This window comes from Paenibacillus sophorae (genome assembly GCF_018966525.1).
GTDB lineage: Bacteria > Bacillota > Bacilli > Paenibacillales > Paenibacillaceae > Paenibacillus_AQ > Paenibacillus_AQ sophorae.
This window is the reverse complement of record NZ_CP076607.1, coordinates 2988980-3046650: the sequence shown is the minus strand read 5'-3', so window position 1 is coordinate 3046650 and position 57671 is coordinate 2988980. Positions and strand designations below refer to the sequence as shown.

Below are 57671 nucleotides of genomic sequence, written 5' to 3'. Positions count from 1 at the left end.
TCCAATCGTTGGCGGGTGCCGAAGTTACCACTGACATTGTGTTTCTCCAAAAACGGGAACGCATCCTACAGTTACAAAACACAGAAATGCCCGAGTGGGTTTATGTTGATGCTACAACAGACGGGATTCCTTTAAACCGTTACTATCTCTCCCATCCCCATATGGTATTGGGGAACATGGTTTGGGATCGCGGAATGTACGGAGCAGAACGAGCGACTACATGCGTGCCGCATGAGGGCCAAGAGTTGTCTGTCGCACTCGAACAGGCGCTTTCGACACTACAAGCTAAATTCGCCGCGATGCCGGATCTGCCGGAAGAAGAAATGGACGTACTTGACGAAGAGCCAGAACGAATTAAAGCTCCTTCCGGGATTAAGAACTTTACCTACGTCGTTCGAAGTGATCGGATTTACTATTGCGAAAATGGCTACTTATTGCCGCAAGATATCAAAGGCAAAAAAGCCGAACGAATTAAGGGACTCTGCACAATCAAAGCGGCATTGCTCGATGTTATTCAGATTCAAACCCGCGACGGCTATCCACTGGCTGACCTCGAACGAGCGCAGCAAGCACTTAATCAAGTATACGACCGTTTTGTTCGGGAACACGGAGCAATAAACGATCGAGCCAATATTTCTGCCTTTACCGACGATGATCAATTGCCGCTGCTTCGTTCCATCGAAGACCTAACGGCGGAAAAAATGTGGACGAAAGCTGCTATCTTTTTCCGACCAACCATCAGACCGCACCGTTTGCCTGACCAAGCGGAAACCGCATTGGAAGCATTGCAAATTTGCTTAAACCAGCGATTGAAAATCGACCTGCCCTACATCGCTCATTTGTGCGGGAAAACTACTTCCGAGGTCCGTGAAGAACTCGATGACCGCATTTTCCTCAATCCGCAAAAATATACCGGTGACGAGGAAGAAGGCTGGGAGTTAGATGAAGAGTATTTGTCCGGTAATGTCAAAGATAAGCTGGCCTATGCAACGCTGAAAGCTCAGGAACATCCCGAGCTGTTTACCCGCAACGTCGAAGCACTGACCCAAGTGCAACCTCCTCCACTTATGCCGGGAGATATTGATTTTCGCATCGGCAGTCCGTGGATTCCCGTTCGTTATTATCGGGACTTCATGTACGAAACGTTTGGAACCGCCAAGGTGTTCCAGGCTAGTCAAACCACCGATGTCGATTATTTAGAATATACCAATACTTGGCGCGTATCCGGTAAATCGCTGGAACGGAATTCGATCAAAGTCAATCAAACCTTCGGCACTCCTCGTGCCAACGCCTACGAGATTTTTGAAAGCAGCCTGAATCTGCAAAGCATCACCGTTCGGGATCCGGTCACCTACCTGGACAGCAACGGGAACGAGCAAACCAAGTATGTCGTCAATGCCAAAGAAACGATGATCGCCCGCGCCAAACAGCAGCAGATGAAAGAAGCTTTCTCGTCCTGGTTATTTCAAGATAAATACCGTGCCGACGACCTGTTAGCCATTTACAACAACAAGTTCAATACGATCCGGCCTCGAAACTACGATGGCGATCATCTCGTTTTTCAAGGGATGAACGAAGAAATGGAGCTGCGCAAGCATCAGAAAGATGTCACTGCAAGAATCATCTATTCGGGCACAGCGCTGATGGCTCATGAAGTGGGGGCAGGCAAAACAGCAGCTATGATTGCCGCCGGTATGTACCTGAAACGAATTGGAGCCGTGCAGAAACCGATATACTGTGTCCCTAACCATTTGACTGAGCAATGGGCCAACGAATTTCTGCGCTTCTTCCCCGCTGCCAACATTTTAGTGACGACGAAAAAAGACTTTGCCCTCTCCAATCGCCAACGTTTCGTTTCACGAATAGCTATGGGAGATTACGATGCGATTATCATCGGCCATAGCCAATTTGAAAAAATCCCGATTTCCAAAGAACGTCAGGAACAACTACTACGAGATGAAATCCGCAACGTCTCCAGCATGATCGAACAAATGAAAAAAGAAAAGGGAGACAACTGGAGCATCAAGCAGATGGTCGTTTTCGAGAACAACCTGAAATCCCGTTTGGAGCGTCTGGTCAACGAACGAAAAAAGGATGACCTGCTTACCTTCGAGCAGTTGGGCGTGGACATGTTGTTTGTGGATGAAGCACATGCGTATAAAAATTGCTTCACGTTCACCAAAATGCGAAACGTTGCCGGCATCGGCAAATCCAGCAGCCAGCGCGCAACGGATATGCTGCTCAAATGTCAGTACCTACAGGAAATGAACAATGGCCGCGGCGTCGTCTTTGCCACTGGCACGCCGATCAGCAACAGCATGTCGGAAATGTACGTCATGCAGCGCTACCTTCAGCCGCATCTGCTACAAAAACTGGGCTTGAACTTCTTCGACAACTGGGCGGCGACGTTCGGGGAAGTAGTTACGTCACTGGAGATCACACCTGAAGGCAGCGGCTACCGGATGAAATCCCGCTTCGCCAAGTTTCATAATTTGCCGGAGCTAATGAGTTTGTTTCGCTTAGTGGCAGACATCCAAACGGCGGACATGCTAAATTTGCCCACCCCACAACTGGAAGGCGGAAAATCAACCGTTATCGTCAGCGAATGTTCTTTCTTTCAAAAGCAAATGATGGACGACTTTGTCGTACGCGCCGAGAAGATCCGAAACAATGAAGTGGACGCCACCGAGGACAATATGCTCAAGCTCACGCATGAAGCAAAGTTGATGTCCATTGATCCACGGCTGGTGGATGAAGCCGCTCCCTCCGATCCAACATCCAAGCTGAACCGTTGTATCTCCATCACCTTCGACATTTGGAAACGGACAGAAACGGATCGATTGACTCAAGTGATTTTCTGCGATAGCGGAACACCGAAATCGGGCCAATTTAACGTTTATGATGAAGTCAAAACACAACTCATACTTCGGGGTGTTCCGGAGCATGAAATCGCCTTTATCCATGATGCAAATACGGATGTACAGCGGGAAGCCTTGTTTGAAAAGGTCCGCCGCGGCGAAGTTCGGATACTGTTGGGCTCCACACAAAAAATGGGGACCGGTACGAACGTTCAGGATCGGCTCATCGCCGCCCATCATCTGGATTGTCCATGGCGTCCTGCAGACATCACGCAACGGGACGGCCGCATCTTGAGACAAGGTAACCAGAACGACGTTGTCCAGATCTTCCGATATGTCACAAAAGGGACATTCGATGCTTATCTTTGGCAAATCCAGGAGCAAAAGCTCCGATACATCTCGCAAGTGATGACCGGCAAAAACATTTCCCGCTCCTGTGATGACGCAGACGAAACTGTATTATCTGCGGCGGAAGTGAAAGCGATCGCGACAGACAATCCGTTGTTGGCTGAAAAGATGCAAGTCGATAATGAAGTAACTCGTCTGAAATTGCTGAAGTCCAACTGGTACAATGAACAAATGATGCTCGAAACCAAAATCAAACAGTATCCGCAATCGCTGCAAAGAACAGAGCATGAAATCTCGCAACTGCAGGAAGACATTTGTCTACTTGAGCAGTCGCGGAACAAACCGTTTCATATGGAATTGGACGAAAAAACCTTTACAGAACGTCCAAAAGCCGGTGAAGTGCTCCTGCTCCTGTACAATATAACGGTCTTGCAGCCTGATGAATCACTTCGGATTGGAGCTTATCGGGGATTTGAAATTCACCTCGCACGGCAGTCTATGTACAACATGCATGTGGAAATTCGGGGAGCGAAAATCTATCCTATCGATTTGGGTGATTCGGAACTGGGCAATATTTCTCGAATCGAAAATGCCATTGAGAAAATACCTTCTTTGCTGCAAGCAGACGTACAAAAACAGAAGGAATTGCATGACCAGTATACGGCCGCGCAAAATGAGAAAACGAAGCCGTTCGAATTTGAGCAAAAGCTGCAAGAACTTGTTGCCCGGCAGGCAGAGATTAACTCAACGCTTGAATTTCAGGAATTGCAAAATCAAGAACTGATGATTGAGGATTCTCCTGAAGAACAGCAACCTGTACATGAAAGAGATCTAGCATGTTGCGAACCTGGAGAGTGTTAATAATCATGTTAATGAAAAAAGCCTCTATTCAATTCAAAGAGGCTTTTTTCTTCGTTGTAGTTCTTTTCAAGTTTATGTTTCTAGCTTGAAGACATTGCAACGACCAAAAACTTATTTACCAAAAAATCTTTTTATTGTTTTCTTGAGGTTCTTAGAGACTCTACTTTCTCTTCTATTTTTCTTGATTACTATTTCTTTAAACATCATCATAAACGAAAAAAACAATATTGCCAAAATAACAAATAATAACGCATAAGTAATCCCCCACCATTTAGGCACCCATTCAATAGGTATTATTAAGTGAGAAATTGTAAAATAAAGAACAACCAGACTAATCCAAAAAACAAATACTGACAAGTGGTAAAAAATTCTATATACGTTTGATATCACAACAAAAAATGGATTGTTAAATGTGTCGCTTATGAATTGCTTGTGATCCTCATAAATAGTGTCATGAGCATTCCAGTATTCATCTTCAATCATAGGGTAAAGTCCATTGAATTTGTCTAGGAGCTCCCGTTCATTTACCCTATTATTGTCTTCTTTATATTTCGAATGAACTTTCCTAAGATTATGAAAGTACTCCAATATAAAGGATGAAGCTATTAACCGAATTTTTGAGTCCTTACCAGAATACTCCTGAACGAAATTATCAATCATTCGTAATTTCTCGTTTTTCTCTTCAGTTGCTTCAATAAGTGATAATTGTTCAAACATTGGAGAATAAACCTCGTCATAGCTCCTACCCAATTCTCTTAGAAATACTTCTCTTTTTTTGGAACGATGATTGAATTGATAACCTATATATGCTGTCACCAATGCAACAATAATGACTGATAAGTCAACACCCCAAATCTTCATTATTTTAACTCCTATCTTCTCACAAGTTCACTTCTGAAATGTGCCTAACAGTAACATTAGCATCCTGTAATATCTGATATAGAGATGAAAGATTTTGATTAAACTGAGGTCTCACCTGAACATCTCCAAATCGCAAGATTTCTCTTGAGGCACTGAAAGTAAAAAAACACTGTTTTTTGGCTCGGGACAGAGCCACAAAAAATGCGCACATATCAGCTGCTCTTTGTGTTTGGAAACTCCAAAATGCATCATCTTCTAGACCTAGAAATATAACAGTATCGTACTCTAATCCTTTACTCTTATGAATTGTCATTATAGGAATACTAAACAATCCTATAAAATCAGAGATAGCATCGCTCCAATTCAAGTATTTCATATATGCTGTTGTTAGTTTTTCAACTGAGTCATCAATTAATTGATTAAAGAACGTCCCTCTAGCATACTTTGGATATAACCGAAAAAACTTTTCTACTCCAATAAAGGAATATATCCCTTTAATGATATTTTCAATTTCTTGTTTACACCTATCTTCGTCATTCACCACTCGATCTAATTTACTTCTTATTTGAATAATATGTTCATTAAGTTCCGACTCCATTTTTAATATTTCGAGGTGGTCATGATCGGGATCAAAACCTTGTACAAAAGACAAAACTTCTGATACCCGCACCCATGAATCATGTGTTCTTTCAATTGTAGCCAGTTTAAAAAAATCAATAATTAGCTGTGTACATTCTTCTGCAAGTAAATCTTGATATTCTTTTTCAATTCTAGCCTGAACACCTTGTTTTCCTAACTCCTCAATTACATTTCGTGCATAGATATGTTCATACTGCTTTACAAGTATACAAATATCTCTTGGTGTCACGTTTTCTTGCTGTATTCTTTTTGCTATACTCGATGCTACAAATACGGCCTCATCTAAATGAGTCTGAAAATTCCAAACCTCACATACTCCCTCCAGATCACTGTGTTGTCTAGAAACTGTAGCATACGTAGCATTTTCATTGATTATCTTTGCCATTACATTCTGTATTTCTATTAATCTCGGGGCAGACCTATGGTTATGTGTTAATTCAATTTGACTAGCATTAAAATCGTGCTTAAATTGTTCAAAAGAATCGGAAAGGGCACCTGCCCACCCCATGATTCTTTGCTTATCATCCCCCACACTTGTCAGTATTACTGAAGATTCTAAGAAAATTGTTTTTACTAATTCATATTGAAGGTGAGTGGTATCTTGGAATTCATCCAAAAAAACGTGACTATATGTTACCTGAAGTGCCTTTTTGATTAGTGGATTCTGTTTTAGCAAATAATCGGCTAGCTTAGAAATCATAGGAAACGTTAAAGAGCTTGGAAGTCCGTTCCCCCCCTGAATCATAACATTCCAAAGCCTTGTCAAAACCCAAGTGTAAATATCTTCTCCATCTTCGAATATGGGCAACTCATCATCAGATAAACGTCTAAATAAAACGTTGAAGTTAATTTCATGCATCCAATTAGGCTGATTAGGATGCCGCTCGATTATGTAACCAGTGACTATTTCCCGGATCTCCCTATTTGAAGTCAAAATATTATAATGTTTTGCTGGACGATAAGCATCTGGTAAACCTAATCTAAATCTATCTAATAGTTGTTTGGAAAACGAATCGAATGTCCTTGATTCAAACCTTGCTGCCAGCTCTTTTCCAGACCGTAATTCCACTCTATTTTTCAGGTTTTCCGCGGCGTCTTTTTTAAAACTAATAGCCAAGATTTTTTGAGGGTATGGACATAAATTGGTTTGTAATAAAAAGCAAGCACGTTGAGCTAGTAGTTCAGTTTTTCCCGCTCCTGGACCTGCTAAGATTAGATTATTTAACTCCGATTTCACTGCTAACTCTGCTGCCGGTTCCAAGGTGATTTCTTCCCCTGGACTCCAGTTCTCTGGTTTAGTATATGACATGAACTTAATCTTCCTTTTGTAGGATTTCTTTTACCCTCACAACTAGCTTACTAAAAGGCTCAGGCATGAAAATTATTAAGTCATCATCATCAAGTTTTAATAAGGCTTCAATGTGTGTGCTTGGTTTACTTCTGCCGAGAAACAACGTATTATACCAAACCATAAGTTCATGCTGTTCTTCTGTATAGGTGTGCCCCGTTGCCTTCACATTCTTTAATGCAGCAATGATGCCGCCCTTAATTTTTTCCGCATATTCTTCAGGATGCTGAGTACGATCTGGTATGCTAGGGCCCCTAGGAACTGTTTCTTTATATGCTTCAGGAAATGTTTCTAGCATAAGAAAATCTAAATCTAAAGGCGCGGAAAAGAAGACATTATACTTATCTCTCATAAGTCTTTGAATCCACAATTTATTCATAGAAGTCTCTATCCACTCAGGGGTCATTGGATACTCATCCATTTCTTCTATTTGTTCATCAGAAAGGACTACTTCTTTTTCTCCAACCCGGACTTTTAATAACTCTTCACGATTATGGCCATTAAGTAACAACTGCTTAATTGCATACTTAATTCTACTCCAACCTCCGCCTCCTCGTTCCCGATCCAAATCCAATAAAGTAATATGTGGAATATTCAACTCGTTGAGTAATTTCCACATATGGTTAACATGCCTTCCCCCAAGTGGGACAATTGATATTCCATAATCATCGGGATGTATTTCGTTAACTGCAAGTATTTTGGGAATTACGATCTCTTCTGAATCACCCTCACCTAAAATTACTAATCTTGCAAAATAAATTTCAGGGAAAGCCCTCACAGCTTCCTTAATGTATGTATATGCATCAGATGTCTTATTAGGTAAAATCACTTTCTTTACTATTGTTGTAAAATTCGTTTGATCTATTCTCAAGTGAATAAGATCTTCTGGATCGACTCGCTTAATAATTGAAGCGCTATGTGAGGTTAAAATTACTTGAGCATTGGACTTATTAGAAATGTCCTTTAAATTCTCCATCACTCTTCCTAGAAGATGAGGTGAAATATGATTTTCCGGTTCTTCAACCGCAAGTACTGTAAGAGAAGCATTTGATTTTCCAGTAATTTTAATCTCTGACTCAAGTAAAGATGACACTAATGAAAGATAAAACAAGGATCGTAGACCATCACCCAATTTTTCTACGCTATATTCGCCCTGATCATGAGTTGGAGTAAATGTCACTTCAATCTTCTTAAGTATTGAAGCAAGTGTAGAACTGCTAAATTGTAATTTTGCATCTTGATACCGGGTATCTTTGTGGTATTTTTTCCACTCCTCACCGATGACACTTCTTATCTGCGAAACCCCGTCAATACCGTCGAACAACTCATTCACAGGTTCCATTTTTGTTTTGATTGAGTCGTTTATGTCATCTGGCCAGGAGATATTATTTAAAATCCGCCAAAGTATTGTTCCCGAAGCATTACGTAATTGGGCAGATGGTTCTCTTACGGCAGGAACATATATGACTTGAATTGTAGAACGCTGGTGCGGTGTGACGGGAACTAGATCGTCTTCAGCTTCGTCTTCACCTTCAGCAACAGTGACAAAATGTAGCTTCTGTTCAATTTCACCTTCAGGTGTATTATCAGCGGTCCACTTTCCGGTTAATCTTACACGCAAATATGGGGCCTCAGCTGTAGCATGAACAACGAGTTGATTTATAAATGGAGGAATACTGGCTCGGCTCAAAATATCTTGATTAGTCGCCATTAATTCTGGAAAGTCAATCCGGGCTTCAATTGAAAGTTGTAATTCTTTTATGGCTTCTATTTTGACCTGTTTGGGAATATGAAAATCCGACTTCTCCAATGTTCGTTCATTTGGAGTCACACCAAACAGTTTAACTAAACCATGTATTAAGGCAGTCTTACCAGCTGAATTTTCTCCAACAAAACCCGAAAGCTTATTCAAAGTTATTGTTGTTCCCTCTTCTCCAAAACTTCTGAAGTTCTTTAAGTGCAACTTCGATATTTGCATAAATCCCTCTCCTTAAGAACTAATCCCTACTTGAGTATCTGGTTGTATTAACTCAATTAATTCTGTGTCTTATGGACTAATTTTTGAATTATGTACGATTTCGACAATTTTATGGAAATCCCTTTTCTAGAGAATAATTTTTCAAAAACGCTAATCTATCATACCAATAATATTAATCTAACAAAACCCGCGGATTCCTACTCGAAAATAGCGTCCGCCGTGCACTTCATGCAAATAAGAGTGGCGGCCCCTTACTTTTTTCGGGATAGGAACAGTATTATTACTTATCAAGCAACACCAGTGGCGGTTCCATCGACTTTGTGATGCAATTTATTCGGATGGATTTTAAAAAAGCCGTTGCATTATTTGCTGGAAACTGACGTGCCTCAGCACCAACCGTCCCTGTCAGTTCCTAACCCCCAAAGCCAACTCGAACTCCCAAAAAAGGCGCCTAATTATCGAAGTTAATGTCCATCGATCCACATCTGGTGGATGAAGAGGCTCCCACCGGTCCGACCTCCAAGTTGAACCGTTGTATCTCCAATACGTTCGAGCGATAGCCGCTTCTGGAAATTCAAGGAGCGAAGAGTTGCTCTATCGATTTGGGCGACTCAGAACTAGATAATAATTTTCCGATAGAAAATTCCATTGAGAAAATCCCTTTCCTGCTGCAAGCTACGGAAGCAAAAACAGAAGGAATTGTATGACCAGTATACGGCTGCACAACATGAGAAAACGAAGCCATTCGAGGTCGAACAATAATTTCAGGAATTACAAGAGCAAGAACTAATAATCGAAGGTCCACCGGAAGAACAACATCCCGAATAGGTAAGAAATGAAACGTGCTGTGAACTCGGAGAGGCCGATTAAGAATTTGGGGTGCCAAAATTATGTTAATGTTAAAGCAAACCTTACTGGCCGTACCATATCTCAAAAGAGAACATCACTGATGATCACAACAAAAGTAACAAGCCTCAAATTCAGAGTACTTGTTGCTTTTGTTTAAACACTCCTTGGTTTATCAGAACCTATGGTTATAGCTACTCTTATACATTAGTGATTAACCTGTATATCGGTTTATAACAATCTGGAATGGAAGTGATATTGTGAAAGTGATATGGTTGAGGATACCAATGTTTAATGTTACCATATAAATAAAAACACTATGCAAGGTACTCCAAGACCGTTTTAACATAGACCAAATTAACTAACCTTGCTACTGATAGCTCTCTTAAATCCTGAAGCAGGAGTTGAAGTCAGTGGTTAGAACGAAAAAAGAAAGCCCAAAAGAAGAGATTAATCTAGCAAATACACACGTTCCTGACAAAGTATACGCTTATACTTTACAAGTAAAGCATGCTTTATATGAACTACAAAAATGTTCGGGTAATGACGTAGTTAGCGTTGAAGTTCTTGAAGATGTAGCCGTCGAAAAATCTGATGGAACTGTAAAAGCGATACAGGTGAAAAATGTTTCCTCAAAAAATAATCCGATTTCCAACCGTGCTAAAGATCTTTGGAAAACGTTCTCCAATTGGCTGCTGGCTGTCAACAGCAAAGAACTCGATATTAACAGCACAAAGTTCGTACTATTTGTCACTGCAGATAGAAACGGTTCAATTGTTAGTTCGTTTAGCAAATCAACAACAATCGAAGAGTCACAACAAGTTTGGAGTGAAGCTAGAAAAGAATTTTATGATGAATTCGGAAAAGAAAAAGAATTAGCTGAGGACTATGCTTATTACGTGAAGCATTTTTTTAATCCTGAAACTCAAACATTAGCAAGTGAAATCATAAAAAATTTTCACTTAGAAACAATAAATATAAATCACACCAATTTACTTTATGAAAAATTCTGTGAAAGAGCTATGGTTGAAGAAGAACTTGGAGATACTTTATTTTTGTATATGTTAGGATGGATAGAAAAGAAAGTATCCGAGTTAGTTGAAAACAAAAAACCAATGTGTATTGCTTACCAAGAATACAAAAAACAACTGATGGCTATCAGACGAGAGTTTAATCAAAATTTAAGTTTAAAAGAATTAGCCCCGCGACCAACGGAACAAGAAGTTCAAAATGAAATGAATGCACTAAGAACATATTTAGAGCAACTGGACGTTGTTGAATGTGATTATACTGAGAAAATTGAAGCAATCAACGATTACCTCAGGGCTTCTACTAACCGAACTATTTGGGCAAAGCGTGGAGATATCAGTGACGGTAGCTTAGCTAGCTATCAAGAAACGTTGATAAAGAAATGGAATACAATACGAAAAATAATACCGTTGCAATATAAAAGTCAAAATCTCTCACCCGAAGAATTAGGAAAACTTTTATACCTTCAGTGTAAAGATGAGCGAATTAATATAGATCATCTTTTTGTGCCTGATTTTTTTACTGCTGGATGCTTCCATGCTCTATCTGATGATATAACAATCGGGTGGCACCCAAACTATAAAGATATATTTATGTCAGGGAGCGGATCTAATGCCCAACTTAAATAGGGAAATTCAAAATGTGCAAAATCCAGTCTTTGGGGCTTTTATTATTTGGAACTTTGTACGCGGCTATTACAGTAATAATAGCACACTGGTTCCTCTCCCCCTGTTGTTCATTGTATTGCCAATCATATTTCGTGAAGATATGTCTGAAGTATTATCATCGACTAATAAACCATCAGGTTTAAGGTACTTCGCAAACAAATTTCTATCAACAAAGGTTCTTAAAAATGATCTTGTATCTTCGATACATATTAGTGCTTCAAACATGAAAGAGTTATCTCTACAATCTATTAGAATAGCTCTTTATTCTTCCCTCATTTCTTTGGACTACGAGGAGGCTCTCGTATTTCCAGTTACAACAACTGAACGTAAACAGGAACACAAATCTATTATCAAGCTCGGTAAATCATCGGAAAAGTTGGGTTATTGGTGCTCCCAACTCACTCTTCATGAAATCTCCCAAATATTGAAAGTGAGGTTTTAGAATGCACTTCCAAATAAAGAAACTTATTCTTTGGGCAAAAGATCTTCAGTTCAAGCCAAAAGAAATTGAATTCAAAACAGATTCTATTAATATTATTACTGGGGCTTCACGGACTGGGAAATCTGCCATTATTCCAATAATCGATTATTGCTTGGCTTCTGATTCATGCTATATCCCGGTGAAAACAATAAGAAATGCTTGTAGTTGGTTTGGCATCGTTATTGAAGTAAATCAGAGACAAGTACTCTTAGCGAGACAAGAACCAGGCCTTCAAAAATCAACCGATAATATGTATATCGCATCAGATACAGTAGTTAGCACTCCTTCAGTTCCCTTTAAAAATACCTCCCGAGATTCTGTCAAGAAATTTTTAGATGAATTATCTTCACTAACTTTCTTAGACATTGATGCTGACAACTCGAGTAATTACTTAGGAAGGCCGTCTTTTAGAGATTTAATGGCATTTTGTTTTCAACCTCAAAATATTGTCGCAAACGCAAATACGTTATTTTATAAAGCTGATACTACGGATCATCGAACAAAATTAATAAATATTTTTCCTTATATACTTGGTGCTGTTACCCCAGATATTCTGGCAAAGAGACAAGAAATTAATAATCTTTCAAAAGAATTAAAGCGTAAGGAAAGAGAACTAATAAAGCTTAGAGAATTGTCTGAAAAATGGAAGACCGAAATAAACGGCTGGATAGCAGTAGCTCAAGAATTTGGACTTATAAAACTAGATGCATCAATTGATCATTCATTTGAGGAACAACTCGAAATTCTATCGTTAATATCAGAAAAAAAAGCATCTGAATCTAATATCCTAAACAGTAATATTGAAGCTTCCTCTCAAGAAATTGTCGCATTGAGAAAGGAAGAAAATGAGCTTTCAATTAAGCTCTCTTCTTTGAAAAACCGTTACACTGAAATGAATCAATTGATGAACAGTTTAAATGATTACCGTGAATCTTTAACCATACAAGTAGAACGCTTAAATATTTCCAAATGGCTAAAAAGCCTGACAGATGATGAAGAAAGTTGTCCAATATTCGGAAAAACCGAAGAACATCCTAAAGAACAAATAGAGAAATTTTATACAAATTTAATTAAGCTTGAAAATGAAACAGGATTTACGAGTAAAATCCCTGCGTCATTCGAGCGCGAATATGAAAATGTAAAATCAGAGATTAGTATGCTAACAGAACAAATCATGGCTGTTCAAAAAAGGATAAAACTACAAAGCCAGATAAGAAACTCCGCAGCACATGAAAAATATACTATTGAAAATATCTCCAGGTTTATCGGTCAGGTTCAGTATGCGAATGAAACTTTTAAGTCCATAAGCTCAGACAGCCAACTAATTTCTGAAATAGAAGCCATCAATGAACGGTTATCCAATTTAAGAGCACAGGTCAACGAAAATGCAATACAACACAGAATAAACTCAGCATTAGGTAAAATTGGTGCTTATGCTATAAGGCTCCTTCCATTACTTGATTCAGAGCGTCCAAATGATCCCATTCGTATTGACTATCAGAACTTGACAGTTGTTGTCAGTGGACAAGACGGACGGGATGATTATCTTTGGGAAATAGGTAGTGGCTCAAATTGGCTTTCTTATCACATTTCTGTTACATTAGCTTTTCAATTATTTTTTGATCAGCAGGTACATTCTCCTGTACCAGGTTTTATTGTTTATGACCAGCCTAGCCAAGTTTATTTCCCGAAAAAATTAGCAGCGAAAGAAGATGAACAAGAACTTGATCCAAAACTTGAAAATGACGAAGACAGAATTGCTGTCAAAAAAATCTTTAAAACAATGTCAGAAGCAATTAAAATATCTCAATCTAAATTTCAAATTATAGTACTAGAACATGCAGATAGTAGTATTTGGGGAGAAGTTCCTAACATTCATGAGGTTTGTGAGTGGCGAGGTGATAATAACAAACTTATACCAGAAGAGTGGATTAATCAGTAAAAAATATTAAAATTTGCAAAATCGCCTCGGACAGCTATATAAACCTGTTCGAGGCAATTTTAGTATCTCGGAAATTATTCACAAATTTTCTTTATCGCTTCTACTCAGCAATAATAAATCTTGCTCTTTCGAACAACTCATCAAATGTCACAATCTCAATCCCTTCGATACTTTTTCTAAACATTTCGAAAGAGGATAATTTATCTTCGTTGACCCCATTAGGCGTAGTAAATTCCCCCAAATTACCAATCAACAAGATTGCTTTCGGGTTATAGTTATAAATAATTTCCCCCGTCGGCTCTCCATCCTTACTTTTAACTTCTATTTTACTTGAAATATTCTTTATAGTCTTATATTTATAATTTTGTATTTGAGCTATTGCACCAGATAGCTCCTTTGAGATGGCCCAACATTCATTTCTATACTGTGAATCAAGGAGAGGCGTTAAATGTGTCTTCATTTCAACAAAACATATTGAATTTATTCTACCTTTTGTTTTCATGAGTGCATCAATTCTCTTTCCCGATTCTACAAAATTATAACCACTTATCACTTGCTCAAATTTCTCGTTTTCTAAAGGAGAACCAAAAATATAATTTAGACCATAACCAAATATCCAAGTATTATTTTCAAAAAAGCTTTGCCAAACTTTTTCGGAAGAATTGTGATTTTTACATTTGGTCTCTTCAAAAAATGCTTTATTGTTTAAGAGTTTTGAAAATAAATCCAATTGATCTTTTTTATACGCTAAGGTAGTAATATCCGACACTTTTATATTTTTCTTAACATATTCACTAAACAATTCTTGATGTTCTCTAAGTACGTCATTAATAACATTCAGAGAACTTAAAATATCTTTTATGCTCAAAGCAGCACTTGATTCTATTGATAAAGTTTGGTTTATACTCTTCAATTTTAAATGAATTTCGTCAAATATGGGAGAAGGAACCAGTTGCCCTAACTCTATAAAATTCCCATCGTTCATGACATCCCTTAACGTATATGTGAATACAGCATCGGCTCCAAACGTATTATTAGTATTTTTTTCTTGAACTAGTCCTGAAAACTCTATTTTATATCCGTCATAATTCTCAAAACAATCTTTAACAGGAAAATATTCCGCATCTTCACAAATGATTACATCATATTGAATCTTTCTAAGATGATCATTATTTAATACTTGTTGATAAGTTAAAATATTCAGGCGACTATCATGCCAACTTACACCTTTACCTAGAGTAGAATAGGCTTTATTTAAATTTCCACGTAATGCGTGTTCAAGCCGTTCTTGCATGCCATCATATTTTGATAAACACAAAATTTTCTTAGCATTACTCTCCTCCAAAAATAATTTAGCAATAACCGATGCGATGACAGACTTCCCTGATCCATTCGCCATCTGCAACAATATATTCTTCTTCCCTGCCTCGATTGCTTTTTGTATAGAACTGATAGCATCCTGTTGGTGAGCTCGCAAAAGAATCTTATCCGAATAATAATCTGGAGGGACTTTTTTAGAAATTAATTTTTGAATGTCTAAATGCGGCATTTCTTTTCCTCGACCTTCTTAAGTTTGTTTGATTAACCCTTTACTTGAATGTCTCCCAAGTAAATACCATCATTTTCCAATCTGTGATGTTATCACAAATACGCACATATTTTTCATATTCAAGCGTCTCTATTTAAATTTTATACTTATTTCGGCAATTTCCCGGTTATCCCTTTTTTTAATAGATCTATTTAAACATATGCAAGTACACAATTTTACCAAGGAGATTTGACATGAAACAATATCCTTTTTCAAGGTCACAAATTCTCAAAGCCAACAGCGTCAACCTAATCGAATTCGCGAAATTTCACGGCTACATCCTCGAAAATGGCGGCCACCGCGCGCTTCATGCGAAGCAAAGTGGCGGTCTTTACTTTTTCCGCGATAGCAACAAATACTATCATTTCTCGACCGACACCCGCGGCGGTCCCATCGACTTTGTGATGCATTTTATGCGCATGGATTTTAAACAGGCTGTTTCGTATTTGTTAGTGACTGACGTACCGCAACATCAACCAACTCCCTCCCTTCCCAAACCTTCCGGCAAGTTGCAACTCCCAGATAAAGCTCCCAACAATAGACGTGTTGCCTGGTACCTGATTCATATCCGGGGTATAGAACAGGAAATCATCTCCTGCTTGATGCACGAAAAGAAGCTCTATCAGCAAAACAAGACCGGAAACTGCGTTTTTGTCGGGTACGATCAGAACGGAACAGCCAGGTACTGTTCGCTGCGCGGCACCCGGCCGGAGCGACCTTTCAAGCAAGATCGACCGTATTCGGATAAAAGTTATCCGTTCCATATTGACGGTACTAACCGGAAGGTCTATGTTTGTGAAAGCCCAATCGACGTTATGAGCCATGCCACCTTAACGAAATTAGACGGGTGGGACTGGAAAGTAGACCACCGAATTTCGCTCGGTTGTTTGTCAGATCAGGCGCTGGAGCGCTTCTTGAGACATTACGACATCTCAGAGATCATCTTTTGTTTGGACAACGACGTGAATGCCACCTTCCAGGATGGCAGCCCGGCTCCCAACTGGGGGCAAGAGGCTGCCTTTAAATTTGCTTCAAAATACGCCAGTTTGGGTTATGCAACCTCTGTCGAAACCCCTATAGCCAAAGATGTGAATGAAGATTTGCGTGCACGGCGGTATATAATAGAAGAAGAACGAAAACGGAAAATTGAAGTAGCAGACATGCTTGAACGATAGACCTGAGCAGCGGTTGCTTGGATAGCATGATTTCCTTTATTCTGGTGATAGGAAACATTCAACTCTCCAGAATCACTTCATTCTAAGCGGATGGAAGGTGAGCATAACATGGCCACTCTTTATCAAATTGACGAAATAAAATCGAGACTGAATCCCGTATTTGCTGCGGTTCCCGTGTATCGAGCCGTCTTGTTCGGTTCCTACGCTCGCGGCACCGCGACGGATGCAAGCGACGTTGATATTGTCATCGATAGCAAAGGGAAGTTATTAAACCTTCACTTCTACGGCTTGCTGGAAGACATTACTGAGCAACTGGATAAATCGGTCGACTTGTTCGAATGGGCCGAACTGAGGCGTAACCCCGCCATGTGTGCAGCCGTTGAACAAGAAGGAGTTGTGCTGTATGAAAAGTAAAGAACGGATCATCCTTCAGAAGCTGAGCAGTTACGTGCAGGACGTGTTACATTATGTGCAGGGATACACCTTTGAGCAATTTATGGACGACAAAAAAACGATCTCCGCCTGTGCCTTTACGGTTTCGCAGATGGGCGAACTGGCTAAACATATTAGCCCAGAGTCGCAAGCTGAACATGCCCATATCCCTTGGAGAAGCATACGCGGCATGCGTAACCGAATCGTTCATGATTATGAAAACATTGACCTGGTCGTGCTTTGGGGAACCATTACCAGTAGCCTTCCCGAGCTCCACAAGCAAATCGAAGAGATACTGCTCCGAGAAGCGCAGGAAACAGATATTTTTTCACCGATTGAAGACGACGAAGAATACGAGCGGTAAATAATCATAGGGGCTGAACCCGCCACATTCCGACTATGGAATGTGGCTTTTTGCTATTCCATCCTTAATAAGGAGCGATGAAACCATGACCCCCTCCCCTTTTTCCCATTGGATCAAAGAACTGCCGTCCCCCAACCAGAGGGGACCGCCCTCTAGTTGGGGGTTAAAGGCAGGAATAGCAAAATGTCATTTTGCTAGAAACACCGCGTGGAAGCAGAGCTTCCACCGACATTTTTGAGGGTTTTCCCCCGACCATCGAATGTCGCAGGCGGGACGCCCCCGTTAGCGAGGGATGCTATTGGCCCATTCCGAAAAAACGGTACAGATTACCGTTAAGCTGCCCAAGAAGCAGTATGAAGCCCTGAAAAAGTATGCCGCTTCCAAGCATCTCAGTATGGCAGACATTGTGCGAGCCTTTGTCCAAAAAGGAATGTCCATTGAAAGCTACACTGAAGAAATTGACTTCATCACCGCCATCATCCGGCAAGAGATCAAAATCGCCATCGACGAGTTAAGCAACCGGCTGGCCGGACTCGCCAGCAAAGACCTGATCATGTCCGCCGCGGCGTACTACTCTACTATTGCTATCATTGCCGACCTCATTGACACCAACCGTTATACCACCTTCCGAGAGATTGAAAAGAAGGCCCGGCAGTTGGCAGTCGAATACACCAAGATGAAGCTCACCGATGCAGAAAAGCTGTTCCTCTCCGGCGGTACCTTCGAGCAAAATCTGGAACGCTTGCGTGGAGGCGAACCCGATGTCGGCCCTGATCTATAAGCAGCGATTTTTCCATCCCAACCACCCTAAAACCGCTCTCAGCAATTATGTTCACATCGGGTATATTGCCACCCGCCCCGGCACGGTGCGACATGAGAACATGTCCCACGGACTGTTCGGCAAACAGCGGCCTGGCGAATTGCAGGCATTTGATTCTTGGCAGGAGGTAGCCCGCATTGCCCGGCAAATCTCTCAGCAAGGCAAGAACATGTACCGCAGCGTCATCTCCTTTCGCAAGGAAACGGCGCTGGAATTGGGGCTGACCGATTTTACCGACTGGCAGCACTATATCGAGCAGCATATCACCACCCTTGCCGCCCACAACCGGATCAAGACGGAAAATTTGTGCTGGGCTGCTGCTTTTCATTACGAGCTAGACCATCCCCATCTTCATGTCGTGTTTTGGGATAAAGCGCAGACGATCATGAAAAATTTCACGCATCCTGAAGTTCCCAACCTCATCCGCAAGCAGCTCATCAAAGATACCTTTGCCTACAAAATCAAGGAATTTTGCGCCCAGCGAGATCAATTCAAATCGGGCGTAATCGAAGTGACAGACAGCATCGTGGAAGAATTTGAAGCCTACCTGAAACGGCTGGACCCGAAAGCGTTCCAAACTTTCCAGCTTCGTTTTGAGCAGGAGGATGAGGATTCCTTGCTTCGCTTCCCGAAGCATCACCTGGTGGAACCAGCATCGGTCAAGCTGTTGGCGGAAAAGCTGTTTGTGCTGCGCCGTCACATGCCCAAGACCGGCAGGTTGGCCTATAAACTGATACCACCGGAGACAAAGGCGCTGCTGGATGCGCTGGTGCAGGACTTGCTGCAAGACAACCGCTATCTGGCGCAGATGGTGGAGGATTACGTGCAGGCCAAGCTGAACCTGGCCATGCTCTACGACTCCGACCCGGAGCATTTGGACAAGCACCGCGCCAAGTATCAGGCGGAATCGGAAAAGCGAATTGTAAACCGTATTCTCTCTACGATCCGCACGATTATTAAGCTGGAGAAAGAGGCTGCGTTTGACATCCGGCAGGCCAATCGGCAGTACGCAATGGCAGAGCAACTGCTTCTTGACCTGCTGAACCTGATGGAAGGCTTGTTTACGCGCGCTCAGTTGGACTACGATGACAAAACCAAAGTGTTAGGTGGAGATTTATCCAAGCAAGCGAAGAAAGAATGGCTGCTCCGGCATAAGGATCAAGGCATGGAAAGATAAATACGGCTATCACCCGCACGCTCCAAGTAGCGTGTTTTTTTGTGGACAAATCTGTTCGTAACTTGTGGATAATGATCAAAATCTGTGGATAAATGAGTGTCGCAGATGAAGAAAGGACGAATAACATGCTCTTTACCGATGGAAAACTTCGCGCTTTTGAACAAATGATGCGCCAGCCACCCCGCCGCCCGCTGCGCCCAAACGGCAACCCAAAAAAGTCGCTGCAGTCGGACCCTGCGCTGCAACCCAAGCCAACCCGAAAGGAGAAACCTCATGGACTTGACTAACAGTCTGCAACAGGTGTTGCAATTTTAACTCGCGGCACTTGGACTGAAACTGAAGCCTGAATCCGACTCCATGTGGGCGGTGATGCATGAGGTGGAACCGCTGGCTTTTATTCAGAAAAGCGGAGAAATCCTTTATCCTGCTGACAGTCGAACCGCCCTCTCCCGCCGGATCGCTCCTATCGTCTTTGAAGCCTGGGAAATGGAAAACGTCTACCAGCAAGCGCTGTCTATGAACATCCCCAGTATAAGCAGCTACCAAAACCTGCTGCAATACAACCGGCATATGTTAGCAGCGCGGTACGACCAGAGCGGTCAGTTTACGTTTGTCACCTGGGAGTTTAATCACGATCAAACCGGCGTTACGTTAGGCCACTATTTTCACCGCAATGCCTACAGCCAGGCCAAGGAAGATTTCATGCTGCGCAGCGGACTATTGGATGAACGGAAATGGTTTCGTTCCGATCAGCTTACCCTGCTTCATGCTGCTCTCTTGTATCGCAGTATTCACGATCATGACCTGCGATACGGAGAAAGACAAGAAGTGGAGCAACTCCTTAACCAAATCGAGGAAAGGCTGCCTGCCGCACCCGCTGAGGCATCTCCCGATTTGCGGAAAGATAGACTATGCCTTTCCCCGGAAAGGAGGTGAAAACACCTTGAAAAGCAAAACCGAGTTTTACAAAGCTTTCTTTGCTGCCCTTTCTCAGCAAGGCATCGAAGTCCGCCGCTCCACCTCTGCTGACTATCTGGCCGACCTGTACCTGAAGGATCAGCTCGTAGCCTTCTACACCCGGATGGACAGCATCGAGAAAAACCCCTTTGTGACCGTCCCCGATCGGATGATGAGCAGCATCCATGATATGGCCCGAAAAACAGCCCTGCAATTGGGCATTTGCACCGAAAAGCCGTATTCCGACAAAGAAGCCAAACTCTCCAACGGTGTCTACAAGCTCTGTGAATACGGCGATGTGATTCTGGCCTGCAAGCACCATCCGCTGTTCGAATATATATTTTCCACCTACCGCCTGTCTCCCGAAAACGGAACACCGGTGCAGCGCCAATATTTTTACGACAAAAATGAAGCATTGGAAAACTTCGCCGTTCGCAGCGGGCTGGTGGATGCCAGAAAGCTGTTCAGCGAGTCCGAGTTGGTGCTGATTCACGATGAAATGGTCAAATTCCTCATTAGCCCCAATGACAAAACGATGGAGCAGTTTGAACAGGTGCAGATCCTGATTGATAAGCTGGAAGACCTGCTGCCCGCCCTGAAAGATCGGGAGATTCATCTGGATTATGAAGAGGAATTTGCTCATGACTATGACGACAACCCGGAACTTTTGGAAATGTCCGATGTGGAACGGTAATTGAACCTATTTATATAGAAGGAAGTGATGGTATGCCCAGGCCGGAAAGCTCCATTTGGGGCAATATTTTGACCTGTATAGAAATTGGCTTGCATATCTATGCCATGCAAGCCGAGCGCAACAGCGGCCTTGTCCTGGACGCCGATTACGCCAAGGAAGCTTTGAGCGAAGACGCGCTGAAGCTGGGCAACAAGCATGGCGATCATGTTTATTTTGATGATGTAAAAAGCATCGTCCCCACCTTTGAACTTCTTAAGCAAGACGCCATTACCGACCCGGAAATCCAAGAGCAATGGGAAAGCCCGGAGAAGCTGGCGGAGCACGGCAAATTTTTTGCGCCGGATTATTTCGGGGAGTTTGCTCCGCCGCAGGATACTCCCTGGACTACCACAACCCACACGCAGCCGCTGTACAATGGCATCTATTTTATCGAGCAGGACGATGAATGGAAGCTGGCTGTCCATCAGACCATTGGGGAGCATTGCTTATCGGAAATGGCGGTGCAAGTGTCTTCCGGTCAAGGAGAGTACCTGTTGTATCCTTTAAATCATTGTGCCATTCCGATCTATGAACTGTCCGCGTCTCATCCCACTGTAATGGGGCAAATCATCAACGAAGACAGTCTGTTGCATACGCTCTGCGAAGACTATCCGGTCTATGTGGCCATGCACAATCTCTACACGGAAGACTGGGGCCATATTTATGACCAGCCTGCGCCCAAATCGCTGTTTTTGCAACTCCAGATGGACCAGGTAACGAATCAGGAGCCGCAAGCACAAAACGCGACAGACGCTTATACGCATCAGGGTTTTGCTTCCTCCTTACAGGCGAGAGAGCCGCAGGAGGATTTCTTTGAACCCAGCGAGGACCTGGAGTGGTGAAAACGAAGCAAAAACTGCTGCTTTGCGCTCTGCTGTTCGTCTTCGGAGCGATCTTCAATCTGTTTTTCACCACCGCCTTGCATGGCGCATTATCCGGCGAAACGAAGACGCTTGCCTTCCCTTCTCTGGAAAAAAGCTTGACCAGCCTGCTTAACCACAAGGCTCATTTCATGCTGTTCCTTTGCTTGCAGGGCATGGTATTACTACTGGCCGTACTCTTTTTCGTTGCCAACAACCAGCCGTATCAAAGTAAGCTGAAACAAGTCGCGCCAGGAATTGAAACGCCGGTTCCCGTTGGGCAGCATCAGCATGGCTCCGCCCGCTGGCTGCGGGAGGAAGAGATGCCTCGCGTGTTTGACAGCCAGGTCCTTAACCTTTCCCATCCTTTTCTCCAGCAACTTCTGCAAACCGGCTATGACGACCTAGAGTTTTTAATATCCGTAGAACAGGAGGAGTCGCCCCATGATCTTGCATCCGAAAAACATTCCGCGCGAAACGAAAACAACTAACCCGCCTGCCGCTGCCTTTCCCCCGCCGAAAGTATCGTCTGGCGGTATCGTGCTGGGGCTGCGCCAGGAACGAGACCGAGAGCGGCTCTACTACATTGGTGACGATGTTCATTCCCTTAGCATCGGGGCCACTCGCAGCGGCAAGTCCCGGACGGTGGTGCTGCAATCCATTGGCCTCTTAGCGCTGGCAGGAGAGTCGATGGTTATCTCCGACCCCAAAGGGGAGCTGCACGATTACAGCAGCGTGCTGCTAAAAAAGCTGGGTTATGAGGTTTGGACGCTCGATTTTCGTCACCCGGAAAAGAGCCATCATTACAACCTGCTTCAGCCTGTTATTAACGCGACCTTGGCGGGCAATCAGGAGCAGGCGGAAATGCTGGCCTGGGACATGACCAATGTTCTCGTAGGCAAAGCCCAAGGGGAGAAAATCTGGACCAATGGGGAAATGTCCGTGATTGCCGCCTCCATCCTTAGTGTCGTGTGGGACAATGCCAAGCGCTCCGAATACCAGAACATGACCAACGTGTATTGGTTTCTCGCGGAAATGAATAAACAGATGGGCAACAAAACACCGATGCAGGAATACATCAAGCGCTTGCCGCAGCATCATCCCGCCCTAGCGCTGCTCAGTATTTCCGACATCGCGCCCTCCCGCACCAAGGGCAGCTTCTACACTTCGGCCTTGACGACCCTACGGTTGTTTACCTCCAAATCCATTTATGCAATCACCCACAAAAGCGACTTTTCTTTAGCCAGCCTTGGCGAAAAGAAACAGGCGCTTTTTATTATTCTGCCCGACGAGAAGACGACCTTTTACCCGGTTGCTTCTCTGATGGTTTCCCAGCTTTATGAATTACTGACCGCCGAAGCCGACAAACGGGGCGGGCGCTTGAAGCGGCGCGTCAACTTTTTGCTGGACGAATTCGGCAACTTTACCCCTATTGCTGACTTTACTAACAAGCTGACCGTAGGCGGCGGACGTGGGATGCGCTTCAACCTGTTTTTGCAAAGCTTTGAGCAGCTCAAAGAGAAATACGACGACCATGCCGCCAGCACGATCAAGAGCAATTGCCAAACATGGATTTACTTGCAGGCCGACGACCTGGAGACATTGCGGGAAATCAGCGAGAAGCTGGGGACGTATACCACCTCCAGCTACCAGCTATCCGCATCTCATGGCAAATACTCCACGCCAAGCACTTCGCACTCCCTCAATTTATTGGAGCGTAAGCTTTTGACGGTGGATGAAGTGCGGCGCGTGTCCCGGCCTTACCAGATCGTCCTCTCCCGCAGTCACCCGGCCATGATGTACGCCCCGGACCTTGGCGCGTGGGCCTTCAATCGGATGATGGGTCTGGGCGACAAGGAGCATAACCGCAAGGTACGGGAAGAACGTGAGCGGAAGCGCCCGATTTTAACAGATACGACTCAGGAGGTGAAACTGTGGAACATTTGGATTTACTATCAAAAGGACATTGCCCGGCAACTGGCCGAACAGCGGCAGCAGGCGGTGGGAACTTCCGGCGGGTTTATCCCTCCGGCCTCCGACGAATGACGAACGGCAAGCTGCCGGTTCAATTTCCATCACTGATTCGCATTGCGGCAACAACCGCATACGCTTTCTGCTGGAGCTTGCTGACCTCCCCCTCTGCCTTTGCCGAGAGTATTAAGGACAGCAAACTGGCGACGGGAACTGAAAAGCTGATTGGGGATGTGACCACCTGGCTGATGATTTTGGCTCCTGTTGTGGCGGGATTGCTTATCATTTATTTTTGTATTCGCCGTTCCGCCGCCGACGAAATGGATACCAAAAAATGGAACAATCGAATTATAGTCGCAATTGTTTCCTGCATCGGTGCGGTGCTAGGTTCAGCAACCTTAAACATTATTATCGGCTATTACAAGTAAGACGAGCTTGCCTATTGCGGCAGGCTCTTTTTATATCCAACAAAATCAGGAGGTTATGAAAGATGAAAAAGTGGTTGAAAGCGGTACAACAGAAGACGATGAACGCGGTTATGCTGACGAAACAGGCGCTGAACAATCGGCGGGCCGAAGGATTCGTGGATACCGCTGTTAAGATTTTGATGGCCGTGGTGATCGGGGCACTGGTACTGGCCGGGTTGTATCTGCTGTTTGAAGATACCATATTGCCTACACTGACGCAGCGGATCAAGGAAATGTTCAATTACAAAGGATGAGGCAGGATAGCCTTCAGCGGAAGCGGCGGTAACGCCGCTTCTTGCGGGAAAGGAGGGGCAAAGCTTGGAAAAAATTCTGTTGCTGCTCATCATCGCGCTTTTAAACGGCTCTCTGGTGTATCTGGACAATTTGTTGAAAGAGATTATTCCCATCTCCCTGTATGCGGAAAAATACATGACCCTGACCACCGGAGCAAATCTGCTGGAAGACCTGTACGACATTGTGTTTGCTTTCGGCGTGGCTCTGATGATCCTCAAGTTTCTCAAGAAAGGCTTTGAAATCTATGTGCTGTGGACAGACGGCGACCCGGATGAAGAACCGCTGTTCCTGTTGACCAACTTCTTCAAAGCGATGGCTGTAGCGATTTGCTTCCCCAGCGTTTATACCTGGCTAGGGCAAATCGTGGAAGACTTGACGGACCGATTGCTGGCGGTCATTGGCCAATCCACTCAGTATAACTGGCAAATGTGGGTCAATGCTTTGGAATCGGCAGGATTGGTGACAGCCGTGTTCGGGCTGATCTTTATCATTTGCTTCTTTATTCTCTACTTTCAATTTCTCATGCGGGGCTTGGAAATGTTTATCCTGCGTGTCGGCATTCCTCTGGCTTGTGCGGGACTTTTGGACAACGACAAGGGCGTATTTCGCGCTTATGCCCAAAAGTTTACCCAATCCATGCTGGCGGTGGTAATCCAGATTGCACTCGCCAAACTGGGCGTGGGGCTGATGCTGCAAAACCATGTCTTTTGGGGCATGGCCTGCATGATGCTGGCGATCAAGACGCCGCGCTTCCTCTCCGACTTTATTCTTACAACCGGTGGCGGAGGCGGTGTGGTGAACAATGTCTATCACTCAGTCAAGCTGGTGGGCATGGCCCGTAAGATGATGAAGGCCGGGTGAGGCAATGGTCACGTTGGAGGAACTTGCCCAGGCGCTTATCGTCTTCATTCGTTTGGGCTGTGTATGCCGTTTTATCTATACCATGATTCGCCTGTCCGGGGCTGACGAGGAAGCGTCGAAATACAAGAAGCGCAGCCGCAACGTGGTACTGTTTTACATTCTGGCCGAAAGCATTTGGCAGATAAAGGAGATCATTCTGTTTTATTATGCCAAGTAGCTTTCTTCTGCAAAAGAAAGGAAGAAGGCGATGAAACAAGAACCGCAAGTCCTATACATTCCGATGGGTGTGAAGCCAGAGGCGGAATGGTTCCCCGGTTTCGGCAAGCAACAATTGGCGCAAGCCATCCTGGGTTCCACTATTGCCGTTGCCTTGGCCGTCCTCCTCTGGTTCATCAAAGGCAGCGTACCGCTTGCCGTTGTCACGTTTCTCACCGGTGTTTCCGCCTCTATCATGATGACGACCAAGGACCGGAACAATCTGTCTGTGCTGGATCAAGTCCGCTTTATGATCCGGTTCATGAAAACCCAAAAGGTGTATCCGTATCGCGCAATGGCTGAATGGCACTGGAAGGAGCAGAAGAAGCCATGATCGGACTACTGCTGCCGGTTATGGTCCTTCAAGGCGTTCTGTTTACCGCTTTACTGTTTTGCACCAGTCTTCACGACCTGAAGACGCGACAGATCCCGGACAGCCTGCCCTTGGCAATCGGCGCTGTCGGGCTGTTGCACTTCTCCCCCTTCCCCGCTTTCTTCGGGCTGCTTGTTACAGGCTTGCCATATCTGATTGCCGCCATGCTTTCCAAGGGCAAAATCGGCGGCGGCGACATCAAGCTGATGGCCGCTTGCGGGTTTGTGCTGGGACCTGCCTATGGCACCTTACAAAGCATGATCGGTTTATCCCTAGTACTGCTCGTTGCCGCCGGAATCGGCTTCCGCTTTGGCTTTCAAACCGCCAAGCAAACCGCGCTGCCGCTAGCTCCGTTTTTGTCCGCCGGCGGCGTTTTGGCGTTTCTCATTTCATAGACAGGAGGTTATTCCTTTGAAAAAACTTTTCCGAAATCGCACTGTCCTAGGCGCAACGTGCATTCTGCTCTCCCTCGTACTATGCCTGGGCATTGCACCGCTTTTAAACCGGACGGCCAGCGAACAGACCGAAATTGTCCGCATCGTCAAGGACGTATCCAAAGGCGCACTGGTTACTGCTGAACAGGTAGAAACCGTTAAAGTGGGAGCCTACCAGCTGCCAGCCGATATCCTGAAATCCGCCGATGCCGTCATCGGCCAGTACGCTGCGGTAGACCTGAAAAAAGGAGACTATCTGCTGCCTGCCAAACTGTCCGCGACTCCGCTGGACGCTTATCTGAACCGGCTAAACGGCAGCAAGCAGGCCATCTCCGTTACCATCAAAAGCCTGGCCGCTGGATTGTCCGGCAAGCTGCAACCCAGCGACATTGTGACTCTCATCGCCTCCGACTACGGCGAGCTTCGTACCACCACCATGCCGCCGGAACTGCAATATGTGGAGGTGCTGGCCGTCACCGCCAGCAGCGGTCAGGATGCCCAATCAAATAGCAATGCACCTGCTGACAAAGAGGAAGATGAAAAAGAATTGCCATCCACCTTGACGTTGCTGGTGCTGCCAGAGCAAGCGCAGCTTTTAGCCGACCTGGAGAATAAGGGTAAGCTTCACGCGGCGCTCGTATACCGGGGAGACGCCGTCACCGCCCAACAGTTTATCGACAAGCAGGATGCCTACTTTACCGCCAAACAGGCCAAAACGGAGGAAGCTGCCCATGACTGAAAAATCCCTGATTGCGGTATGGGGCAGTCCAAACAGCGGTAAAACCGTCACCGCTGTCAAGCTAGCGCAAGCCCTAGCCGCCCGCAAGCAAAACGTCCTGCTCCTTTGCTGCGATGCCCTTTGCCCTTCGGTTTCTACGATTGCGCCGCAAGGAGCCGCCAAACATTCCTCATTAGGGGAGCTGCTTAGTCTTCCGGCACTGACACAAGAGGAATTGCTGCGTTATGCACTGCCCCTGGATGTTTCGCCGCAGATCGCCTTGCTGGGTTACAAAAAAGGAGACAACGTTTTTTCTTACCCCAGCTATGACCGGGAACGGGCGGTTGATCTCCTGACGCTGGCCCGCCATCTGGCGGATGTGGTGCTGGTAGACTGCGCAAGCTACCTTTCTGTTGACCCGATCTCTACGGTCGCACTGGAACTGGCGGACAGCGTGATTCGTCTGCATAGCTGCGACCTGAAAAGCCTCATGTTCTTTGCTTCCTACTTGCCGCTCTTAACCGATGCCCGCTTTCGGCGCTCCACGCCCATTTCCGTTCTTTCTAACGTCAAGCCGGAGCAGGACGGTCGAGAATACAGCGAGGTCTTCGGCGGCATTCAGGTGACGCTGCCCCATGTGGCCGCGCTGGAGCAGCAAGCGGCATCCGCCCGTTTGCTGGACGATTGTTCCGGCAAAGAAGCCGCAGCCTACAACACCGGCATCCGGCAGATCATCGGCTTGCTTTTACCGCAGGACCTGAATCATCCGTCCAAGCCCGTTCCCGCCTCTAGTCCAACATCATCCGGCAAAATAGCCGATGTGCTGCAACGCTTATGGCCGAAACGCCGAGGTGAGGATAAATGAGCCAAGCTTCCCTCTTTTTCTCCGCAACAGAATCCAAGCCCTTTGCCCATGTGCTAAAAGAGATGCAAGCCTATCTCTCCGGCAAATACGCCACCCTTATGAGCCGCCGCCCGGAGGAGCAAAAGCAGCAGATTATCGCCTACATGGGCCAGTATCTCACTGATCACCGCCTGCATGTGCCTGGACTCACCTTTGATGAACTGATCGACCGGCTGTATGCCGAGATGGTAGAATACTCCTTCCTGACCCGCTACCTGTTTTCAAGGGAGGTGGAGGAACTAAACATCAACGGCTACAACGATGTGAAAATCAGCTATACGGATGGACGCATCGTTCCCGCCGATGAACAGTTTGCTACGCCGGAACATGCGGTAGACGTCATCCGGCGGCTATTGCACCAGTCCGGGATGATTCTGGACTACTCGCAGCCGATTGTCCGCGGGCATCTGGCGAACAATATCCGCATTACCGTCTTTGGCGTGCCGGTGACAGATAAAGAAAAAGGGATTGCCGCCTCCATTCGGATCATCAACCCGCAAAAGCTGGCGCGGGAGGATTTCATCCAGAGCGGCACCGCCACCGCCGAGATGCTGGATTTTTTAAGCCTATGTTTGCGCTACGGCCTCTCCATGTGCGTTACCGGAGCAACCGGCAGCGGCAAAACGACATTGATGAGCTGGCTGCTATCCACCATCCCTTATGATAAAAGAATTTTCACCATTGAGCAGGGTTGCCGCGAGTTTGATCTTGTGATGACAGACGAAAACGGCCATGTGCTGAACAACGTGGTTCATACGGTGACTCGTGCCAGTGAAGACCCCCGCCAGAACATCGACCAGGAAAAGCTGCTGGAATTTGCCCTGACCGCCAACCCGGATATTATCTGTGTAGGGGAGATGAAATCTGCCGAAGCGTTTGCTGCCCAGGAAGCGGCTCGTACCGGGCATACCGTCATTACCACGACTCATGCCAACTCCTGCCTGGCCACTTATTACCGGATGGTGACGCTTTGCACGCAAAAATACGAGATGAACGACAACACCCTGTATAACCTGGTCACAGAGGCGTTCCCGCTGGTGCTGTTCGTGAAAAAGCTGGAGGACAATACGCGGAGAATCATGGAAATAACCGAATGCGGCATCCTGCCGGATGGAACCCGCGAGATTCGCACTCTCTACCGCTATGCCGTTCATTCCACTTGGGAAGAAAACGGACAAATTCGGATCGAAGGCGGTTATGAGAAGGTAAACGACATCTCGCCCGGCTTGCAAAAGCGGCTGCTGGAAAACGGCTTGCCGCTCCATCAACTTCAATCTCTGCTCCAAGGCGGTGAAGCGTCATGATGCAGTTGCTCTTGCTCTCCTTCATTGGTTTGTCCGCTGGCTGCTTGCTGCTACTAAACTTATCGCCCCGCGTCTTGACTCAGGAGCTTGCCCGGCTGCTGGCTCACTTGCCCGCCCGCAGGCAACCGCTGGGCAAACAAATTCGGGCCGTTCAACGTCCCAAGAAGCTCAAAGGCTGGCGAGCTACGGTACAGGAAGCCCGGTCGATTTTGAAGCAAACGGGGCAAAGCGATAAGCTGGGCTTGCTGCTGGTCGGTTCCCTGACACTGGCGCTTACGGGTGCGCTATTGGCGATCTTGCTGGGGAACCTGTGGCTGTTGCCGGTGCTGGCAGGCGGCTTTGCCCTGCTGCCCTTTTGGGCCGTGTTGTTCACTGCCACCTTTTACAAAAAGCGGCTGCATGGTGAACTGGAAACGGCACTGTCCGTCATTACCACTTCCTACCTGCGCAGCGAAAACATTTTGGCGGCGGTGGAGGAGAATCTGCCATATTTGAATCCCCCTGTGGCGGATGTGTTTCATGCGTTTTTGGCGGAGTCCAAGCTCATTCACGCCAATCTCCGGCTGGCGCTCCAGCAATTGCAGGGACGGATCAACGATAGCGTGTTTCGGGAATGGTGCGATGCGCTCATCGCCTGCCAGGAAGATCGGACGCTGAAATCCACCTTGATGCCCATTGTCGCCAAGTTGTCCGATATGCGTGTCGTGTCGGCGGAATTGGATTATTTGCTATACGAGCCGCTGAAGGAATTTCTGACGATGTCCCTGCTGATGATGGGCAATATCCCGCTGCTCTATTTTCTCAATCGGGACTGGTTTCACACCCTTACCACCAGCGCACCCGGCCATATCGTGTTGGCCCTTTGCGCGTTGACGCTGTTTGTCTCTTTGGCGGCGGTCATTCGATTGACCCGACCTTTGGAATATAAACGATGAGGAAGGAGGAGAACCATGCCTGAAATGGAAACCGCTCGCTTGCTGGGCAAACTGATGGAGGCCACGCCGCAGGAAACTGAGCAGTTGGCTGCGCTGATTCACCAACATGGCACTCATCTCTTTTGGGAACGGCTGGAGGAATGGAAACTGCCTGCTGCGCTTATGGAAAAACTTCAGGCCGTCAAACAAGTTTTGCAGGGGATCGCGTCTTCTGCTTCGGAAGGGAGCGAATCCGATGGACCCGGTCCCTTTGGATGAAAAGATCATTGCCGATTATATCCGGTCGCTCCACCGGCTGACCAGCATTCCATTAGGCAAATTGCAGCGCTACGGCACGAGCAACAACCTGATGAATGTACTGGAGCATCCCTATGCCCTGGAGCTTACCCCCAAGCAGCTTCTTAAAGTCGAGTAGCAAATGCTTTTCTTCAGTCCTATCGGGTACTCCAGTGGGAGGAAGAAAACGCTAAGCGGAAGATCACCTCCCCGGAACTGGCGGGCAGCTACTTCTCCGCTTTTTTAAGCGGACTACGGGATCGGGAACTGTTTATGGTCGTATTTTTGGATAATAGCAATCAAATCATTGAAACTCGCATCCTTTCCGAAGGGGGCATTGCCGAAGCGCCAATTTATCCACGAAATGTTCTGAAAGCCGCACTGAACTGTGATTGCACTTCGGTTATTTTAGCCCACAATCATCCGGGCGGCAGTTTAAAACCATCTTGGGAAGACCTCCTGCTAACGGAACGGATGACGGCCATCTTTGAACCGTTACACATCAACATTTTGGATCACATCATTATTGGCGGCACGGGCTATGCTTCTCTCGCCCAGTTAGGGCAGATGCCTAAAGCGGCAGAGAAATCCGCCAGCTATGAAGCCATTACGTTCAAAAGCCAGGAAGAACCGGCCTCTTACTCCGCTTTCGAGATGCTGGCCGTGGCGACGGAGGAAGCTGCCTTTGATGAAGAATGGGAGCGATAAAGGAGATGTGACCATTTAAATGACAGGACTGCTGTTGTGCTTTGGTTTGCTGGTTGCAACCGGAGCCTATTTCATTTTAGCCGATGCTCTCAAGCTGCCTACCTTTGCCGCCACCCGCGCCGTGATCCAGGTAGCGAAAACCGGCAAGCCCAAAACGTCTCATCTGGATACACTTCTCTTCCGGTTGTCCGCCTGGCTGGCCGGTAAGCTGACGCTCAGTAACTACTATAAGCGCAAAAGCGCCGCGACTCTTCGATCTGCGGGTATCCGGCTAACTCCGGAGGCGTACTTGGCCCAAGCCATTGTCAAAGCGGGCCTGATTTTCTCTGGAGGATTGATCGCCCTTCCTCTGCTGCCGCTGCTCTCCCCTATATTTGTTTTTCTGGCTATCGCCGTTTATTTCAAGGAAATACGCGCTGCTGATGAAGTGTTGCGGAAAAAACGGGAGCATATCGAAGCGGAGCTGCCCCGTTTTGTAGCGACGATTGCCCAGGAGCTAAAGGCGACGCGGGATGTGTTGCGGATGCTGGAAGTCTATGCGAAAAATGCAGGCGGCAGCTTGCAAAGCGAACTGTATATTACCATTGCCGATATGAAAAGCGGCAATCAGGAAACGGCGCTCATGCGGCTGGAAACCCGCATTGGCAGTACGTTGTTATCCGATGTGGTAAGGGGACTGCTGGCGGTGCTGCGCGGCGACCAGGGCGTCGTCTATTTTGAAATGCTAGCCCATGATTTCAAGCTGCTGGAAATTCAGCGGCTGAAGCTGATCGCCATGAAGCGCCCCGGAAAAATTCGCAAATATTCCTTTTACATGCTGGCCTGCTTTATGCTGATGTACATGGTCATTTTGGGCATGGAAATCATGAAGGCGATGGGCAAGCTGTTTTAAGCCTTTGCCCATCCGATGAGGAAAGGAGAACTGCCATGCCATTCATTCGATGCAAACGCGGCGAAGGCTATGTGGATGTGGTTGTTCTGGTGCTGGCCGCGATGCTGTGCGTTGCGCTAGCCGTTAAGGTGTTTCCGGTGTTCGTAGCCAAGCATCAACTGGACACCTATGCAACCGAACTGGCGCGGGAAGCGGAGATTTCCGGCAGAGTCGGGTCGGAGACCTCGCAGCGGGCTGCGGAATTGCAGGCGCAGACGGGGTTACACCCCACCGTCTCCTGGAACAGAACCGGGCAGATCCAGATTGATGAAGAAGTGACCGTAACGCTGCAAACCACCGTCAACATCGGTTTGTTTGGCAGCTTTGGTTCCTTCCCTATTGAACTGACTGCCAGGGCCACCGGAAAAAGCGAGGTGTACGTGCGCCTTGTTTCTGGACAATCTGCGTAGAAATGCGTAATAAAACCAGACAGATTGCCATGCAATCTGAACTCTATGCGGAATCGGCGGGGGCAGTTCCCGCCTGACCCGGTGTGACGGGTGACAAAAGCTCTAATTCTCCGACGTGCGCCGCATTGTGTTAGATGTGCCGTACGAAGCTCGGTGAAGGGCGGCAGTGAAGTCTGAGACGGCTTTGCCCGCTGGAGGCTATAAAACGGTCATGTTCAGAATGTCATTACTGACTGACAAAAGTCCCGAATGTACGACTCGTAATCGCTGGGGTGATGATACAGCCACCCACCCCCATGAGGGGTACTGCCGCCGTTTTACATTTGTACACGTGGAAAACGGCAGAAAACCAAATAAGGTCGAATGTTTCCGGCAGAATATCACACAAGCTGGAAATGGCAGTCGGGTCAAAGGGACGGACTAAAACCGAAATGTAAAGCTAACGCATAGGGAACAAGGGAACCGTGGACGGACGCGCCACAAGGCGCAGCATGGGTAACACACCGGTCCGGGCAGACAGGAAATGGTCTGCGTAATCCATGGGACAGCAGCCCGTAGTAGTGATGAAGCCGCGTAATGGCGGTGGAGCAAAGGGGCATAGTCAGTGCAGCAAACATGTGACCAGTCTGTCGAGGAAGCCGTAGGCGAACCTGACTAAAACCAAAAACACCAACACCGAAAGGGGGTGGTGCGTATGGCACAACAATTCGACTACCCCAAATCGGAAACAGACCTGCGCAACACACTTGACGCACTATACCAAATAGCAAAAACAGCGTTTGAGAATGGAAATAGGCCATCTCTCACAGGGTTGATTGAACTCATGTCGGCGGAAGCAACCATTATCACGGCCATACACAACATCAAGTCTAACAAAGGAAGCCATACTCCAGGAGTAGACTCCAAGGTCATGGGCAAGGACTATCTGCAAAAACCATACAAATGGGTCATTCAAGATATCCAGCGCGCATTTATGAACTATAAACCTCAGAAAATACGTCGGGTGCACATCGACAAGCCTGGCAAAACCGAGAAGCGCCCATTGGGTATACCAACTATTCGGGACAGAATCGTCCAGGAATGCGTGAGAATTGTGCTGGAACCGATATTGGAGGCCCAATTCTATAAACATTCCTACGGATTTCGTCCTATGCGGGATGCACAAATGGCGCTGGATCGGGTGGTTTCGCTCGTACACCTGACGGGATACTACTGGATTGTCGAGGGCGACATCAGCAAATGCTTTGACCGTATCAATCACACCATACTGCTCAAAAGGCTGTACCATCTAGGCATCAAGGACAGACGAGTGATTCAAATGGTCAAGGCTATGCTGAAAGCCGGGGTTTTAGATGAGTGCGAGGTCAACGAAGACGGCACACCTCAGGGTGGCCTCTGTAGTCCCCTGCTTGCCAATGTTTATCTGGATATTCTGGATGAATGGGTTACAAAGCAATGGGAGAACAAGAGGACAGCCTACAACTACAAAAGGCACGATATGAAACTTGAGGCCTTGCGAAAGAGAAGTGCGCTGACACCTGGATATCTTGTGAGATATGCGGATGACTTTGTTATCATCACAGATTCTCGCCAACACGCGGAAGATTGGAAAGCGAGAATACAGCAATTTCTAAACAAAGACATGAAGCTCAATCTATCCTCCGAAAAAACGCTGATTACAGATGTGCGCAAGAAACACATTCACTTCCTTGGATACGAATACAAAGTGGTAAGAGGGAAAGCGAGAAACGGCCATATCCCCAGAACACTGCCCGACAGGAAACGGCTGAAGCAAAAGGTTAACACGATCGCGCAAAGCATCAAAGGAATACCTCGTTGCACCAGTCGAGAACAGGTTGTCCGAGAAATCAATCGGGTGAATAGTCAAATACGGGGAATTGTAAACTACTATCAGTGCTGCACATGGGTTAATATCGCAGTTCAGAAGTACGCTCATAGACTGCGACTGACTGCCAAGCAGAGGCTCAAGCAGTACAACGGCATATGGATACCTGCCAAGGACACTCAGAATTTGCCGAGAGTTCACGAGAAGTATACAAGAGGAATTCCCGCGATTAACTATCTGGACTCCTATATTGGAATAACCGACCTGTCATTTTGCAAGTGGGAAAGAACCTATGCCAAGAATCCAGAGGAGACTCCATTCACCGCCGAAGGCCGACAACTTTATTTTGAACGGACGAAAAGAACGCGAATCAACAACCGTCTGGACGAAATATACAACGAGCGAACGTCTGAGGTTATCCTCTATAGCCCCTGGGGAAGACACTACAACTTTGAATTTTACATGAACCGGGCCTATGCTCTCAATCGGGACAGGCTAAAATGCAGAGTCTGCGGCGGCTGGCTTATATCTCATACGCCGTATACCCACCGGATTAACCCGGGATTGCCAGAGGACAAGGTGAACAAGGTATCCAATCTGGTATCCATGCATAAACAGTGTTTTGAGGCCGTAAACGATCCCAATACCGATATCAGCGAGTTTGAACCCAAGGCGCGCAGGAAAATCATGACTTACAGGGAAAAACTGGACAATTCACATGTAAAACGACTGCATTGATGGAGCGCCGTGTGCGGTGAAAGTCGCATGCACGGTGCGAAACGGGGGAAAATCCGGCCTGACTGCGGCGGCAACTGTCGAGGTAAAAGCGTCGGATTACCTATCGTTATTGGAAATGAAGCGCGTCTGGAATAACCGTTCCGGCAACGGATTTCCGTTGGTTGTGGCGATTGTACTCTCGATCCTCATTGTCTCTTGCGCAGCGTATGAATATCTGCGCCTGACGATCATTGCCAGCGGTGTGCGCGATGCCGTACAAAGCGCGATCATTGCCGCGGCGACTGAAAATTACAGCAACGTCTATACCGGTTTGCGGCAAAGCTATTCCGGCGGCTTTGCACGTTCCTCGAACCAATGGAGGGAGCAAGTATCCACTGGCCGTATATATCCCCGGCTCAGTGAAACATTGGGACTTACCCAACAAGGAAGCCGGTATGTGAAACAAGCTGGCGACCAGACGGAATATACCCTGTCCGGGCTAACTGTCACCATCCTCAATGCACCTTTTGCCCCCGATTCACCGAACACCATCCGGCAGTTTACCGCCCAGGCTGTCATCCATCTGGAAGTCCCGCTCTCTTTTGGTTGGAGCCATTTGCCTCCGATGCAAGCGGACTTGCAAGTACAGGCGGTCTATATGCCAAGATTCAGCAAAGGAAATCCCTAGCGCGGGAGAGGCCCGATAAAAAACCACATCGCGGATTCTATTGGAATTTACAGAATTATACAGTACAATAGAGATAACCCTTATTTCGATGATTCCATATTGATTCAAGGAGATGACGTACATGAAACGAAAAACCTGGGGACTTATCGGGGGACTTATGGTCGTAGGAATTGTCGCCATATGGACCGTCTGGCCTCACTCTCAAAGCGATGTAACCCCTGTGATGCCAGCAGCCACTTCGTCAGCTACTCCATCGGATGTAACGATCAAAGATATTCAGCAAAGTCCTTCAGCGGCTTCGCCTAGTCCAAGCCCTTCTCCTGTTGTCGTTGCCGAGATTAAGCCGCAACCGGCTATTTCCGAAGCTCCTGTCCTTCAACCGGAAAAAGAAACGAAACAGGTAGAGGTTCCGATTAGCGAACCGAAAAAGACCCCCGCTCCTACGGAACCACCGAAACCAAAGGTAAAAGAAACCGAAAAAGCACAGTCTCCGGCTTCTCCACCTGTCTATGAGGAAAAAGAGACTCAACCGAATAAACAAGCTGCCGAGCCGAAAGCGGGAGATAAGAATAGCAAAGGACAGGTTTATTTTCCCGGTTTTGGTTGGGTAGATGATAGCGGACCAAACCAAGAAACCACAGTTGGAAAAGAAGGTGACGAGTTAACTGGTAATAAAGTAGGGACAATGGATTAATCCCATACTTTAAAATATTTGAGAAGCGCGGCTACAAAGTTGCGCTTTTTTTATTTTGGGAGGGATACGAGTGAAAAAAACTGCAACTTTCATCATGATTATGGCCTTGCTGTTTACATTTGTTGTCCCATTTATTAGTTATGCAGATGGCGGTGGTGAAGGAAATATTGATACTGGTGGCGGTGGAATGGGCAGTGGCACTGGTCAAAACTACTGGAATACGAATGATGAGGGGGTGCGTATCACAATCATAAGGGATCGGGATCGTGTCCCTGTGACCATCCCAATTGACTTGACAAACAAAACACCGCCGAGTACATTACTTCACTTTGGAAAAATCAGTAAGTTACAATACCAAAACGGCGCTTCATTAACTCCTATGAACAAAGGCTATATTTCTGTGCACCCGCAAAAGGAACTTCCCCTCATTATAAAATCTGACCGAGGGCAAGCAACCTTGGAAGAAATTAAGGCCTATTTCACCGATGAACTGGTTGTTCGCTATATCGCTGAAACAACTGGTTTTGACTACGATACTCTCATCAATGGCAACTATAAACTGCTTCTGGAGCCAATTGCGTATATTACCTTTCAGGGCGTCAAAATGGCTATGACCGCCCATGAAGCTGCTCTGTATGACCAAATCCTGAACGGCGGTCTGCGTTCCAAAATGGTTAGCCTGACCCACCAGAACTTGCCCTTGGCGATGTTTCTGGAAACCTCCGATCTTGGCTTTCCTGCTTGGGACGGCCCCACCAGCAGCCGCGTCAGCAACGATCAGATCATAACGTCCTTGGGCCTTGGCATCGTCCGTTTTCACGATTCCCCCACCACGCCAGCGCCTAGCCAAACCAGCTATCAGTACCGTACCGACACCGATGTCATTACCTCCGTCCGTCTTTCCACTTCCGCGCAAATCACACCAAAAGACCCAGCCCGCGTTGCGTTTCACATCATGGGTAGCAGTTATACGGTAACAAACATCGTTATCCCCGAAGGTGAGAGCCAACTGGTTTGGGTAAAATGGCGAACGCCTACTACCCCGCAAACGGTTACGATTGAAGTCAGCGCCTCTCAAGGCCAACTAAGCGTCTCTCGCATCACTGCTTCAGTCGTGGATTTAAACCAAAATCTGCCGCCTGATCCGAAGGCCACTGACCGAAATAACTCCTTCCAGCTTCCTTCTATCCCTGCTTATTCAGCCAAAACTAGCGCATCCTGGGGCATCTGGTCGGCCCACTGGCATGAATACTGGGTTTGGATTTCCAAATGGCGCTGGCATAGTGATGGGCAAGGCGGCGGATACTGGGTCGATCATGGGTATTGGAAAGACAACGGCTGGTGGGATTATGACTGGACTGGCTATACCGCTTCACTCACTGCCTACCAGTCGGTTGCTCCCGATTCCAAATCCCCTACCTTATCGTCAAGCCGGATGAAATCAGGCTACGGTATCGAAATCAATAGCTTTACCACGCTATCCTCCAATGCACCAAGCAGTCATATCACCGGCGCACAACATGCTGTTTCCTATTTTCCCGAATTTTCTTATCAGACGTATTGGCGGTTGCATGATCTCCATACAAGAGGATATAACGCCAGCTTTTGGCTGAAGCCCAACGAGTATTCCACCTACGAAAGCCGCGTTCACTTCAGTCCGCTGTGGTTCCCGGACGGCCCTTATACGCCGATCACCCGTATTTTAGATGTATGGACGCCGGATGGCATGTTAACGCTTCAGTTGCACGATACCATTACGATTTCCGGTAATTTACTATCTGACTGGCACATTGCGCCGCAGAAAACAAAATAGCGAAAGGTTGTGCCGCACCTATGCTGCTACCTATTACTATGCTGCTCCTCTGCCTCATCGGCGGGGGAGTTGTTTTGTTTTACCTGAAAACCAGAAAACCAAAGCCTAAAGAACAAGCCGATCTTGCTGCGCAAACGGCTCAACAGTTTGTGAACGTCCAGGACATCCGCGGGAACTTCCTGTACACCCAAGACGGCTGGCTGCTTTGCTACTTGCGAATCTTCCCCATCAGCTTGGACTTATTAAGCCCTTCGGAGAAACGGCTTCTGATTAACAAGTTAACCGCAGAACTATCCTCTGTCCGTTTCCCATTCAAATTTCTTGCCGTCAGCCGTCCGGTAGATATATCACCTCTCATCTCCGAACTTGGTGCATTGCTACCCGCCGCCGATCCTAAGCAAAAGGAACTGCTGCGACAAGAGATGCTGGAGATGAACACCTTTGCCCTGTCCGGTGAAGTGGTGGAACGGCAATTTTACCTGATGTTATGGCAGCGCCTTGAAGCCGGAGGCGAACGGGACATGCAGGAGAAGGCCAAGCGACTTGCCCAGCATTTTGAGGACGGACAGGTGGAGGCGAAATTATTGAAACAGCAAGATATTGTCCGGCTATGTAATTTGGTCAACAATCCGGCTTACACGCATTTGGAAATTACAGAGCCGGAAGCGACGATGCCATTCCTTACGCTTCGGGAGGTATAAGTTATGGACCCGGCCACCGCCAAGCTATTGGCAAAAGTTGCCGTCAAAGTCGCCACCGATGAAGAGTCGCGTAAACGGATACTTACGTTGATCCTGGTTCCCGTCATCGGATTTTTGCTCCTTGCGGCGATGATACTGCAATTGCTCACTTCGCCCCTGGAGACGCTCAGGCTGATGTTGAGTCCGAATGAAGCTCCCATCGTCGATGAAATGCGGATGGATTTCGGCTACACCCAGTTGCTGCAGGAAACGGATGAGGGCTATCTGGAAAGTCAGGGCCAACAGTATGAAGGGGTGGTCTTCCGGGATGGCAGCCGGGAAGTGGTCTACTACAACCAAATGGACAGCCGCTGGGCGGACAAGCCCTACGGCCCCCGTGATACCATCGGTGCTTCCGGCTGCGGCCCGACTTCTTTGGCGATTGTCGTCTCTACTTTGACCGACACAGCGATTGATCCGGTTGCCATGTCCAATTGGGCGTACCAAAATGGCTATCTGGCCGAAGGAACCGGCAGCTATCACAGCCTGATTCCCGATGGAGCCAAACACTTCGGCCTGCAAGTTGAAGGAGCCGCAGCAAAAGAGCAGCAAAAAATCATCGACGCCCTCTCCAATGGCAAACTGGTTGTTGCCATTATGGGTAAGGGCCATTTTACCTCCTCCGGTCATTTTATGGTGCTGCGTGGCGTGACCAAGGACGGTCAAATTCTAGTGGCTGACCCGGCCAGCCGCAAACGCAGTGAGCAAGCCTGGGACTTTTCCATCATTCAAAATGAGGCCCGAAAGAATGCCGCTGCTGGCGGTCCCTTCTGGATCATCAGCGGAAAGGAGTCATAATCCGATGAAGCAGTCTCAACCTGTACAAACCGTCAATCCTTCGTTACTAAACGTCATCACCCCGATGGGTCTGGAATTTACCCGAAATGGTCTGATGATAGGAGAGCAATCCGCCAAGCTGTACGGCGTTATTCAATACCCGGCGAAGCCCGATGTCGGCTGGCTCTCCACTTTGACCAATCTGCCCGCCACGATGGTATCCATCGGCTTTCAACCCATTGACAACAGTGCGCTGATTTCTGCCATATCCAAGTCCATTACGCAAAACCGCAGCTTGGCCGACAGTGCCAAAGACCCGCTCACCCGTCAGCGGGCGGAAAAAGCAGCGGCAGATGGTGAGAACATTATGCTGCAAATCGACCAGAACGGTGAAACCGTGGGATTGATGAACGTGTTAGTCATGCCCTTTGCCGAGGATGATAAGCTTTTTGCACGCGCCTCTCGGCGTGTGGAAAATGCCTTTAGCATGATGCGCTGCAAAATCCGCACGTTGGCCCATTTGCAAAAGGAGAGCTTCCGGCATCTTTCTCCAATGTATCCCGCCCAAGGACAGATTGAACATATCCTGAACAAGATCATGCCTATGAGTACCTTTGTCGGTGGTTTTCCTTTTGCAAGCTCCGGCTTCAACGATGGGACCGGGTATTACCTAGCCAAAGACGCCAGCGGCGGGCTGGTTATTGTGGATTTATGGAAGCGCGGCGGAGACCGGACCAATTCCAACATCGTCATTATGGGCGTGGCTGGCGTGGGCAAATCGACGGCAGTTAAGCACGTGGCGCTCAGTGAATACATGAAAGGAACCAAAATCATTTTCATCGACCCGGAATCCGAATACAAAGAACTGTGTCAGAAGCTAAACGGCGATTGGATCAATGCCGGAGGCGGATCGAACGGCAAAATCAACCCTCTGCAAATCCGCCCGGCTCCCCTCGACGACGTGAATGAAGAATTTCCTCTCTACAAAGATGAAGGCAATGGCATGTCCGACATGGCGTTACATCTCAAGAATCTGGAAATCTTCTTTAACCTCTACATCCCCGACTTAACCATGATGCAAAAAGCCGTCCTCAAGCAATGCCTGATCGAATTGTACAACCAGTTTAAGATCACCTGGACAACGGACATCACCAAGCTGCAAAACACCGACTTCCCCACCTTCTCTGACCTGTACGCTCTTATCCATAACAAGGAGCAAACGCTTGGCGATGAAGTCTATAAGGAGTTATCCCTGCTGCTGCATGATATTGCAAATGGCGGGGATTCTTTTTTGTGGAACGGCCACAGCACGATTCAAACCCATAGCCGATGCATTTGCCTGGATACCCATACGTTACAAAATACCTCCGACAATATCAAGCGAACCCAATATTTTAATCTGCTGTCCTGGTGCTGGGAGCAAATGTCACAAGATCGGACGGAACGGGTTCTGCTCATTTGTGATGAATGCTATCTGATGATCGACCCGAACGTGCCGCAAAGCCTGGTGTTTTTGCGCAATGTGGAAAAACGTGCCCGGAAGTACGAGGCAGGCCTCGCGATCATTTCCCATAGTGTCGTCGATTTTCTCGCCCCGGAAGTGAAAATGTACGGGCAAGCGTTGCTGGACATTCCCTGCATTAAAATATTGATGGGAACCGATGGGAAAAACCTGCAAGAAACGCGGGAGCTATATAACCTGACCGATGCCGAAGAGGAACTATTAGCCAGTAAGAAACGCGAACATGCCTTATTGATGATCGGCTCCAAACGGCTGCATATTCATTTTGATATCCCGGAATACAAATTTAACTACATGGGTACGGCGGGAGGACGGTAAGTCATGGACAAAAAGAAGCAGCTCATCGAGCTTTTCTTCTACGTCGGTCTGGTGATTATCGGGGCCATTCTGCTGTTAATGAGGGAAGGGTAGGACAATGATTTTATATTTGACCAGCAATGCCAACGTCAACCTACTGGACTTTGTTGAGTCGGAACTGGAACTGCCGGTGAAAAAGCTAACCGGACAATTCTCGCTCCTGTCTTTTGTGGTCAAGGATATGCGGCATTTCGGCCATATTCGCTATTTTGCAATAGATCGGACTGCGGTTTTGGAATCTGATGAGGAAATGGCGCAAGCGTTATTGTCGTTTCAAACGATGTATGATATGCGCGTTATCATCATCGTGGAAGGACTGCCGGAGAGCAGTCCTTTTCTGCACCAACTGGTGAACTCCGGAATAACGGACCTCATAACGGCTTTAAAAATAGAAACCATTCAAGAAGAGATTCGGGAATCCCTGTCATCTGGCGGGATGCAGCGATTTAAGCGAATCGTGCCGCCGATAGTTCCTGAAAGCATCCTTCGACCCGGGGAACCTGAACAGTATCAATTCTCCTGCACGAACATTCGCATTGCTCTGGCTGGGAGTGACCGGAGATCCGGCGTTACCACTACTGCATTCAACTTGGTCTGCTGGCTGAACAACCATGGCGCTTCGGCCTGCTACGTAGAAACCAACACCAGCCGTCACCTAGCCCAAATTATCCATCTGTTTCAGCCGGAACAAAGTGGCAATGCCTATGTCATGGAGGGCTGCGACTTCTATTTCACGAGGGAGTTGAATCGGGATTATAACTTCATCGTGATGGATTGCGGTGTACTGGGAGAAAAGCGACTTCAGGCGGATTTTGTGAACGCGGATGTACGGATACTTTGCGGATCGGCCATGCCCTATGAGTTACCTGTGTTTTTTAGAGCAATGCAACGTTGTAGCCCATTGACCGTTCAAGCGCTGGGCATGTTTGTACCGGAGGATATGAAACCTCTTTTAAAGAAAGTCAGCACGGAGAATATTACCTTTGCAGAAAGCTCACACGAATTATTTGACACAGAAGTAAATTCACCTTTCTGCAAGCAATTAATAGCCAATTATTTGTAAACATCAAATATACCCCCTACTCTGGGAAGAAGGAAGCATCTTTTCCTCCTAAACAATCCGCTCACTGGTCTGAGATAGTGTCAGCTACAGGCGACCATTATCATTCGACTGGCCTGGTAATCCGCAATGCGATCAGCCCACAGCTGCTGAAGTTGTTCTTTTGGAGACATGAAGGCAGCCTCCTAGCTTGGAATACCTTCATGATCTCATGAAATGAAGTGATGTTGAAGGTGTGTTAGGTTTGACGCTTACTTCGAATCAGCGACATTTTTAAATACAACTTACACAAAAAAAGTGTGATATTCCCAACTGACCATATCACCGTTTATGTAATGCTACTGGGAACATTATCTACACATGAATAAAAACAAGAACATCTGAATATATGTATTGAGGATATTTGTAGCTATATAAGGTGGATTCTATACTGGTAGTACAATTGGGGGAGGATTACTGTGATAATGAATTATACAAATAGATCATTCTCAGGTAAGACAGCTTTCATTACCGGAGCTGGTAGTGGAATTGGCCGTGCCACCGCGTTGGCTTTTGCACGCGAAGGGGCAAATGTCGTCGTCTTCGATATCAATGAATATACAAATCAGGAGACAGCCCGCATGATTTTGAATATGAATGGTAAGGTTCTAGTGGCAAATGGGGATGTAGCGAAAAGCAACGATGTAAAAACCGCGTTGAACAACACCCTCCGTGCTTTTGGACGCCTCGATATCGCTTTTAATAATGCAGGCATCGAACAAAGGTCTATTGCCGCTGCGGATATCACGGAGCAAGAGTGGTACAGGATTGTCGACGTCGATCTATGCGGTGTCTTTCTCTGCATGAAATATCAGATACCAATTATGCTTCATCAGGGTGGAGGAGTTATTGTTAACAATTCTTCAGGGGCCGGAGTTACTGGTTTCGCCGGGCAAGCAGCTTATGCTGCTGCCAAACACGGTATCATTGGCTTAACCAAATCAGCTGCGTTGGACTACGCTAAATCTAATATTCGTATTAATGCGATTTGTCCAGGAATCATTGATACCCCTATGATTGAACGCGCGAGTGGCGGCACTCCGGAAGGACGTGCGAAGATGATTGCGCAAGAACCTATCGGGAGGATGGGACGCCCGGAAGAGATTGCCTCCGCTGTTTTATGGCTGTGCTCGAATGCAGCTTCTTTTGTTCTTGGGCAAGCTATGATTGTCGATGGTGGCCAAACTTCCAGTTAATGCAAGTGAGACCCTGTCACACAAGATGAGTTTTTCTACTAAATAGATATGGCATATTAATACTGGGAACCGATTCTGTGCAAAGCTTTGCTGTCATGGAAAGATGATTACACCGACTCGAGCAAACCGCAAGTTCTCTTGTGCACGGATGAGAGCCTGGATACTGTTACAATCCTAAGCTGCTATCACATGCGATGGAACATCGAGACGAGCTATCGTTATTTCAGAGAACTGCTAGGATTTAACCAATATCAATTGCTCTCGTTCGAGGGTATCCGACAGTATTGGGCTATTCAGTATATGACACAAAACTTCTTAGAATCGCAGCGTCAGGACTGGATGAATGACGGCAAGCACCTCACACTGGGAGATGTCGTATATCCGATTCGGCAGGAGTATTTCGGGCAAATCATGTATAAAGTAAACGTAAAATAGCCCCCACCTATCAAAAAGAGGCCGCTGAAGAACCTCCGTTTTTTGGCTCTACTTGCAAGTTCAATTGAAAACGAAGACATCCACTTCCAGATATTGGAGTGTGGATGTCTTCGTTTTTACGCCTATTTGATTGTATTGCATCGTGCTTCCTACTCTACAATTTTCAATATACGTTTTAGATTCACCGCGAATATGGCCATTGCTCCTTGTAACTGCATACCAAGCAGACCCGAGGATGTGGCTACATCATACCCGTGCCGGTGCTTTAGTTCACTGTTCTTGGCTTCAATTTTGTAACGTTCTTTCGCCTTAGCTTTAAAGTATTCGCTTTCCTGAAAATCTGCTTGTTTTGAATGCTCGTCTGACTTCATTGTTACAGCGTACATCTTGCTTGCTCCACCGCTGTAACACCCTTCCTTGAAGGGGCAACTCTTGCACTTTTCTACATCAAAGTAGTTAATGTTCCTCTGATTTTTCCCACCTTCTTTTCTTCCTAGCTTGCCTAGCTTTCCGAATCGCCATATGCCTGCTTTGCATACGTACATCCCTGCTTCCTTGTTGAACAGGAATTCGTCTTCCTTCTTGCGGCCGCCTTGCGTGATGAGCGGGTTCAGTTTCGCCACAAGTTCAATTTCGTTGGTTTTTGTGTACGCAATGTTATCTTTCTCCGAGTATGCTGTGTCTCCAATGACCGTTTTGACTTTCATTCCGGCTGCTTTGCTTTTCTCGATGAGGGTCTGCAACTGCTTACCGTCATTCTTCTCACCAGTGGTAATTACCGCTGCCGTTATGATCCGTTCCTCAGCCATTGCGAGGTGCGTTTTGTAGCCAAAAAACGAGGAGTCAGCGCTCTTATGACCGACACGCGCATCCTGATCCTGCGAGATGCGCAGTTGCTTCACATCATCTTCAACGGTCTCTTTAAGCAGATTCAGTGGTTCTGTTATCTTCGGCACTTGGGCGACTCCCGATTCCGTTTCTACATTCAGTTCCCGGAACCTACCGTATATTCCGCATCAAGCGGTTGTTTGTCCTTCAGCATAGTCAGTCAGTCTAATGTTACATAATTCAATAATCAGAGCGGATTACGAACGGACAGAATAGTTCAAGATCATTCGCGGTGAACCGTATCACAGTAAAACATTAACTGGGAACGAAAGATCAATCTCCAACTAAGACAAGGCTGCCGACATGGATTGGCAGCCTAGCTCCGTCTTTGACCATTGACGCAACCCGACACGATAATTGTAATTTTAATTCATGCGTTTACGACATGAATTTAACATTTATATCCATCTACTTTGCCCCTGGTGACAGCGACGCTGGTACTACCCCTAGTAGTTTGAGAATTGAGTTATCAGACCAATTGTCTGTTCCGAACGCACATAAAATTCGCCCTTCAAATGTCCCAAATGGTCAGTTGAAAGGCGAACACATACATTAATGATGATAACGGCTGAGATCAAATCGACGAACGGCTAAAATGAATTCTAAGATTAATTGTTGTTTGCAATCTTCATTAAGCATGCCGTTATGCCTTGAATACTTATTAATCAGCGGCTTATATCGCTCGATCAGTTCAACCTCAGCTTGTTTGTCGCCCCTCTGAGCGAGTTGAATCAAGTCTATTACTTCGTGCACTGCGTTTCCCCCTTTTGAATAGGTTTCATTACAAATGATGGAGGGGGGGAACGTATGTGAAAGTCAATCTTACTAGTGTATTTCCAAGTGACTTTTAAGTTTCACCAATACTTTTTTTCTTGACTTCGTAATCGCCTGTCTTGATACTCCAATAAATTCGGCTATTTCCTTATCTGTTTTACATTGATAATATTTCAAAAATAGAACCTTTTTTTCAGATGAGTTCAGAATTTCGATAGCTTGTGAAAGTGCTGAGGAATCCTCAATCGATACTGTAGTACTTGTACGAAAGTTAATGATGTTTGTCTCAAATGCAACTTCATCATACGACCTAACATAAAAAGAATCTCGGTAAAGCTTTTTGAAATAGTCTCTTCTGGCATGTTGCAGACATAACTTAATGTAAATGCTAAATCCTTTTTCAACCATTTCCGCTTCGCAAGTTCTAAACTCTGAGCTCATTTTGACTTCTCCTTTCTTCCATTTGTTTCTAACTATTTAAATGGGAAGTGGGGAATAAAAAAGCAACTTAACTAACCGAAAATTGAAAAAAGCCTCCTAATTCTTGAAAACCAAGAAAGTCGAGGCTTAAAAATTGGAGTATTTTTCTGATGACGAGCCTATAATCTCTTTTATAAATAATACCGGTGCTATGCCCCGAAATAGACTGAGTCGAACCATCCGGCAACTCATACCTAATTTATTCCTGCTGGTAACAAGGGCAGCACGTTTATCCTTTGACATTTATACTCCAATTCTTGTCTTCTAATAGGCTTGGCAATATTGTTAGGGTAACTTTTAGATTTTTCGGCTTTTTGTTAGGCTACTTCTGCAAATCCTTCTGAGCTCCAATTTAAAAATTTAGTATACAAATAAACTAAAAACCCCTAAAAGGTTAGGGGCAACTTTTATTATGGAATTTTATAGCAGTCGGCTGTTGGACGAAATTTCGTTAATCGTAAAATCCATTATACGACTTGTTTCGTTGGTCGAATCAAGATTTCACTTACCGAAACAGTGTCAGGTGTACTGATCACATAAGCTACTGCATCTGCGATATCGCTTGATTTCAAAGAAAGACCTTCTGCACCTTTACTCATAAGATCCCTTACCCATTCTCGATTTTTAGGATCATTAATTGTTGTATAAAGTTCTGTGCTTACCGCACCTGGGGAAATTATAGTCGATCGAATATTATTTTCTCTTTCTTCCTGGCGAAGCCCCTCCATGATCGCCCGAACGGCAAACTTAGTTCCGCAATACACAGCAGAACCTGGATAAACAACATGTCCAGCTACGGAGTCAGTTGCAATAATATGACCAGATCGCTGCTTTTTCATTAAAGGTAAAACTGCCGCAATTCCATTTAAAACACCCATGATATTAATGTCTAACATTTGACGCCATTCATCAAAGCGAGTTTCTGAAAGTGGCGCAGTTGGCATGACTCCTGCGTTATTAAAAAGGACATCTATTCGACTGTATTTTTCAACAGCTAAATCTGCAACTGCTTGGACTTCCTCTCTATTCGATACGTCGGCAACCGCGTATGTAATTTCAGTATTTGGTAATGTTTCAACAAGAGCTTTCAAACGATCTTCACGACGAGCCGCAATGACTAATTTTGCTCCTTCTTGTGCAAGCTTTTTGGTAGTTGCTTCTCCAATTCCACTGGATGCACCCATAATAACAACAACTTTATCTTGAATATTAGACATAATTAATAACTTCCTTTCTTAATTTGTATTGAAAATAATTTTTGTGGGTTTGACTTCACCCAACAAATAAAGTCATCATTCATTGATTAGTCAACTACTGTTTATAATTTTACATATAGAAACAGGATGCTTACAATAGTTAAGAGAACGCGATTTGTTTATTATTGAATAAATCATTAAAAATTGTTAATTATCTTTATGGAATTTTTGTGACAGGTGTCGACAGCAAGATGGAGCTTGTCACCAAACCACTTCACCTTGTTGCCCAAAGGGAAGGAGTAAAACTTCGTTCCCCAGTTAGGATGCCCCGTTGGATCTGTTATTAATTTGGTTGTTTTTCTCATAAGCTGAAAACGCTGTACTATCAATAGCTGCATGACTTCCATCGAAAATCCCTTCTTTCTAGCAGCGTATACGCTTAGACCATGTGATTCCTTGTGCTTCGGAGTAACCATAATTTAACATTATACTGCACTATGTCTTGATTCTGTTTGCTCACGGCGAGCGGCCAAGAAGCATATATTCCTTTCGGGCGTGCCAGGCTGCGGTAAAAGGAAAAGGCATTACCATGATCACGTCCCGTAAAGGAACGCCTGCTGATAATGCCTCTATCGCATCGTTTCATTCCATCCTAATGTCTAAAGCGTATAGTCCGAAGATACCATGTAAACAACGACGGCAATCTTTGTTCAAACCGTCATAAGTATACCACCTGCTTTGACTCAAATCGGATTCAAACAAAACTGATTAATGGATCTCCGACGGCTGGCTGCTTGAACTTGAAAATGTGTTTAGGTGTTTCATACATACGGTTTCAGTCCCGTCTATCATTAAGTGAAGAAGCGGGAGAAACCGATATAAACTTACTTAGCGCTGCAATTGGAACTGGCTATCTTATATCAATGGATAGCTCCATTCGAAACGTGGTGAAGCATAATATGGCGGGCGAGGCATAATTACCGGCGCGGACCAGGTGAACGGGTTAGCATCGTAATGCATATAAGCCTTCTGTGAAGATTCACGCTCAAGGATTCTCTTTACTTGCAAACTAAACTCAACCTTCACGGTATTGATCCCTCCTTACGGTTTTTCCTTTATCATATGCAGGTGGCAGTGAAATACAACAATTAGTATTTAATCCCCATTTGATTCCACTAACATCAACCCATCTAGACCGGCATATACTATACTCTCAATAATGCGATATCGAAGGAGGACGAACATGAAACAAGAAGATAACCAACTTTATGCCGCCATTCACAACTTGCAGCAACAATTCGAGCAACGGATGGTAACTTCTCCCTATCCAATATACTCATTCTACGGTAAGATTACACAGTATCAAGACATCCCATTAACCTTCCCTGAGCAACGACAGTTCCGCCAACCAGGTCTTAACCGACTCATGATACCGAAACCCATTATGGAAAATCCGCAGTACAGGGGGAGCGATAAACTTACCGGCAAAGTCGCCCTGATCACAGGCGGAGATAGCGGCATCGGCGGGGCCACAGCTATTGCATTCGCAAAGGAGGGTGCCGATGTAGCTATCTCATACCTAGACGAACACGAAGATGCCAATTCCGTCAAACAGCGGATTGAGGAATTGGGGCGAAACTGTTTGCTCCTTCCTGGAGATGTCCGAGATAAGCGGCTTTGCTCTGACCTGGTGAAACATACCATCGCCACTTTTGGACATCTAGATATCCTTGTAAACAATGTCGGCGTCCAGTTTCAGCAGAACGAACTCACTGACATCACCGACGAGCAGTTTGACGATACGTTTAAAGTGAATATCTACTCTCATTTTTACATTACTCGCGCCGCTTTACCCTATTTGAAGGCTGGAAGCTCAATAATTGGAACGACCTCAGTAGTTACTTATGCGGGGTATGCATTGCTAATCGATTACACCGCCACCAAAGGAGCTATAGTTGGCTTCACCCGAGCACTCGCCAATAGCCTTGTCAAGAAAGGGATTCGCGTAAATGCAGTAGCCCCCGGCCCAGTATGGACACCGCTTGTTCCGTCCAGCATGTCGGCCGATCTCATTGCAATCCTCGGCGCTGACTCGCCCATGGGCCGAGCCGCGCAACCGTTTGAGCTTGCACCTACATATGTCTACCTGGCTTCAGATGATTCCCGTTATGTTACAGGGCAAGTGCTTCATGTTGATGGCGGGATGACCACGAGCTCATAGAGCCCATTCGATAAGAAAAATGAATCGGATAGGAGGCTATCCATGAGTTGGATAGCCTCCTATCCGATGTGCGCCCGGCATGGGCGATAACTAGGCGGTGAAAGTCCGCTATAGGCTTGGCAGTAGGAACTGTTAGCTGAAGGCAAGACCCTCTATGTCAATATAGAATATATGTTCTGTTTTATATGTGGATGATTCCTTTAGGGTTGGCATAATCCCTTATCTCGTTTTTTGGAAGTGCCTTGTTTGGGATGTTATAAAAACAGTTGAGTCGTAATTTTCCTGTTTTCTCCACAATGCAAAAATGATCCGTACCCAATTATTAGCTAAAGAACGAATTGCTACATGATGGCTTTTTCCCTCTTTACGTTTGCGATAATAATATTCTTTTGCCCAAGGCTCCCATCTATAGAACACCATGCGAACTCATGTAGAGCGTTACGAAAGGGCTTTACGCAAGATGTCCTTCTGCGAGCTTTGTTATAGAGTATTTTCTCGGCTTTATCATTTGGAGCTTTGTGACGAAGATCACTCAATACACGGCCCAGATCTTTTAGGGATACACCCGTTAAAGATTCTGCTGTAGGGTAGAGTTGCACAAACTTTAAGGTACAGAGTTGAGGAATTCTGTTAAAAAACTTAAGGGCTGCGGGAAAAAACTCCTTTAGACAAGTGAAGTTAGACTGAATAGTAGACACAGAATATACTGAAAGGAACAGCGAAGAAAAAGGAGACTGTGTCGAATGAAAAAACCTGTGTATGACGAAGCGTTCAAGCGGCAGACGGTGCAGCATATTAAGGAAAGCGGCAAGCCGGTGGCGGAGGTCGCCCGGGAACTCAAGATCAATGACAATACCGTGTATGGCTGGGTCAAGAAGTTTGCAGCAGAGCCTGAGATCACTGCCGCGCAGGTGTTCAAATCCGAAGAACATCAGATGCGGGAGATGCAGAAATGTATCCGGGAACTTCAAGAGGAAAACGAAATCCTAAAAAAAGCGATGCACTACTTCGCAAAAGACCGTCGGTAAAGTATTCGTTCATCCATGAACACCGCTTCGAGTACCGATTGGAGAAGTTGTGCTGCGTCCTCAACGTATCTCGCAGCGGATATTACAAATGGCGGTCCAGACCGGAAAGCGAACGCGCGCGGCAACATCGGGAATGGACAGAGAACGTGAAGCAGGCGTATGCCCAGTCGAATAGGCTCTACGGCAGTCCCAAGCTCACCCGGCACCTCAAACGCAGCGGCATTGCCATCTCCGAGCGTACCGTCTCCCGCGAACCCCATCATGTAAATGTGGCAGGTGGATGAGAGGAAGGTTATCGCTCTTACCCGGGGAGGTCTCACAGACGTGGAGTAGGAAAAAAATCCGAAAGACGGAGTAAAGCTTGCTGTGAGAAGTCAGCAGAGGCCATAGTACCGGGAATTTTTTTCCCAGGAAGGGCCGAACAATCGTAAGTCTCAAGGAAGCGGCACTGCCCTGGTTGCGGGAAAACAGAGACTAGTTGCTGCAAAGCATTCGGGATGGCCGGTACAAGCCGAACCCGGTACGGCGCAAGGAAATCCTCCAACTAGATGGAAGCGGAGTGAGAAAGCTGGGCATTCCCACGGTGGTGGATCGCATCATCCAGCAAGCCATCGCTCAGCAGTTGCAACTGCTGTTCGAGCCGCTGTTCTCGGATGGAAGCTACGGCTATCGCCCAGGACGGAGCGCGCAGCAGGCGATTCGAAAAGTGAAGGCCTATGCGGAGCAGGGATACGGCCATGCGGTAGAAATCGACCTCTCAAGGTACTTCGACACGCTGAACCATGAGCTCTTGATGAACCTGCTGCGCAAGCAAATCCAGGACAAGCGGGTAAGCGGCTTGATCAAGAAGTACCTGAAAAGCGGAGTCATAGAAAACGGAATACGCCGCGAAACGGAAGAAGGGTCTCCGCAGGGAGGTCCTCTATCGCCGCTTTAGGCGAACATCTATCTGAACGAATTCGATCAGGAGATGCAAAGCCGAGACGTGACCGTCATCCGCTATGCGGATGACATCGTGGTGCTGGCCAGGAGTAAACGGGCCGCAATGCGGCTACTGGCAACCAGCCGGACGTACCTGGAGAACAAGCTGAGACTGAAGATGAATACGCAGAAAAGCAAGGTCGTCAGCGTAGTCGCGCAGAAGCATTTCAAATTCCTCGGCTTCGCGATGGGAAAGAACGGAAACGGCGTGTACATCCGCGTCCACCGACAATCCCTGGTAAAGGCAAAGAGGAGACTGAAAGAGCTAACGAGCCGAAGGCAAGGCAGAAATGCCAGGCAGGTGATGGAAAACGTAAAGGTCTACATTCGCGGATGGATCGGCTATTTCTATGTAGCCGACATGAAGCGAATCCTGCAAAGCTGGAATGAATGGCTGCGAAGGCGGCTCCGTATGTACATCTGGAAGCAATGGAAGAAGCCGAGAACCAAGGTGTAGAATCTGCGGAAGCTGGGAGTACCGGAGTGGCAGGCCTACCCATGGGGAAACTCCCGCTTGGGCTACTGGCGCATAGCCGGAAGCCCGGTTCTGTCCCGTTCTATTACAAACGAAAAGCTCGCACAGGCAGGATATTATGACTTTCCTACGCAGTACGAGCATCTTCGTCAATTGTACTCAAACGGTTGAACCGCCGTATACCGAACGGTATGTACGGTGGTGTGGAAGGTCGGCTATCCAACTAATGGATAGCCTCCTATCCGATTATTTACCGATAGTGTTTGAAGAGCATCCGCCCTTCGGTAACCGATTCGGTTGTAAATAACCCGTCTTCCTTGCATATACGTCATGTCCGTCTAGCCTCCTGATACATTAATTGATTGCTGTGCGAATTATCGGCAAGTTCATTCGTATATTGCTCGATTTGCCGCAGGCAAATATCATACGGGTCTTCTTTTTGCATATAACCCTTGGTCCATTCCACTACTTTGTCGACCGATTGGCCAGCATGCCAGAGCGATCGCCAGCCGAGCCTGCCCATCGCTTTGGAGCAATCGAGCCGCAGCAGCCGGCTTTCATGAAGCTCCGGACGGTTGTCCTGATTCCGGTAGGAGACGCCTTCACCCCACGCTTTGCAGAAACGGCCAGCCATCCATTCCACGGTTTGCAGTTCATCTTCCCCCGGTCCGAAGTTCCAGGCCTCCGCAAATTCGGGACCGACAGTCGCAAGCTTCTCCGCGAGTAGCATATATCCGTAAAGCGGATCCAGAACATGCTGCCACGGCCGAACCGCATCCGGATAGCGCAATTCGAGCGGCCGTCCCTCCATGACAGCACGCACACAATCGGGTATGAGCCGGTCGGCCGCCCAGTCTCCGCCTCCGATCACATTGCCCGCACGGGCCGACGCGACGGCAACGCCGTGCTCCGCATACCGTTCAGACGAAAAAAAGGAGTTCCGGTAGGAAGATGTCACCAGCTCGGAGCACGCTTTGCTGCTTGAGTACGGATCGGAGCCGCCAAGCGGTTCGTTCTCCCGGTACCCCCATATCCATTCGCGATTTTCATAGCATTTGTCGGTCGTCACATTCAGCACCGCAAGAACTTGCCTCTTATGATCATTGACTTTGCGCACCGCCTCGAACAGATGAACGGTTCCCATCACATTGGTAGCGTACGTTTTGAGCGGATTGCGATAAGATTCCCGTACGATCGGCTGGGCCGCCATATGAATGATGATTTCCGGCGAAGCCTCCTCCAACGCCCATTTGAATTTCCCGTAATTGCGAACGTCGCCGTAAATCGTATTCACGAACCTGTCAAGCCTGCATTGCCGAAATAGGTTTCTTTCGCCATCCGGCTCAAGGGCAAAGCCCGTCACACAAGCGCCAAGCTTGTGCAGCCATATGGATAGCCAAGCTCCTTTAAATCCGGTACAGCCTGTAATCATAACTTTGCGTTGATGCCAAAACTCCGGGTTGAGCATGTTGACCACTTCCTGAGAAAATTTGTTATCCTTGGACTTTTACCGACATATCGTCAACAAAGCGATTCAACAGATCGCGCAGCCGGTCCAGCAGCAACCTGCCTTGATGAAGAATCGAACTCCATCTTGCCCGGTCGCCGCGCAGGCCCGTCTTATAAATTTGGAGCAAGTGTTTTTTCCATTTCGAATGCTCATCTTCCAGCATCTCTGTCCAATGCTCCATGCCATGCCGAAACTGCTGCGGGTATTCCTGCACAATTTGCATGAAATACGTCCATTGATGCATGATACTACCGATGCGAAGGCAGTAGTAGACTTCCTTGCATATGTTCGCAAACGGTTCCGCATCCATTCCGGCAGCGTTCTCCAACCGGTCGATAAACGCATAGTAAGCCTGCAAACCGCGAACGGAACCTCCTTCTGCTTGCCGCCCGTCGTCCAGAAATGAGGCGATCCGTTTCTGCAGCACGTGCTTCCAATCGTGATCATCCCGAGAGTAAACCGGTTGACTGGCTGCCATGAAGCTTATTCCGTATAAACCTTCCAGCAAATCGTTCATGGATGCGGAACCTTGATAGGAATGGACGGTTCCTGAATAATCGAGCAGAAAGGAATCGCCGATATGGAAGACGCCGGCGGATGGATCCATGCCGTAAACGAACACGACGTGCGGGCGGCTTACGTTGTCCCGGTAGATGGAGTGGTACGTCAGGCAGCCGCTATGCGCAAACAGCATGACCGGTCTGCCGGCAGCCAGCTCTGCCGCGATTTCATCCAACAGTTGACGTTTCCCCGGCCAATGGTCCATATCGAAGCTGTACCGGAGCCGAACCGGGCCGTCCGCATCAAAATGTCGAAGCATCGCGTCTCCGGAAAGGCCAAGCCAGAACGGTCTTTCATCGGGGTGGTATTCCACATTCATGCCGTCGCAGCAGAAGTAAATATCCGCTTCCGGCATATCGATACCAAACCCGGATTTAAGCATGTTGCGCAAACTGGCAAACAAACAGTGATCCCCCGGCTGCACATGGATGTGTGGATTGACGATGCTCATAATTCCGCTCCCCGCAATTAATTTGTCATGTTCTTCAAGATCAGCCGCTTCAGCTTGTCGATGGTATTGACGTTCTCGATGGACAGGTCGTCCTCCGGAACGAAGATGCCGAAACGTTCTTCCACTGCCACGATCAGCTCTACAGCCGTGATAGAGCTGAGATTGTAATTCCTCAAATCCGTATGCTCTTGCAACTGAACCAGTTCCCAATCATCGTTTTTCAATACTTGGCTCACGACTTCGATAATCGCTTTGTGATCCACATCTGTCTTCATATCATCGAACCCTTTCTTAATGAGTATTGCACTGCATCCGTTTTCTCAGGCAGGCCGTCTATCAACTTTTCCAGAGTGTCGGACAAGCGATGTACCTCCTGCCACGTGTCGGCTGCGACTAACGCAAATATCCTGCCCATGTAACGCTTGTCTTCGCCGACGGAGACGTTCGGCAAAGTACCTGCCGTATAGATGATGACTCCGCTCCCGCATTCCGGCCCATACCGCAAGCCTGCGTCCTCGAGCCTCGTCATCATCGATAAATAATCGATCGGAGCGCCCGCCAGCAGGCGGAAATATCGTGAGAATACCTTCTTATTGCCGAGAATGTGCGGGGCAAACGAAATATATGTAGATAAAGTAAACCGCCCGTTGATCTCGATGACAGGAATGATGACGCCGTCCCTGGCAATAATCGAATCGATCCCCGCGACACCGCGATATCCGAGCCTGTGCAAATAGCGTCCAATCGTCTGCCCGTATTCTAAATAGCTGTCGGTCGCCTCGGGCTCCAACTCCGCCGGCAGTTGCGAACCGATATAGACGGTGCCGTTCAATATTTGCCGCTTGATGGAGAACACATCGATAGCGCCGTCCTCGCCGACATAAATTTGCACGTTCACATCCGCCGACTTGTCCAGCCATCGCTCCATAATCCATGGATGCTGCGAACGGCGACTCGAAAAGCGGGAGAGCCGCGCGACTAACGCATTGAATTGTTCATCGGTATCAACGATATACAACCCTTTGCCTGACGCCGCATAAGGCTCTTTCAGTATGATTCGGCTTCCGGCGCCTTTCAACATGGGATACCGTTCCGGCAGTTCCTCAACCGATCCGCAAACGATTCCCTCGCAGACGGGAAGCCCGAGATCCTCGGCCATTCTTCTGTTGAAAATTTTATCGTTCACAATGGCGGACAATGCTGACGAGGTGCCGACCAAGGTCAGCCCGCACGTCCGGGCGATTCGCTCTTCAAGTTCCGTAACGGCGTACGGCATAAAGTATACCGTTGCACTTCCGTCCGCCAGCTCGCGCAAAGTCCGCAGTACCGCATCATCTTGCAGCACAAGCTCGGAAATCGGCGTATGATGATCCGGCGCAGATACGGTTATGATGCGAGGAAGGTCAAAGCCAAGACGGCTCAACTCCGACAAATAAGCCGGGTCGGGCTGTTCGCGCAGAATGAGCACATCCTGCTTGCGGCACAGCAGCAAATTCATCTCTTCGATCCTGTTCACAATCCGGTCTTCTTCCCGATCGGCGATGCCCTTTGTTTGCTGATGCCAATACTGCTCAGCGCCGATGTTGCACAGCCACACGATCGTTCCTTCATGCCGCCCGGACGTGAGCAGCCGTGGCAACGAAAACCCGTTATTCATATCGCACCTCTTCGGCAATCGAATGCTGCCCTATTAATGCGTCGCGATACCGGCCACGTTCGCGCAGCACATAGCGGCGTCCTTTGTCGATCAACACTTCGGCGGGCAGCGGATGGCTGAGAAATAGCGTCGGGCTGTGCGTCAGACCGTAAGCGCCCGATTTGTCGACGACGATCAAATCGCCACATTCCGCCGGCGGCAGATTCACTTTGCTGCCGATAATGTCTGTCGACGTGCACAGCGGTCCCGTTACCGTTACTTCTTCCACTTCGCCGCTTTTCCCCAGCACCCGTATCGGGAAGTTGCTCCGGACATACCTTCCGAGAAAAGCCGACGAAGCATGCTGATGGGAACCACCGTCGCAGATCAGAAAGGCGCTTCTTTTGCTTTCCTTCTTGTACAGCACTTTCGTGATGAACACGCCCGCTTCTGCCATAAGAAACCTTCCGCTTTCCACCGCCATGCGTGTATTCGCGAGCCTGCTGCCGTAACGGTTCCATACTTCTGCGATGCCCTGTTTCAAAGCTGTCGTGTCAAGCTCGGCTTCATACGGGAAATACGGAACGCCGAAGCCGCCGCCGATATCCAGGAATTTCAGTTCCATGCCGTATCGGTCGGCATATTCGAGCGCCATTTGGATCGAATGCTTATAGTGGCGAACGATTGCATCCGCCTGCAAAATTTGCGTTCCTAAATAAATATGGAAGCCGATTAACCGGATATTCGCCAGCCGGAGCGCCTCCTCGATCGCCCCGGGCA

56 protein-coding genes and 2 pseudogenes (2 of these 58 running past the window's edge) are annotated in these 57671 nt (G+C 46.9%); 45 read left to right on the top strand and 13 right to left on the bottom strand.

Going from position 1 to position 57671, the window contains the following annotated elements; all coding sequences use genetic code 11:
• A protein-coding gene (locus tag KP014_RS29240; protein WP_425517225.1) for an SNF2-related protein crosses the window boundary here: on the top strand, nucleotides 1-4067 show its 3' portion. The gene continues 2461 nt to the left of window position 1, outside the view; the window shows 4067 of its 6528 coding nt (coding positions 2462-6528); the start codon falls outside the window, past its left edge; its stop codon occupies nucleotides 4065-4067.
• A gap of 111 nt (nucleotides 4068-4178) precedes the next feature.
• Here the strand turns inward: KP014_RS29240 and KP014_RS14315 are convergent, their stop codons facing one another.
• From KP014_RS14315 to KP014_RS14305, 3 genes are read right to left on the bottom strand one after another with little or no spacing between them, the layout of a single operon-like run.
• Nucleotides 4179-4928: a hypothetical protein gene (locus tag KP014_RS14315; RefSeq protein WP_036602312.1), complete on the bottom strand. Its 750-nt coding sequence runs from the start codon at nucleotides 4926-4928 to the stop codon at nucleotides 4179-4181.
• 19 nt (nucleotides 4929-4947) lie between these two features.
• A complete protein-coding gene (locus KP014_RS14310) occupies nucleotides 4948-6876 on the bottom strand; it encodes a UvrD-helicase domain-containing protein (protein WP_036602313.1) in 1929 nt (642 codons plus the stop codon).
• A 4-nt stretch (nucleotides 6877-6880) separates the two neighbouring features.
• Entirely contained in the window at nucleotides 6881-8893 is a 2013-nt protein-coding gene (locus tag KP014_RS14305) for an ATP-dependent nuclease (protein ID WP_036602315.1), read from the bottom strand.
• Between the two features lie 1259 nt (nucleotides 8894-10152).
• Here KP014_RS14305 and KP014_RS14300 point away from each other — a divergent pair.
• The 3 genes from KP014_RS14300 to KP014_RS14290 are packed head-to-tail and all read left to right on the top strand — an operon-like array spanning nucleotide 10153 to nucleotide 13859.
• Nucleotides 10153-11397, top strand: a complete 1245-nt coding sequence (locus tag KP014_RS14300) for an ABC-three component system protein (protein WP_051500535.1) — start codon at nucleotides 10153-10155, stop codon at nucleotides 11395-11397.
• On the top strand, nucleotides 11381-11878 hold the full coding sequence (locus KP014_RS14295; protein ID WP_036602317.1) for a three component ABC system middle component: 498 nt from the start codon (nucleotides 11381-11383) through the stop codon (nucleotides 11876-11878). The genes KP014_RS14300 and KP014_RS14295 overlap by 17 nt, the downstream gene beginning before the upstream one ends.
• A gap of 1 nt (nucleotide 11879) precedes the next feature.
• On the top strand, nucleotides 11880-13859 hold the full coding sequence (locus KP014_RS14290) for a DUF3732 domain-containing protein (RefSeq protein WP_036602319.1): 1980 nt from the start codon (nucleotides 11880-11882) through the stop codon (nucleotides 13857-13859).
• 100 nt (nucleotides 13860-13959) lie between these two features.
• Here the strand turns inward: KP014_RS14290 and KP014_RS14285 are convergent, their stop codons facing one another.
• Nucleotides 13960-15408 carry a Shedu anti-phage system protein SduA domain-containing protein gene (locus KP014_RS14285; RefSeq protein WP_051500536.1) on the bottom strand — a complete coding sequence of 483 codons (1449 nt, stop codon included), beginning with the start codon at nucleotides 15406-15408 and terminating at the stop codon, nucleotides 13960-13962.
• Nucleotides 15409-15641: 233 nt separating this feature from the next.
• On the opposite strand from KP014_RS14285, the gene KP014_RS14280 reads away from it, so the two are divergent.
• The 36 genes from KP014_RS14280 to KP014_RS14105 all read left to right on the top strand — a co-directional run bounded on the left by KP014_RS14280 (nucleotide 15642) and on the right by KP014_RS14105 (nucleotide 44690).
• Complete coding sequence (locus tag KP014_RS14280) at nucleotides 15642-16622, top strand: DUF3991 and TOPRIM domain-containing protein (protein ID WP_036602320.1); 981 nt, start codon at nucleotides 15642-15644, stop codon at nucleotides 16620-16622.
• 108 nt (nucleotides 16623-16730) lie between these two features.
• Nucleotides 16731-17036, top strand: coding sequence for a nucleotidyltransferase family protein (locus KP014_RS14275; RefSeq protein ID WP_036602322.1), 306 nt, complete (start codon nucleotides 16731-16733; stop codon nucleotides 17034-17036).
• Complete coding sequence (locus tag KP014_RS14270) at nucleotides 17026-17418, top strand: HepT-like ribonuclease domain-containing protein (protein WP_036602324.1); 393 nt, start codon at nucleotides 17026-17028, stop codon at nucleotides 17416-17418. The genes KP014_RS14275 and KP014_RS14270 overlap by 11 nt, the downstream gene beginning before the upstream one ends.
• 298 nt (nucleotides 17419-17716) lie before the next feature.
• Nucleotides 17717-18199: a hypothetical protein gene (locus KP014_RS14265; RefSeq protein WP_090834590.1), complete on the top strand. Its 483-nt coding sequence runs from the start codon at nucleotides 17717-17719 to the stop codon at nucleotides 18197-18199.
• Nucleotides 18180-19415: a MobP3 family relaxase gene (mobP3, locus tag KP014_RS14260; RefSeq protein WP_036602327.1), complete on the top strand. Its 1236-nt coding sequence runs from the start codon at nucleotides 18180-18182 to the stop codon at nucleotides 19413-19415. The genes KP014_RS14265 and mobP3 overlap by 20 nt, the downstream gene beginning before the upstream one ends.
• 92 nt (nucleotides 19416-19507) lie before the next feature.
• Nucleotides 19508-19702: a hypothetical protein gene (locus tag KP014_RS14255; protein ID WP_139210650.1), complete on the top strand. Its 195-nt coding sequence runs from the start codon at nucleotides 19508-19510 to the stop codon at nucleotides 19700-19702.
• Between the two features lie 70 nt (nucleotides 19703-19772).
• On the top strand, nucleotides 19773-20351 hold the full coding sequence (locus KP014_RS14250) for a hypothetical protein (protein ID WP_139210651.1): 579 nt from the start codon (nucleotides 19773-19775) through the stop codon (nucleotides 20349-20351).
• A gap of 7 nt (nucleotides 20352-20358) precedes the next feature.
• Complete coding sequence (locus KP014_RS14245; protein ID WP_036602331.1) at nucleotides 20359-21066, top strand: hypothetical protein; 708 nt, start codon at nucleotides 20359-20361, stop codon at nucleotides 21064-21066.
• A gap of 32 nt (nucleotides 21067-21098) precedes the next feature.
• Nucleotides 21099-21947 (top strand): hypothetical protein, encoded by an 849-nt coding sequence (locus tag KP014_RS14240; RefSeq protein WP_036602333.1) that lies wholly within the window; start codon nucleotides 21099-21101, stop codon nucleotides 21945-21947.
• On the top strand, nucleotides 21944-22456 hold the full coding sequence (locus tag KP014_RS14235; RefSeq protein WP_063619546.1) for a hypothetical protein: 513 nt from the start codon (nucleotides 21944-21946) through the stop codon (nucleotides 22454-22456). Before KP014_RS14240 ends, KP014_RS14235 begins: the two co-directional genes overlap by 4 nt.
• A complete protein-coding gene (locus tag KP014_RS14230) occupies nucleotides 22410-24011 on the top strand; it encodes a VirD4-like conjugal transfer protein, CD1115 family (RefSeq protein WP_090834591.1) in 1602 nt (533 codons plus the stop codon). The genes KP014_RS14235 and KP014_RS14230 overlap by 47 nt, the downstream gene beginning before the upstream one ends.
• Nucleotides 24008-24364 carry an Mbov_0395 family pilin-like conjugal transfer protein gene (locus KP014_RS14225; protein WP_036602335.1) on the top strand — a complete coding sequence of 119 codons (357 nt, stop codon included), beginning with the start codon at nucleotides 24008-24010 and terminating at the stop codon, nucleotides 24362-24364. Before KP014_RS14230 ends, KP014_RS14225 begins: the two co-directional genes overlap by 4 nt.
• A 62-nt stretch (nucleotides 24365-24426) precedes the next feature.
• Nucleotides 24427-24657, top strand: coding sequence for a DUF6133 family protein (locus KP014_RS14220; protein ID WP_051500537.1), 231 nt, complete (start codon nucleotides 24427-24429; stop codon nucleotides 24655-24657).
• Nucleotides 24658-24721: 64 nt separating this feature from the next.
• The gene (locus tag KP014_RS14215; RefSeq protein WP_036602337.1) at nucleotides 24722-25558 is read left to right on the top strand and encodes a conjugal transfer protein TrbL family protein; all 837 of its coding nucleotides are present in this window, start codon (nucleotides 24722-24724) and stop codon (nucleotides 25556-25558) included.
• A gap of 4 nt (nucleotides 25559-25562) precedes the next feature.
• On the top strand, nucleotides 25563-25775 hold the full coding sequence (locus tag KP014_RS14210; protein ID WP_036602339.1) for a hypothetical protein: 213 nt from the start codon (nucleotides 25563-25565) through the stop codon (nucleotides 25773-25775).
• A gap of 30 nt (nucleotides 25776-25805) precedes the next feature.
• A complete protein-coding gene (locus KP014_RS14205; RefSeq protein ID WP_036602340.1) occupies nucleotides 25806-26147 on the top strand; it encodes a hypothetical protein in 342 nt (113 codons plus the stop codon).
• Complete coding sequence (locus tag KP014_RS14200; RefSeq protein WP_216700360.1) at nucleotides 26117-26581, top strand: prepilin peptidase; 465 nt, start codon at nucleotides 26117-26119, stop codon at nucleotides 26579-26581. Before KP014_RS14205 ends, KP014_RS14200 begins: the two co-directional genes overlap by 31 nt.
• A gap of 16 nt (nucleotides 26582-26597) precedes the next feature.
• Nucleotides 26598-27359 (top strand): Flp pilus assembly protein CpaB, encoded by a 762-nt coding sequence (gene cpaB, locus KP014_RS14195; RefSeq protein ID WP_036591037.1) that lies wholly within the window; start codon nucleotides 26598-26600, stop codon nucleotides 27357-27359.
• Nucleotides 27352-28203, top strand: a complete 852-nt coding sequence (locus KP014_RS14190) for a CpaE/TadZ family protein (RefSeq protein ID WP_063619443.1) — start codon at nucleotides 27352-27354, stop codon at nucleotides 28201-28203. Before cpaB ends, KP014_RS14190 begins: the two co-directional genes overlap by 8 nt.
• Nucleotides 28200-29546, top strand: a complete 1347-nt coding sequence (locus tag KP014_RS14185) for a CpaF/VirB11 family protein (protein WP_036591040.1) — start codon at nucleotides 28200-28202, stop codon at nucleotides 29544-29546. The genes KP014_RS14190 and KP014_RS14185 overlap by 4 nt, the downstream gene beginning before the upstream one ends.
• A complete protein-coding gene (locus tag KP014_RS14180; protein WP_036591043.1) occupies nucleotides 29543-30481 on the top strand; it encodes a hypothetical protein in 939 nt (312 codons plus the stop codon). The genes KP014_RS14185 and KP014_RS14180 overlap by 4 nt, the downstream gene beginning before the upstream one ends.
• Before the next feature lie 15 nt (nucleotides 30482-30496).
• Nucleotides 30497-30739, top strand: coding sequence for a hypothetical protein (locus KP014_RS14175; protein ID WP_036591045.1), 243 nt, complete (start codon nucleotides 30497-30499; stop codon nucleotides 30737-30739).
• Nucleotides 30732-30896, top strand: a complete 165-nt coding sequence (locus tag KP014_RS14170) for a hypothetical protein (RefSeq protein ID WP_216700359.1) — start codon at nucleotides 30732-30734, stop codon at nucleotides 30894-30896. The genes KP014_RS14175 and KP014_RS14170 overlap by 8 nt, the downstream gene beginning before the upstream one ends.
• Before the next feature lie 62 nt (nucleotides 30897-30958).
• Nucleotides 30959-31465, top strand: a complete 507-nt coding sequence (locus KP014_RS14165; RefSeq protein WP_090834592.1) for a JAB domain-containing protein — start codon at nucleotides 30959-30961, stop codon at nucleotides 31463-31465.
• Nucleotides 31466-31484: 19 nt separating this feature from the next.
• On the top strand, nucleotides 31485-32357 hold the full coding sequence (locus KP014_RS14160) for a hypothetical protein (RefSeq protein WP_036591047.1): 873 nt from the start codon (nucleotides 31485-31487) through the stop codon (nucleotides 32355-32357).
• Nucleotides 32358-32392: 35 nt separating this feature from the next.
• Complete coding sequence (locus tag KP014_RS14155) at nucleotides 32393-32806, top strand: DUF4320 family protein (RefSeq protein WP_036591048.1); 414 nt, start codon at nucleotides 32393-32395, stop codon at nucleotides 32804-32806.
• Nucleotides 32807-33500: 694 nt separating this feature from the next.
• A complete protein-coding gene (ltrA, locus tag KP014_RS14150) occupies nucleotides 33501-35390 on the top strand; it encodes a group II intron reverse transcriptase/maturase (RefSeq protein ID WP_036591049.1) in 1890 nt (629 codons plus the stop codon).
• Between the two features lie 16 nt (nucleotides 35391-35406).
• Nucleotides 35407-36057, top strand: coding sequence for a hypothetical protein (locus tag KP014_RS14145; protein WP_246590496.1), 651 nt, complete (start codon nucleotides 35407-35409; stop codon nucleotides 36055-36057).
• Nucleotides 36058-36178: 121 nt separating this feature from the next.
• On the top strand, nucleotides 36179-36751 hold the full coding sequence (locus tag KP014_RS14140) for a DUF6550 family protein (RefSeq protein ID WP_051499577.1): 573 nt from the start codon (nucleotides 36179-36181) through the stop codon (nucleotides 36749-36751).
• 70 nt (nucleotides 36752-36821) lie between these two features.
• A complete protein-coding gene (locus KP014_RS14135; RefSeq protein WP_036591051.1) occupies nucleotides 36822-38564 on the top strand; it encodes a DUF8193 domain-containing protein in 1743 nt (580 codons plus the stop codon).
• Between the two features lie 74 nt (nucleotides 38565-38638).
• Nucleotides 38639-39265, top strand: a complete 627-nt coding sequence (locus KP014_RS14130) for a TraC-like domain-containing protein (RefSeq protein WP_246590495.1) — start codon at nucleotides 38639-38641, stop codon at nucleotides 39263-39265.
• A 3-nt stretch (nucleotides 39266-39268) separates the two neighbouring features.
• Nucleotides 39269-40102 (top strand): C39 family peptidase, encoded by an 834-nt coding sequence (locus tag KP014_RS14125; RefSeq protein WP_036591055.1) that lies wholly within the window; start codon nucleotides 39269-39271, stop codon nucleotides 40100-40102.
• Nucleotides 40103-40106: 4 nt separating this feature from the next.
• On the top strand, nucleotides 40107-41921 hold the full coding sequence (locus KP014_RS14120; RefSeq protein WP_036591058.1) for a VirB4 family type IV secretion system protein: 1815 nt from the start codon (nucleotides 40107-40109) through the stop codon (nucleotides 41919-41921).
• A gap of 97 nt (nucleotides 41922-42018) precedes the next feature.
• On the top strand, nucleotides 42019-43023 hold the full coding sequence (locus KP014_RS28780) for a hypothetical protein (RefSeq protein ID WP_036591060.1): 1005 nt from the start codon (nucleotides 42019-42021) through the stop codon (nucleotides 43021-43023).
• A gap of 461 nt (nucleotides 43024-43484) precedes the next feature.
• Nucleotides 43485-44255 (top strand): glucose 1-dehydrogenase, encoded by a 771-nt coding sequence (locus KP014_RS14110; protein WP_036591063.1) that lies wholly within the window; start codon nucleotides 43485-43487, stop codon nucleotides 44253-44255.
• A 189-nt stretch (nucleotides 44256-44444) separates the two neighbouring features.
• The gene (locus tag KP014_RS14105; RefSeq protein ID WP_036591066.1) at nucleotides 44445-44690 is read left to right on the top strand and encodes a hypothetical protein; all 246 of its coding nucleotides are present in this window, start codon (nucleotides 44445-44447) and stop codon (nucleotides 44688-44690) included.
• Between the two features lie 149 nt (nucleotides 44691-44839).
• On the opposite strand, the pseudogene KP014_RS14100 reads toward KP014_RS14105, so the two are convergent.
• From KP014_RS14100 to KP014_RS14085, 4 genes and pseudogenes are all read right to left on the bottom strand, one after another.
• Nucleotides 44840-45673: pseudogene (locus KP014_RS14100) on the bottom strand (transposase); the annotation flags it as partial.
• Nucleotides 45674-46130: 457 nt separating this feature from the next.
• Entirely contained in the window at nucleotides 46131-46331 is a 201-nt protein-coding gene (locus KP014_RS14095) for a helix-turn-helix domain-containing protein (protein ID WP_036591068.1), read from the bottom strand.
• 72 nt (nucleotides 46332-46403) lie between these two features.
• A complete protein-coding gene (locus tag KP014_RS14090; protein WP_063619444.1) occupies nucleotides 46404-46793 on the bottom strand; it encodes a sigma-70 family RNA polymerase sigma factor in 390 nt (129 codons plus the stop codon).
• A gap of 506 nt (nucleotides 46794-47299) precedes the next feature.
• Nucleotides 47300-48049: an SDR family oxidoreductase gene (locus tag KP014_RS14085; protein WP_036591071.1), complete on the bottom strand. Its 750-nt coding sequence runs from the start codon at nucleotides 48047-48049 to the stop codon at nucleotides 47300-47302.
• A gap of 1222 nt (nucleotides 48050-49271) precedes the next feature.
• On the opposite strand from KP014_RS14085, the gene KP014_RS14080 reads away from it, so the two are divergent.
• The 5 genes and pseudogenes from KP014_RS14080 (at nucleotide 49272) to KP014_RS28775 (ending at nucleotide 52715) form a co-directional block, all read left to right on the top strand.
• A complete protein-coding gene (locus KP014_RS14080) occupies nucleotides 49272-50249 on the top strand; it encodes an SDR family oxidoreductase (RefSeq protein WP_090834593.1) in 978 nt (325 codons plus the stop codon).
• Nucleotides 50250-50992: 743 nt separating this feature from the next.
• Nucleotides 50993-51277, top strand: a complete 285-nt coding sequence (locus tag KP014_RS14075; protein WP_036604699.1) for a transposase — start codon at nucleotides 50993-50995, stop codon at nucleotides 51275-51277.
• A 38-nt stretch (nucleotides 51278-51315) separates the two neighbouring features.
• Nucleotides 51316-51561 (top strand): IS3 family transposase, encoded by a 246-nt coding sequence (locus tag KP014_RS14070; protein WP_139210652.1) that lies wholly within the window; start codon nucleotides 51316-51318, stop codon nucleotides 51559-51561.
• A 275-nt stretch (nucleotides 51562-51836) separates the two neighbouring features.
• Nucleotides 51837-52433 (top strand): annotated as a pseudogene (locus KP014_RS14065) (reverse transcriptase domain-containing protein); the annotation flags it as partial.
• Nucleotides 52434-52445: 12 nt separating this feature from the next.
• Nucleotides 52446-52715, top strand: a complete 270-nt coding sequence (locus KP014_RS28775) for a group II intron maturase-specific domain-containing protein (RefSeq protein WP_246590758.1) — start codon at nucleotides 52446-52448, stop codon at nucleotides 52713-52715.
• A 346-nt stretch (nucleotides 52716-53061) separates the two neighbouring features.
• On the opposite strand, the gene rfbG is transcribed toward KP014_RS28775, so the two are convergent.
• The 5 genes in view from rfbG to lysA are tightly spaced (at most 25 nt apart) and all read right to left on the bottom strand, a layout consistent with a single transcriptional unit that may run on beyond the window.
• Entirely contained in the window at nucleotides 53062-54201 is a 1140-nt protein-coding gene (rfbG, locus tag KP014_RS14055; RefSeq protein ID WP_090834594.1) for a CDP-glucose 4,6-dehydratase, read from the bottom strand.
• 25 nt (nucleotides 54202-54226) lie between these two features.
• The gene (locus KP014_RS14050; RefSeq protein WP_036600175.1) at nucleotides 54227-55255 is read right to left on the bottom strand and encodes a BtrH N-terminal domain-containing protein; all 1029 of its coding nucleotides are present in this window, start codon (nucleotides 55253-55255) and stop codon (nucleotides 54227-54229) included.
• Between the two features lie 17 nt (nucleotides 55256-55272).
• Nucleotides 55273-55530, bottom strand: a complete 258-nt coding sequence (locus KP014_RS14045; protein WP_051500417.1) for an acyl carrier protein — start codon at nucleotides 55528-55530, stop codon at nucleotides 55273-55275.
• On the bottom strand, nucleotides 55527-56912 hold the full coding sequence (locus KP014_RS14040; protein ID WP_036600173.1) for a preATP grasp domain-containing protein: 1386 nt from the start codon (nucleotides 56910-56912) through the stop codon (nucleotides 55527-55529). Before KP014_RS14040 ends, KP014_RS14045 begins: the two co-directional genes overlap by 4 nt.
• Nucleotides 56905-57671: the 3' portion of a diaminopimelate decarboxylase gene (lysA, locus tag KP014_RS14035; RefSeq protein WP_246590494.1), read on the bottom strand. Its footprint extends 571 nt past the window's final position; the window shows 767 of its 1338 coding nt (coding positions 572-1338); the start codon falls outside the window, past its right edge; it ends in the stop codon at nucleotides 56905-56907. Before lysA ends, KP014_RS14040 begins: the two co-directional genes overlap by 8 nt.

Bases quoted from the DNA above. Each gene is read 5' to 3' on its own strand.
- KP014_RS14160 (WP_036591047.1), top strand. From the start codon at position 31,485: ATGACAGGACTGCTGTTGTGCTTTGGTTTGCTGGTTGCAACCGGAGCC.
- KP014_RS14305 (WP_036602315.1), bottom strand. From the start codon at position 8,893: ATGCAAATATCGAAGTTGCACTTAAAGAACTTCAGAAGTTTTGGAGAA.
- KP014_RS14315 (WP_036602312.1), bottom strand. From the start codon at position 4,928: ATGAAGATTTGGGGTGTTGACTTATCAGTCATTATTGTTGCATTGGTG.
- KP014_RS14280 (WP_036602320.1), top strand. From the start codon at position 15,642: ATGAAACAATATCCTTTTTCAAGGTCACAAATTCTCAAAGCCAACAGC.
- KP014_RS28775 (WP_246590758.1), top strand. From the start codon at position 52,446: ATGGGAAAGAACGGAAACGGCGTGTACATCCGCGTCCACCGACAATCC.
- rfbG (WP_090834594.1), bottom strand. From the start codon at position 54,201: ATGCTCAACCCGGAGTTTTGGCATCAACGCAAAGTTATGATTACAGGC.
- KP014_RS14210 (WP_036602339.1), top strand. From the start codon at position 25,563: ATGGTCACGTTGGAGGAACTTGCCCAGGCGCTTATCGTCTTCATTCGT.
- KP014_RS14180 (WP_036591043.1), top strand. From the start codon at position 29,543: ATGATGCAGTTGCTCTTGCTCTCCTTCATTGGTTTGTCCGCTGGCTGC.
- KP014_RS14200 (WP_216700360.1), top strand. From the start codon at position 26,117: ATGGCACTGGAAGGAGCAGAAGAAGCCATGATCGGACTACTGCTGCCG.
- KP014_RS14085 (WP_036591071.1), bottom strand. From the start codon at position 48,049: ATGTCTAATATTCAAGATAAAGTTGTTGTTATTATGGGTGCATCCAGT.
- KP014_RS14050 (WP_036600175.1), bottom strand. From the start codon at position 55,255: ATGAGCATCGTCAATCCACACATCCATGTGCAGCCGGGGGATCACTGT.
- KP014_RS14090 (WP_063619444.1), bottom strand. From the start codon at position 46,793: ATGAGCTCAGAGTTTAGAACTTGCGAAGCGGAAATGGTTGAAAAAGGA.
- KP014_RS14140 (WP_051499577.1), top strand. From the start codon at position 36,179: ATGAAACGAAAAACCTGGGGACTTATCGGGGGACTTATGGTCGTAGGA.
- mobP3 (WP_036602327.1), top strand. From the start codon at position 18,180: ATGTCGGCCCTGATCTATAAGCAGCGATTTTTCCATCCCAACCACCCT.
- KP014_RS14080 (WP_090834593.1), top strand. From the start codon at position 49,272: ATGAAACAAGAAGATAACCAACTTTATGCCGCCATTCACAACTTGCAG.
- KP014_RS14205 (WP_036602340.1), top strand. From the start codon at position 25,806: ATGAAACAAGAACCGCAAGTCCTATACATTCCGATGGGTGTGAAGCCA.
- KP014_RS14120 (WP_036591058.1), top strand. From the start codon at position 40,107: ATGAAGCAGTCTCAACCTGTACAAACCGTCAATCCTTCGTTACTAAAC.
- KP014_RS28780 (WP_036591060.1), top strand. From the start codon at position 42,019: ATGATTTTATATTTGACCAGCAATGCCAACGTCAACCTACTGGACTTT.
- KP014_RS14155 (WP_036591048.1), top strand. From the start codon at position 32,393: ATGCCATTCATTCGATGCAAACGCGGCGAAGGCTATGTGGATGTGGTT.
- KP014_RS14290 (WP_036602319.1), top strand. From the start codon at position 11,880: ATGCACTTCCAAATAAAGAAACTTATTCTTTGGGCAAAAGATCTTCAG.
- KP014_RS14310 (WP_036602313.1), bottom strand. From the start codon at position 6,876: ATGTCATATACTAAACCAGAGAACTGGAGTCCAGGGGAAGAAATCACC.
- KP014_RS14110 (WP_036591063.1), top strand. From the start codon at position 43,485: ATGAATTATACAAATAGATCATTCTCAGGTAAGACAGCTTTCATTACC.
- KP014_RS14240 (WP_036602333.1), top strand. From the start codon at position 21,099: ATGCCCAGGCCGGAAAGCTCCATTTGGGGCAATATTTTGACCTGTATA.
- KP014_RS14250 (WP_139210651.1), top strand. From the start codon at position 19,773: ATGTGGGCGGTGATGCATGAGGTGGAACCGCTGGCTTTTATTCAGAAA.
- KP014_RS14175 (WP_036591045.1), top strand. From the start codon at position 30,497: ATGCCTGAAATGGAAACCGCTCGCTTGCTGGGCAAACTGATGGAGGCC.
- KP014_RS14075 (WP_036604699.1), top strand. From the start codon at position 50,993: ATGAAAAAACCTGTGTATGACGAAGCGTTCAAGCGGCAGACGGTGCAG.
- KP014_RS14040 (WP_036600173.1), bottom strand. From the start codon at position 56,912: ATGAATAACGGGTTTTCGTTGCCACGGCTGCTCACGTCCGGGCGGCAT.
- ltrA (WP_036591049.1), top strand. From the start codon at position 33,501: ATGGCACAACAATTCGACTACCCCAAATCGGAAACAGACCTGCGCAAC.
- KP014_RS14220 (WP_051500537.1), top strand. From the start codon at position 24,427: ATGAAAAAGTGGTTGAAAGCGGTACAACAGAAGACGATGAACGCGGTT.
- KP014_RS14285 (WP_051500536.1), bottom strand. From the start codon at position 15,408: ATGCCGCATTTAGACATTCAAAAATTAATTTCTAAAAAAGTCCCTCCA.
- KP014_RS14105 (WP_036591066.1), top strand. From the start codon at position 44,445: ATGCGATGGAACATCGAGACGAGCTATCGTTATTTCAGAGAACTGCTA.
- KP014_RS14125 (WP_036591055.1), top strand. From the start codon at position 39,269: ATGGACCCGGCCACCGCCAAGCTATTGGCAAAAGTTGCCGTCAAAGTC.
- KP014_RS14270 (WP_036602324.1), top strand. From the start codon at position 17,026: ATGAAAAGTAAAGAACGGATCATCCTTCAGAAGCTGAGCAGTTACGTG.
- KP014_RS14185 (WP_036591040.1), top strand. From the start codon at position 28,200: ATGAGCCAAGCTTCCCTCTTTTTCTCCGCAACAGAATCCAAGCCCTTT.
- KP014_RS14190 (WP_063619443.1), top strand. From the start codon at position 27,352: ATGACTGAAAAATCCCTGATTGCGGTATGGGGCAGTCCAAACAGCGGT.
- KP014_RS14255 (WP_139210650.1), top strand. From the start codon at position 19,508: ATGAGTGTCGCAGATGAAGAAAGGACGAATAACATGCTCTTTACCGAT.
- KP014_RS14225 (WP_036602335.1), top strand. From the start codon at position 24,008: ATGACGAACGGCAAGCTGCCGGTTCAATTTCCATCACTGATTCGCATT.
- KP014_RS14045 (WP_051500417.1), bottom strand. From the start codon at position 55,530: ATGAAGACAGATGTGGATCACAAAGCGATTATCGAAGTCGTGAGCCAA.
- KP014_RS14230 (WP_090834591.1), top strand. From the start codon at position 22,410: ATGATCTTGCATCCGAAAAACATTCCGCGCGAAACGAAAACAACTAAC.
- KP014_RS14295 (WP_036602317.1), top strand. From the start codon at position 11,381: ATGCCCAACTTAAATAGGGAAATTCAAAATGTGCAAAATCCAGTCTTT.
- KP014_RS14275 (WP_036602322.1), top strand. From the start codon at position 16,731: ATGGCCACTCTTTATCAAATTGACGAAATAAAATCGAGACTGAATCCC.